This window comes from Microcoleus sp. S1D4 (assembly GCF_036700765.1).
In the GTDB taxonomy this organism is placed as follows: Bacteria; Cyanobacteriota; Cyanobacteriia; order Cyanobacteriales; family Microcoleaceae; genus Microcoleus.
Genome location: NZ_JAUBPP010000034.1, coordinates 1 through 48,824, shown reverse-complemented (window position 1 = coordinate 48,824; position 48,824 = coordinate 1). Strand labels below are relative to the sequence as shown.

General features: G+C 44.5%; 48 protein-coding genes and 21 tRNA genes. 20 read left to right on the top strand and 49 right to left on the bottom strand.

The genetic code is table 11. The annotated features are described in order from the left end of the window. Positions 1-225 precede the first annotated feature (225 nt). The 3 genes from QT998_RS25245 to QT998_RS25235 all read left to right on the top strand — a co-directional run bounded on the left by QT998_RS25245 (position 226) and on the right by QT998_RS25235 (position 3,202). Positions 226-348 (top strand): hypothetical protein, encoded by a 123-nt coding sequence (locus tag QT998_RS25245; RefSeq protein ID WP_333092935.1) that lies wholly within the window; start codon positions 226-228, stop codon positions 346-348. Between the two features lie 26 nt (positions 349-374). Further along, a complete protein-coding gene (locus QT998_RS25240) occupies positions 375-1,268 on the top strand; it encodes a Uma2 family endonuclease (protein WP_333118327.1) in 894 nt (297 codons plus the stop codon). A 65-nt stretch (positions 1,269-1,333) separates the two neighbouring features. Further along, entirely contained in the window at positions 1,334-3,202 is a 1,869-nt protein-coding gene (locus QT998_RS25235) for a tetratricopeptide repeat protein (protein WP_333118325.1), read from the top strand. 61 nt (positions 3,203-3,263) lie between these two features. Here QT998_RS25235 and QT998_RS25230 read toward each other — a convergent pair whose 3' ends face one another. Beyond that, positions 3,264-3,896, bottom strand: coding sequence for a L,D-transpeptidase (locus QT998_RS25230; RefSeq protein ID WP_194012195.1), 633 nt, complete (start codon positions 3,894-3,896; stop codon positions 3,264-3,266). A gap of 709 nt (positions 3,897-4,605) precedes the next feature. Here QT998_RS25230 and QT998_RS25225 point away from each other — a divergent pair. Next, on the top strand, positions 4,606-5,109 hold the full coding sequence (locus tag QT998_RS25225) for an autotransporter (RefSeq protein WP_333092931.1): 504 nt from the start codon (positions 4,606-4,608) through the stop codon (positions 5,107-5,109). Between the two features lie 104 nt (positions 5,110-5,213). Then, complete coding sequence (locus QT998_RS25220) at positions 5,214-6,560, top strand: PQQ-dependent sugar dehydrogenase (protein ID WP_333118323.1); 1,347 nt, start codon at positions 5,214-5,216, stop codon at positions 6,558-6,560. 693 nt (positions 6,561-7,253) lie between these two features. On the opposite strand, the gene QT998_RS25215 is transcribed toward QT998_RS25220, so the two are convergent. Continuing rightward, positions 7,254-7,610 carry a peptidoglycan-binding domain-containing protein gene (locus QT998_RS25215; RefSeq protein ID WP_333092929.1) on the bottom strand — a complete coding sequence of 119 codons (357 nt, stop codon included), beginning with the start codon at positions 7,608-7,610 and terminating at the stop codon, positions 7,254-7,256. Positions 7,611-7,902: 292 nt separating this feature from the next. After that, positions 7,903-8,535: a HesA/MoeB/ThiF family protein gene (locus QT998_RS25210; RefSeq protein ID WP_333118330.1), complete on the bottom strand. Its 633-nt coding sequence runs from the start codon at positions 8,533-8,535 to the stop codon at positions 7,903-7,905. Positions 8,536-8,832: 297 nt separating this feature from the next. Here QT998_RS25210 and QT998_RS25205 point away from each other — a divergent pair, with 297 nt between their 5' ends. Continuing rightward, a complete protein-coding gene (locus QT998_RS25205) occupies positions 8,833-9,192 on the top strand; it encodes a DUF4189 domain-containing protein (protein ID WP_333092928.1) in 360 nt (119 codons plus the stop codon). Between the two features lie 186 nt (positions 9,193-9,378). On the opposite strand, the gene QT998_RS25200 is transcribed toward QT998_RS25205, so the two are convergent. Then, the gene (locus QT998_RS25200) at positions 9,379-9,720 is read right to left on the bottom strand and encodes a hypothetical protein (RefSeq protein WP_333092927.1); all 342 of its coding nucleotides are present in this window, start codon (positions 9,718-9,720) and stop codon (positions 9,379-9,381) included. A gap of 443 nt (positions 9,721-10,163) precedes the next feature. On the opposite strand from QT998_RS25200, the gene QT998_RS25195 reads away from it, so the two are divergent. Further along, positions 10,164-10,475, top strand: a complete 312-nt coding sequence (locus QT998_RS25195; RefSeq protein ID WP_333118322.1) for a DUF433 domain-containing protein — start codon at positions 10,164-10,166, stop codon at positions 10,473-10,475. Between the two features lie 97 nt (positions 10,476-10,572). Here the strand turns inward: QT998_RS25195 and QT998_RS25190 are convergent, their stop codons facing one another. From QT998_RS25190 to QT998_RS25055, 28 genes are all read right to left on the bottom strand, one after another. Continuing rightward, positions 10,573-10,731 carry a hypothetical protein gene (locus tag QT998_RS25190; RefSeq protein ID WP_333118320.1) on the bottom strand — a complete coding sequence of 53 codons (159 nt, stop codon included), beginning with the start codon at positions 10,729-10,731 and terminating at the stop codon, positions 10,573-10,575. Positions 10,732-10,740: 9 nt separating this feature from the next. Then, a complete protein-coding gene (locus QT998_RS25185; protein ID WP_333118317.1) occupies positions 10,741-10,875 on the bottom strand; it encodes a hypothetical protein in 135 nt (44 codons plus the stop codon). Between the two features lie 109 nt (positions 10,876-10,984). Beyond that, the gene (locus tag QT998_RS25180) at positions 10,985-11,947 is read right to left on the bottom strand and encodes a GNAT family N-acetyltransferase (protein WP_333092924.1); all 963 of its coding nucleotides are present in this window, start codon (positions 11,945-11,947) and stop codon (positions 10,985-10,987) included. Positions 11,948-12,117: 170 nt separating this feature from the next. After that, positions 12,118-12,191 (bottom strand) — tRNA-Lys (locus QT998_RS25175). A 74-nt stretch (positions 12,192-12,265) separates the two neighbouring features. After that, entirely contained in the window at positions 12,266-12,808 is a 543-nt protein-coding gene (locus QT998_RS25170) for a Uma2 family endonuclease (protein ID WP_333092923.1), read from the bottom strand. 183 nt (positions 12,809-12,991) lie between these two features. After that, entirely contained in the window at positions 12,992-13,564 is a 573-nt protein-coding gene (locus tag QT998_RS25165; RefSeq protein ID WP_333118314.1) for a dihydrofolate reductase family protein, read from the bottom strand. A gap of 327 nt (positions 13,565-13,891) precedes the next feature. Then, positions 13,892-14,461 (bottom strand): 3'-5' exonuclease, encoded by a 570-nt coding sequence (locus QT998_RS25160; protein ID WP_333092921.1) that lies wholly within the window; start codon positions 14,459-14,461, stop codon positions 13,892-13,894. A gap of 148 nt (positions 14,462-14,609) precedes the next feature. Further along, a tRNA-Ser gene (locus QT998_RS25155) sits at positions 14,610-14,692 on the bottom strand. Positions 14,693-14,696: 4 nt separating this feature from the next. Continuing rightward, positions 14,697-14,770: transfer RNA gene (locus QT998_RS25150), tRNA-His, on the bottom strand. A gap of 154 nt (positions 14,771-14,924) precedes the next feature. Next, positions 14,925-15,001, bottom strand: a tRNA-Ala gene (locus tag QT998_RS25145). Positions 15,002-15,008: 7 nt separating this feature from the next. Beyond that, positions 15,009-15,082 (bottom strand) — tRNA-Arg (locus tag QT998_RS25140). A 15-nt stretch (positions 15,083-15,097) separates the two neighbouring features. Further along, positions 15,098-15,169: transfer RNA gene (locus QT998_RS25135), tRNA-Thr, on the bottom strand. Positions 15,170-15,264: 95 nt separating this feature from the next. Further along, positions 15,265-15,338 (bottom strand) — tRNA-Leu (locus QT998_RS25130). Between the two features lie 122 nt (positions 15,339-15,460). Then, positions 15,461-15,533, bottom strand: a tRNA-Pro gene (locus QT998_RS25125). A gap of 4 nt (positions 15,534-15,537) precedes the next feature. Next, a tRNA-Leu gene (locus tag QT998_RS25120) sits at positions 15,538-15,618 on the bottom strand. 23 nt (positions 15,619-15,641) lie between these two features. Beyond that, positions 15,642-15,718: transfer RNA gene (locus tag QT998_RS25115), tRNA-Leu, on the bottom strand. A 26-nt stretch (positions 15,719-15,744) separates the two neighbouring features. Further along, positions 15,745-15,818: transfer RNA gene (locus QT998_RS25110), tRNA-Gln, on the bottom strand. Between the two features lie 5 nt (positions 15,819-15,823). Beyond that, positions 15,824-15,902: transfer RNA gene (locus tag QT998_RS25105), tRNA-Gln, on the bottom strand. A 10-nt stretch (positions 15,903-15,912) separates the two neighbouring features. Further along, a tRNA-Asn gene (locus tag QT998_RS25100) sits at positions 15,913-15,987 on the bottom strand. A 6-nt stretch (positions 15,988-15,993) separates the two neighbouring features. Next, positions 15,994-16,066, bottom strand: a tRNA-Phe gene (locus tag QT998_RS25095). A 3-nt stretch (positions 16,067-16,069) separates the two neighbouring features. Next, positions 16,070-16,156 (bottom strand) — tRNA-Ser (locus QT998_RS25090). Positions 16,157-16,376: 220 nt separating this feature from the next. After that, a tRNA-Tyr gene (locus QT998_RS25085) sits at positions 16,377-16,458 on the bottom strand. Between the two features lie 13 nt (positions 16,459-16,471). Next, positions 16,472-16,546, bottom strand: a tRNA-Lys gene (locus QT998_RS25080). Between the two features lie 5 nt (positions 16,547-16,551). Beyond that, positions 16,552-16,626: transfer RNA gene (locus QT998_RS25075), tRNA-Glu, on the bottom strand. 45 nt (positions 16,627-16,671) lie between these two features. Next, positions 16,672-16,745, bottom strand: a tRNA-Cys gene (locus QT998_RS25070). Continuing rightward, positions 16,746-16,823, bottom strand: a tRNA-Glu gene (locus QT998_RS25065). 111 nt (positions 16,824-16,934) lie between these two features. Continuing rightward, positions 16,935-17,007: transfer RNA gene (locus QT998_RS25060), tRNA-Asp, on the bottom strand. Positions 17,008-17,390: 383 nt separating this feature from the next. Then, entirely contained in the window at positions 17,391-17,618 is a 228-nt protein-coding gene (locus QT998_RS25055; protein ID WP_333092920.1) for a hypothetical protein, read from the bottom strand. 73 nt (positions 17,619-17,691) lie between these two features. On the opposite strand from QT998_RS25055, the gene QT998_RS25050 reads away from it, so the two are divergent. Together QT998_RS25050 and QT998_RS25045 are read left to right on the top strand one after the other, a co-directional pair. Then, positions 17,692-18,624 carry a polysaccharide deacetylase family protein gene (locus QT998_RS25050; RefSeq protein WP_333118312.1) on the top strand — a complete coding sequence of 311 codons (933 nt, stop codon included), beginning with the start codon at positions 17,692-17,694 and terminating at the stop codon, positions 18,622-18,624. Positions 18,625-18,804: 180 nt separating this feature from the next. Beyond that, on the top strand, positions 18,805-19,746 hold the full coding sequence (locus tag QT998_RS25045) for a biotin--[acetyl-CoA-carboxylase] ligase (RefSeq protein WP_333092918.1): 942 nt from the start codon (positions 18,805-18,807) through the stop codon (positions 19,744-19,746). A gap of 282 nt (positions 19,747-20,028) precedes the next feature. Here QT998_RS25045 and QT998_RS25040 read toward each other — a convergent pair whose 3' ends face one another. Together QT998_RS25040 and pdxA are read right to left on the bottom strand one after the other, a co-directional pair. Beyond that, a complete protein-coding gene (locus QT998_RS25040; protein WP_333118310.1) occupies positions 20,029-23,640 on the bottom strand; it encodes an OmpA family protein in 3,612 nt (1,203 codons plus the stop codon). A gap of 195 nt (positions 23,641-23,835) precedes the next feature. Next, positions 23,836-24,939 carry a 4-hydroxythreonine-4-phosphate dehydrogenase PdxA gene (gene pdxA, locus QT998_RS25035; protein ID WP_333092916.1) on the bottom strand — a complete coding sequence of 368 codons (1,104 nt, stop codon included), beginning with the start codon at positions 24,937-24,939 and terminating at the stop codon, positions 23,836-23,838. Between the two features lie 513 nt (positions 24,940-25,452). Between pdxA and petM the strand changes: the two genes are divergently transcribed. The 3 genes from petM (at position 25,453) to QT998_RS25020 (ending at position 27,860) form a co-directional block, all read left to right on the top strand. After that, on the top strand, positions 25,453-25,611 hold the full coding sequence (gene petM / locus QT998_RS25030; protein WP_370528839.1) for a cytochrome b6-f complex subunit PetM: 159 nt from the start codon (positions 25,453-25,455) through the stop codon (positions 25,609-25,611). A 352-nt stretch (positions 25,612-25,963) separates the two neighbouring features. Further along, positions 25,964-26,941 (top strand): SDR family oxidoreductase, encoded by a 978-nt coding sequence (locus tag QT998_RS25025; RefSeq protein WP_333092915.1) that lies wholly within the window; start codon positions 25,964-25,966, stop codon positions 26,939-26,941. A 1-nt stretch (position 26,942) separates the two neighbouring features. Continuing rightward, positions 26,943-27,860, top strand: a complete 918-nt coding sequence (locus QT998_RS25020) for an NAD(+) kinase (protein WP_333118308.1) — start codon at positions 26,943-26,945, stop codon at positions 27,858-27,860. Positions 27,861-28,066: 206 nt separating this feature from the next. Here the strand turns inward: QT998_RS25020 and QT998_RS25015 are convergent, their stop codons facing one another. From QT998_RS25015 to era, 8 genes are all read right to left on the bottom strand, one after another. Then, positions 28,067-29,008, bottom strand: a complete 942-nt coding sequence (locus tag QT998_RS25015) for a Fic family protein (protein WP_333118306.1) — start codon at positions 29,006-29,008, stop codon at positions 28,067-28,069. 194 nt (positions 29,009-29,202) lie between these two features. Then, entirely contained in the window at positions 29,203-29,736 is a 534-nt protein-coding gene (locus QT998_RS25010) for a hypothetical protein (RefSeq protein ID WP_333118304.1), read from the bottom strand. An 86-nt stretch (positions 29,737-29,822) separates the two neighbouring features. After that, entirely contained in the window at positions 29,823-30,995 is a 1,173-nt protein-coding gene (locus QT998_RS25005; protein WP_333118303.1) for a PIN domain-containing protein, read from the bottom strand. A gap of 131 nt (positions 30,996-31,126) precedes the next feature. Next, positions 31,127-31,282 (bottom strand): DUF5615 family PIN-like protein, encoded by a 156-nt coding sequence (locus tag QT998_RS25000; RefSeq protein ID WP_333118302.1) that lies wholly within the window; start codon positions 31,280-31,282, stop codon positions 31,127-31,129. Next, positions 31,279-31,509 (bottom strand): DUF433 domain-containing protein, encoded by a 231-nt coding sequence (locus QT998_RS24995; RefSeq protein ID WP_006634608.1) that lies wholly within the window; start codon positions 31,507-31,509, stop codon positions 31,279-31,281. Before QT998_RS24995 ends, QT998_RS25000 begins: the two co-directional genes overlap by 4 nt. Positions 31,510-31,580: 71 nt before the next feature. Next, the gene (locus QT998_RS24990; RefSeq protein ID WP_333118301.1) at positions 31,581-32,159 is read right to left on the bottom strand and encodes a Uma2 family endonuclease; all 579 of its coding nucleotides are present in this window, start codon (positions 32,157-32,159) and stop codon (positions 31,581-31,583) included. Positions 32,160-32,191: 32 nt separating this feature from the next. Then, positions 32,192-32,776: a Uma2 family endonuclease gene (locus tag QT998_RS24985; protein ID WP_333118299.1), complete on the bottom strand. Its 585-nt coding sequence runs from the start codon at positions 32,774-32,776 to the stop codon at positions 32,192-32,194. Positions 32,777-32,935: 159 nt separating this feature from the next. Then, positions 32,936-33,847 (bottom strand): GTPase Era, encoded by a 912-nt coding sequence (gene era / locus QT998_RS24980; RefSeq protein WP_333118329.1) that lies wholly within the window; start codon positions 33,845-33,847, stop codon positions 32,936-32,938. Between the two features lie 509 nt (positions 33,848-34,356). Here era and QT998_RS24975 point away from each other — a divergent pair. Beyond that, positions 34,357-34,776, top strand: a complete 420-nt coding sequence (locus QT998_RS24975; RefSeq protein ID WP_333092908.1) for a hypothetical protein — start codon at positions 34,357-34,359, stop codon at positions 34,774-34,776. 255 nt (positions 34,777-35,031) lie between these two features. Here QT998_RS24975 and QT998_RS24970 read toward each other — a convergent pair whose 3' ends face one another. After that, the gene (locus QT998_RS24970; RefSeq protein WP_333092907.1) at positions 35,032-35,289 is read right to left on the bottom strand and encodes a hypothetical protein; all 258 of its coding nucleotides are present in this window, start codon (positions 35,287-35,289) and stop codon (positions 35,032-35,034) included. Positions 35,290-35,730: 441 nt separating this feature from the next. Between QT998_RS24970 and QT998_RS24965 the strand changes: the two genes are divergently transcribed. From QT998_RS24965 to QT998_RS24950, 4 genes are all read left to right on the top strand, one after another. Beyond that, entirely contained in the window at positions 35,731-36,288 is a 558-nt protein-coding gene (locus QT998_RS24965) for an NUDIX hydrolase (protein ID WP_333092906.1), read from the top strand. A gap of 81 nt (positions 36,289-36,369) precedes the next feature. After that, entirely contained in the window at positions 36,370-37,125 is a 756-nt protein-coding gene (locus tag QT998_RS24960) for an ATP-binding cassette domain-containing protein (protein WP_333092905.1), read from the top strand. Between the two features lie 53 nt (positions 37,126-37,178). Next, positions 37,179-37,640 carry a DUF29 domain-containing protein gene (locus tag QT998_RS24955; protein WP_194009938.1) on the top strand — a complete coding sequence of 154 codons (462 nt, stop codon included), beginning with the start codon at positions 37,179-37,181 and terminating at the stop codon, positions 37,638-37,640. Between the two features lie 33 nt (positions 37,641-37,673). Beyond that, the gene (locus tag QT998_RS24950) at positions 37,674-38,324 is read left to right on the top strand and encodes an ABC transporter permease (protein WP_333118296.1); all 651 of its coding nucleotides are present in this window, start codon (positions 37,674-37,676) and stop codon (positions 38,322-38,324) included. 11 nt (positions 38,325-38,335) lie between these two features. Here the strand turns inward: QT998_RS24950 and QT998_RS24945 are convergent, their stop codons facing one another. Further along, positions 38,336-38,947: a DUF1802 family protein gene (locus tag QT998_RS24945; RefSeq protein WP_333118294.1), complete on the bottom strand. Its 612-nt coding sequence runs from the start codon at positions 38,945-38,947 to the stop codon at positions 38,336-38,338. 125 nt (positions 38,948-39,072) lie between these two features. Here QT998_RS24945 and QT998_RS24940 point away from each other — a divergent pair, with 125 nt between their 5' ends. Next, positions 39,073-40,032 carry an aldo/keto reductase gene (locus QT998_RS24940; protein WP_333118291.1) on the top strand — a complete coding sequence of 320 codons (960 nt, stop codon included), beginning with the start codon at positions 39,073-39,075 and terminating at the stop codon, positions 40,030-40,032. A 172-nt stretch (positions 40,033-40,204) separates the two neighbouring features. Continuing rightward, on the top strand, positions 40,205-42,076 hold the full coding sequence (locus tag QT998_RS24935; RefSeq protein ID WP_333118289.1) for a serine/threonine-protein kinase: 1,872 nt from the start codon (positions 40,205-40,207) through the stop codon (positions 42,074-42,076). Positions 42,077-42,185: 109 nt separating this feature from the next. Here the strand turns inward: QT998_RS24935 and QT998_RS24930 are convergent, their stop codons facing one another. Both QT998_RS24930 and QT998_RS24925 read right to left on the bottom strand, forming a co-directional pair. Next, the gene (locus QT998_RS24930) at positions 42,186-42,827 is read right to left on the bottom strand and encodes a Uma2 family endonuclease (RefSeq protein ID WP_333118287.1); all 642 of its coding nucleotides are present in this window, start codon (positions 42,825-42,827) and stop codon (positions 42,186-42,188) included. Between the two features lie 96 nt (positions 42,828-42,923). Beyond that, complete coding sequence (locus tag QT998_RS24925; RefSeq protein WP_333118285.1) at positions 42,924-43,430, bottom strand: hypothetical protein; 507 nt, start codon at positions 43,428-43,430, stop codon at positions 42,924-42,926. A 312-nt stretch (positions 43,431-43,742) separates the two neighbouring features. On the opposite strand from QT998_RS24925, the gene QT998_RS24920 reads away from it, so the two are divergent. Then, positions 43,743-44,933: an SGNH/GDSL hydrolase family protein gene (locus QT998_RS24920; RefSeq protein WP_333118282.1), complete on the top strand. Its 1,191-nt coding sequence runs from the start codon at positions 43,743-43,745 to the stop codon at positions 44,931-44,933. 98 nt (positions 44,934-45,031) lie between these two features. Here the strand turns inward: QT998_RS24920 and QT998_RS24915 are convergent, their stop codons facing one another. The 3 genes from QT998_RS24915 to QT998_RS24905 all read right to left on the bottom strand — a co-directional run bounded on the left by QT998_RS24915 (position 45,032) and on the right by QT998_RS24905 (position 48,598). Further along, on the bottom strand, positions 45,032-45,967 hold the full coding sequence (locus QT998_RS24915) for a branched-chain amino acid ABC transporter permease (protein WP_333092896.1): 936 nt from the start codon (positions 45,965-45,967) through the stop codon (positions 45,032-45,034). Positions 45,968-46,157: 190 nt separating this feature from the next. Further along, on the bottom strand, positions 46,158-47,108 hold the full coding sequence (locus tag QT998_RS24910) for a branched-chain amino acid ABC transporter permease (RefSeq protein WP_333118279.1): 951 nt from the start codon (positions 47,106-47,108) through the stop codon (positions 46,158-46,160). A gap of 233 nt (positions 47,109-47,341) precedes the next feature. Next, complete coding sequence (locus QT998_RS24905; RefSeq protein ID WP_333118276.1) at positions 47,342-48,598, bottom strand: ABC transporter substrate-binding protein; 1,257 nt, start codon at positions 48,596-48,598, stop codon at positions 47,342-47,344. Between the last annotated feature and the right edge of the window lie 226 nt (positions 48,599-48,824).

The window sequence follows — 48,824 nt, the reverse complement described above, 5'->3', positions numbered from 1 at the left end:
AATGGGGCTGGCTGGCATGATAGGAAAGCATCAGCACTACATTCTACTCCTCTATCCTTACATATTTAGCACTACCCCGTTCGGAATGGGGTCGGGATTTGTTTGCTGCCGTCCGTTCAGTTGTGAATACTGGCAAACGTCAGGGTTTAACTGCTTATCAATCTATTCAACAAGCTCTCTCGATTGATGGCTCCCTTTTTTCCCCTAGTTGAGCAATTACGTTTTATGTTTGCAGTTCGTGATTGTTATTTAGCTAAGATTCCCGGTGCAAAGGATACCGACTTTCTGCCACAAGAAATCACATCGCGCTATAATGTAACAATTACCGCAGTGGCTGTATCTCCTTAATATCTCGCAGGGATAATTGTATAACCATGCACGTACCAGATCCGCAATCTTCCCCAACAAAAGTGCTGCCGACGATGTACGATCTACCCAGTGAAGACCCGGAGGAACCCGGTTTGCCTGACGAATATCACCGGTGGCAAGCACAACTTTTGTGCGATAGCTGCATTCCCCCCAATTATCCGCCCGATCGCGTATTTTCTGCCAGCGATCTCAATTTATACTACGACTCCAACCATCTCAATTGGTACAAAAGACCCGATTGGTACTTAGTTGTGGGCGTTTCCAGATTTTACCGAGACAGAGACTTGCGCCAAAGTTACGTGATTTGGGACGAAGCTGTCAATCCTTTAATTGCGATCGAATTTCTGTCACCCGGTACGGAAGATGAAGATTTGGGGCTGACAGAATCGGCACCAAACAAACCGCCGACTAAGTGGCAGGTTTACGAGAGAATTTTGCAGATTCCCTATTATTTTGTGTTTAGCAAATACAACAACCAGTTGAGAGTATTTCGCTTAATTGGCAACCGTTACCGCGAACAATTGTTAACAGGTTCTCGATTCTGGATACCAGAAATACAGTTAAGTTTGGGTTTGTGGCAAGGTGCTTTCCTGCAAAATGAAAGGTTGTGGCTGCGCTGGTACGATATTAATGGGAATTTGATTGCGACTCCTGAAGAATTTGAAAGACAGCGAGCTCAATTGGAAAGCCAACGAGCTGAATTGGAAAGCCAACGAGCCGAATTTGAAAGGCAGCAAGCTGAAATTGAAAGACAGCGGGCTGAATCAGAAAGACAGCGAGCTGAATTTGAAAAACAGCAAGCTGAATCAGAAAGACAGCGGGCTGAATCGGAAAAGTATCGAGCCAATCAATTGGCCGATCGCCTGCGAGCAATGGGCATTAATCCAGACGAGCTGTAAAATGAAGTAGCAGCCTGCAATACTGCCTGCTGTCTCAATAAAAACTTATTAACTAAAAATAAATTATGCCAGAATCTACCTCATTGCGCGATCGCTACCTAGCACTGATCGATAAAATTGTCGAAATCACCCTCAAAGGTCAAATTCGCTCTAAAGAACAAGTTTATCAAATGCTGGTGGAAGACATTAGCACCGGCACCGGCGAAATCTTTGAACGCTGTTTTGGCGAACGCCTTGACGCTACCGAAAACCTGCTAAGAAACGAAAAAGACGAAATCAAACAAGCAAAGGCAAATCGCAGCCTCAGAGCGCTAAAAACCATCCAAGGAGAATGGGAACGCTGGCAGAAAGATAACCGCGTCGATCGCGAAATTGCATCATCCATCCAACAAATCCTTAGTGCCGAATCAAACGGCCGTCTCCTGGCAATATTGCAAGTAATAGATCCCAATAAAGAACATCCGCTGACTCTCGCTCAATTGCAGCAATTAGCAAAATCCCTGCACCAACAAATGCTGCAAACAACTAATCCCGAAACCGAGCGAGATTTGCAGCAAATTACCGCCGGTATTGCCAAAGGTTTAGAATCTTGGCAGCGGTTGGAACCGGAACTCGTCGGTTGGATTTATCAGCCGCAGCAGCTAGGATTCGCTGGCAGTCCCGAACAAAATGGGCCTTGGGCTTTTTGGGCGAAAAAGGTTAATAGTCCTTTGCCTCATGCTCTTTTGCAGACTATTTCAATCGGTGAATCTATAGTTGAATTTGCAGCCCAGCAATCTACTGTAGAAATTGGTACATTGGTGGAATTGGCGATTATTTTGCAGTGCTTGCAACGGGCTTTGGCGACATGGTTTGACAAGCAAGTTTATGATTCCAAAGTATCCACAAAAGCTTCAATTTCTACTTATATTACTTTTGCGGTAATTTGGAGCCAGCTAGCTAGTGGGTTTAATAATTCTACTAAGAGCGGGGAACAGTTGGCTAATGCTTGTTTTCAAGTAACTTTGCAAATTTTGCGGGCTTTTTCTGTGCGGGAATACTTTCCCCTTTACGGGGGAATTTTTGCTTCGTTTGACGGTAAAGCTCTGCGCCATACTTTGGATTATTTAGATGAACCGCTGCGCCGTGTTGAAGGTACTCAAGCGAAAGCTCGGATTCTGACGCTTTTGGGTTATTCGATGCAGGCGGCTGGGGCCTACGAGCGATCGATCTTGCTGCACAAACAATCGCTGGAAATTGCCCGTCTCGAAGGAGATAAAGCTTGCGAAGTTGCTAATCTCAATCACATCAGCCGCAACTATGTTGCTCAAAAAAATTATCAGGAAGCGATTAATTACAGCCAGCGGGCTTTAATTATGGCACGACAAGCGGGAGAGCGGCAAGGTGAGGCAAATGCCCTGGCTAATTTGGGCTACAGCGAAGTGTTTCAGGCGCGGCAGTTGGAGGAGGTGGAACCGGAGGTTTATGAGAGTGCGATCGGCTATTTGGAGCAAGGTTTGTTGTTGTCAGAAAAATTGGGCGATCGCCAAAGTCAAGCTTTTTGCTCTAGCAGCCTCGGAATTGCTAAAATTGCTCTGGAAAATCCCGCAGGTGCGATCGAGTATTTGATTGAAGGTTGGCAAGCTGCCCAATTTTCGGGCGATTTGTATTTGCAAGGTCTGAATTTGGCTTATTTGGCTCAAGCTTATTACAGCCTGAATGAACTAGAACAAGCGATATTTGCTGGCTGTTTGGGGATGTATACTTTGGAGCAAATTGGGGCGGTGGAGTGGCGGCAATCGGCTGGTTTGCTGACAATTTTGCGGGGACAAATGGGGCCTGAAGCTTTTAAAGAATCTTTGGCCAAAAGCCGATCGAAGATCGTTCCGGCGATCGGCGTTGATGGCTACGATTACATCCCAGAATTGCTGGAAAAATACCAGCAATCTATTTGATATTCGTAATGTTGAAAAATCAGGGCGGGCACTCTTGGCACCGCCCCTACGGAAACTACGATTACTTCTCAACAATCACAGACGTACCAACTGCGACTTTCTCAAATAAAGCTTGGGCATCTTTGTCGAACATTCTGACACAACCGTGAGAAGCCGCTCGCCCGATCGACTCTAGAGTCGGAGTCCCGTGAAAACCGATCACATTCTTACCATCAGTCCAAAACCCGATCCACCTACTCCCCAGCGGATTGTCGGGCCCTGCGGGTACAAGTTCTCCCGTCCAAGGATGTTCCCAAACAGGATCTTTAATCATTTGCATGACTTTAAAGCTGCCCGTGGGAGTTTCCCAGCCCTGTTTCCCGACAGCAACCGGGAAACTCGCTTGCACCTTATTTTTGCGGTAAACATAGACGCGGCGTTCTCGCAATCTCAGCACTAAACGGACTTCCTCAACGGGATTTTCTACAGCCTTTGGTTCCTGGGGAATAAACTGCAAAGATTCGCCCAGGGGCGGCAGTTCTGGGGCTGCGAGATTCGGCAATTTTACCTCCGATTTTGATCGCTCAGTGGCGGCACTATTGCTTGGATTTGCAACAGATTGGGCAGTCGCCTGCTGCTGTAAGGCTACAGACAGCGCCGCCGCACTCAAACTCAGCACAATTAACTTGTTAAATAAAAATTTGCTGTTTACCATTTTTTGTTCGCTGAACTCCTCACTAGAACTTGCTACAAAGCTGCTATCCAATTATCCGCCAACTGCACCCGATATGCAAATTTTCGAGCTGAATTTTTGACTGTAAATTCGCCCCAATCTTTTGTTTCCATTTCACCAATTATAACTTGTTTAACGGTAACAGCAAAGGTTTGTAGTGAGGAATTTAGTCCTCAGATGGGATGCGAACTTTAGTCCGCAATTTAGGACAAAGTAAAGTCCGTACTACGAACTGTTTTTGCGATCGAGCTGCCGGACATAATTATGATGCGTAAATCCTGCAAACCCATGATTTAATTTTACCTGGGACTAATTTTGATTTTTTAGCTGTGGCAGACTGGCGATCGACAATTAAAACTGTGGCACTGCTGAATCCGGCAAGCGCAATCTGTCTTTTTGCCGATTTTCCCGCCCGGGAGCGACAGTTAGGTGGGCCTAAAAAAACGGAAACGGTCGATCGAACAAACTCAATATATCACGCCTGCACAAAGAGAGATACCAAGTGCTGAACTTATGGTAAATCGGGAACTTTTGATATAAAATTTAGTCGCTAATAAGTTATTCGATAATCTTTTGTAATATTGTTATAAATTTCCTACTCAGGGGATTAAACTGGATTAGGTGTAGAGGTTGGGATTTTCGCGCAGCGGAAGCAAACCCAACCCAGAATAGTAGTTAATGTGAGGTTTCAATGCGTCTTCAGAAAATCAAATTATTGACAGGTGCAACCCTGTCGGTGCTAATGTCGGCTGTCTCAGTGCATCCGGTGATGGCTAACCCTGCAACTCAAATAGCCCAAACGCAGACCACCACAACAGCAAATACTCAAACCCTGACCGGTTTTGTCAAAAGTATTGTCGGCGACGTAGTAACCATTCGCCCAGAAAATTCGCGGTACAGGACTCTCAGGATTCAAAAATGCGTCCTGAAAATTATTGGCCTCGTACCGGGAATGAAAGTCAGAGTCTTGCTAGCCGGAGATATGGTGCAAAATATCGCCGTGATCCCCGACTACAAGGTGGTAGCTACAACGGTTGTTCGTCCCGCCGCCGTAGCACCGCGTCCGGCCCCTGAACCGCCACCAATGCTTCCGGCTCCCGCTCCCCGTCCAATAACCCGTCCGGCTCCAGCTCCGATGCCGGCTCCCCGTCCAATTCCGGCTCCCCGTCCGGCTCCTGTGAGAGGACTTTGGTAGAACTAGGTTTTTAAAGGGAATTAAGTCACCGCGCGCGGTGGCTTCGCTGTTTAATAGCAGCTAAAATCAAAGAATTGTCGAGCAATTGTGGAGAAACCGCTGCTATGTCTTACCTGCGTTTCCTGTTGCTAATTCTGCTGCTGCCGTTGATTGGGTGCGATCGAGCTACAGATGCCACAGCCACTTCTGTTCCCCAGCCAAGTCCACTGTCGCAAATTCCCTCCCCTGCACCGCTGACAAATGGTCGGGCAAATCAAATTGTACCGACCAAACCGCTTTCCCCGCAGCCGATCGGCATTGTGGCAAATTCTTTGCCGCAGCCAGGAGCCACCGAAAGCGCCTCGAAACCTGCTCAAATAATACCGATTCCCCCATCGCCAGTGCTGCGAGTGCCTCCGGGCTTTGTCGTCAATGTTTTTGCTGACAATTTAGATGCTCCCCGATGGCTGGCTTTGACGCCGACTGGGGATGTTTTGGTAACAGAAACCCGGCAGAATCGGATTACGCTATTGCGGGATGGTAACGGCGACGGTGTTGCTGAGGTTCGCAAGACTTTTGCTAGCGCCCAAAACAATTTAAATATTCCCTTTGGCATGGCTTTTGCCGATCGCTATTTTTTCCTAGGAAATACCGCAGAAGTCCGCCGGTTTCCCTACACAAAAGGGCAGGAACAATTAACTGGAACAGGGGAAAAAATTGCCGATTTACCGGGCGGTGGCTACAACCAACACTGGACGCGAAATGTGATCTCTTCCCCAGACCAACGCCAGTTGTTTGTATCAGTTGGTTCCCAGTCTAATGCCAACTCCGAACCGCTGCCGAGGGCTTCTGTGCAAGTGATGAATTTGGACGGCACAAACCAGCAAACATTTGCTTCCGGTTTGCGAAATCCGGTGGGATTGGATTTTCACCCGAAAACTAATCAACTCTACGCCACAGTCAACGAACGCGATGGTTTGGGAGATGATTTGGTGCCGGATTACTTGACAAGAATTCGTAAAGGCGAGTTTTACGGCTGGCCTTACGCTTATTTTAAGCCGAATTTGCTCGACCCGCGCCACGCTAAAAACGGCAAGAGCGATCGACCTGATTTAGCGGCCAAAACATTGATGCCAGACGTGCTGTTTCAGGCGCACTCGGCAGCTTTGGGACTTCAGTTTTACGACGGAAAAACGTTTCCCAAAAGATTTTTTAACGGGGCGTTTGTGGCGTTTCGCGGCAGTTGGAACCGCAACGCAGGAACTGGTTACAAAATTGTGTTTGTACCTTTTAATGCGGCTACCGGACGACCTCAAGGTTATTATGAGGATTTTTTGACTGGTTTTCTCACCGATCCTTCTGGCCCGAAAACTTGGGGGCGGCCGGTTGGTTTGCTGGTTTTACCTGACGGGAGTTTGCTGTTTACTGAGGAAGCGAACAACCGGATTTATCGGGTTCAGTATCGCGGGTGAAAAAAGGGCGATCGATTAGATACCGACTTTTTCAAGAAGTCGGGAATCTGATTTTTTAGTCAGCTTCAAACCTTACTTATATCAAATCCGGTAACATCGGAATGATTCAGATATATATTCTCTCCCTCTGTGTACTCTGTGTTCTAGTAAGGTTAAATCATTCCGATGCTACCGGAAACGATATAAGTTTAGATTTACCGGAAATTTCTTGAATAATTAATAACCTATCTGCTTCCGCAGTTTCGCGATTTAAATCCGACAGTTCGTAAAATGATAATTTTAGTAGCCGATTTGATTTGAAATTTTAAATGTTAGCCGAAAATCGCTATTTTTTATATCAATTGCAGTCTGTGCTTTTTGTTTTAAAGTCAGTGGGGTATTCCTCTTAATATCGTTTCCGGTTGCATTGGAATGATTTAACCACAGAGGCCGCAGAGAACACAGAGGAAGACAAGAGAGATTTGTAGTTACACAAAATAGGCTCTCTGCACGACTACAAACCGCTGCGATTAATAATTGGAAACAATGACCCCGCCCAAAAATAAAAGTCGCCGAGGCGATCGACGGTGGAACAAAAAAATTTAGACTTTTGTTCGAGTTTCCAGATTCACGGCGCTGTAAGTAAATCTAAAATCTAAAATCTAAAATCTAAAATCTACTGATTTAGGAACTTTTGTTGTCAGGTACTTAAAGTTAGGAACTAGCAAACAATCTGTCCCAAGTTTTGCCTCCCACAATTCCGTCTACAGGAAGGTGGGCTTGTCGCTGAAATCTCTTCACTGCATCTAAGGTTGTAGTGCCGAACACGCCATCAAGTGCGATCGGCTCTGGGCACACACCCTGCGCGTTCAACAATTTTTGCAGTTTTTTGACATCTGCCCCTCTCGATCCGTGTTTCAAGATCCTTTTATGGAATCTAACTTCTGGTTCGTGGCAATCATTAGTGGGACAAACAGTGCCGCCCGCTGAATAACTGGCTGCATTGGCGCCAGTCAAAACTAATAAGCCCAGAAGTGCTAGTAAATAATAAAAAGTCTGCGATCCAACCATACTTTCCCTGTTAATTTTATCAAGCGTTTTCTGCAACTTTCACCCGCCATCAACGGGTATCGTGCCGCCGACTCAAATCGTGGACGATCCCCAAATTTTAGACTAAGAGCTCAACTTCCCGTAATTCACGACGCTGCAAGTCAATCCAAAATCTAAAACTTGTACTGAGCGAATCCGAAGTATCTAAAATCTAAAATCGACTGACGATTGTTTGAGAGTGAGAAACCGGGTTTCTGGGATGGGGGCATCCAATCTTGATTGACCGGGTTTCTGGCAACAGTCAACGGACATTCTACAATATAAGTGGCTGTACTGCAAAATCTCCGATCGTGCAAGTTAAATTTTGTTGCTCTTTGGTAGCAGCAAAGGTAAAAATTACTTTGCAGGCGACTGCAACTGTCAGCATTACCAAGTTTCTCGCCAGGGGGTAATCGCAAACGTCATCATTCGCCGCTGAAGGAACCCGATAGTGTTGGTTCCATATTATTTCGGAGTAATCGGCTGCTAATCGGACGTGCAAGCAGGGAATGGAGACTCTGGTACAGTAATCTTTGACTGCTTGCCGCCCGACGCTGTTATCAAAAGTATCGATCGCGACGGCGCTATTGGCAAGCAGTCGATCGGCATTTGCGCGTGTCAATTCTTTGGAGTGCGCGTCAATGCTGACGGATAAAGCGCGGTACAGGTTGTTGGCGAGAATTTTGGCTTTGAATGCGCCGATGTCCGATCGATAATAAGGTTGAGTGGAAAGGTTGCGCTTTTCGATGCGATCGATGACTCTTAACTGGCAAAAGCCCGATCGCACTAAACTCTCGGCAATATTCGCACCCAAAGCGCCCGCGCCGCAAACCGTTACCGAAAAGTTTTTTAGCAGCGACATTACTGCGGCACTTCTGTAAAGTTGTTCGTGAAAAAATATACTTATAGTAATTGGGAATTGGGAATTGGGAATTGGTTATTTGACCAAATACTAACTACTAACTACTAACTACTAACTACTAACTACTAACTATTTCCGATGCCCCATCCCTCCGCTTCGCTCCGCCCATTATCTATCTTCAACTACTCCAACTAACGACTTTTAAATTAATCGAGTATTAATTTTTCTAAAGATTCTTGACATCAATAAATATTCTAATATAATAGTGAGCAATCGTCAAGATAAATCTTGTAAAGCTCTGAATCGAATATGTTGCAAAATCTCTTTTTCAAGTTGGTTGGAGTGACAGTTTTGACAGTTTCAATCTTGGGCTATGCCCCAGTTGTTCGAGCTGAAAATACTCATGGAGCTACTGCTTATTCTCCGACTTCTGACGCTACGGGTATTAGTTGGGATCATGCTACAGAGAAAGAAGCGCTAGACGCAGCAGTCGCCGCGTGCAATCAGCAAAGTGATGGGGCTAACGACTGCGAACCCCTGACATCTAATACGAATAACTGTGGAGCGATCGCAGTAGGTAAAGGAGGAGCGGGCGCTGGTTGGGGCGATGATAAATCAGCAGCAGAAGCTCAAGCTTTGGCTGGTTGCAGCGAACTAGACGGCGGCAACTGCAAAGTGCAGCTTTCGGCTTGCAACAAGTAATTGAACTGATAAAAATCGGTCGGAGGGATGTATATTTCCGATCGCAAAACAGCTTAAAAAATATCTATATTATATCCAGTCAGTTATGCAAAAAAAATGCTTGTAGTGAATACTTTATTCATGATAATCTGATGACTAAAGCTCTCACTACAAACCACTTGGGTGCGCCACAAGCACCTTACCCAGTTAATCACCTATTTCGGAAGTAACTGGATCGGGTGGCAGTAAACTTTCTAATCTATCTTTTGACCAGTATTCAGTAGGATAGGCGAGTCCAATAATATCAGAGAGTCGAATCAGCCACGTAACTTGTCCGTAAGCATCAGTATTTTCTCCCTGTTCGTTTGGGGGAACAATTACCAAAAGTTCGATAAATTCTCCAAACAAATTAATCGGAATGCCGCCGAAACTACTATTATTTGTTTTAATCCAAATTTTACTGCCTCGATCGAGAGCTTCTTGCAGTCGCTGGAAGAGCAAACTGGATTTTTTGACCAGGGATTTTTGGGTTTTTGACTTTTTTCCCATAGTTTTAAGAAGTTAAAGTAGTTGTACTGTCGGTTGCACGGTGGCTTGGGGTTAACGCGCGATCCCATAGCTGCAAGCTTCGCTAACCCAATTTGGTATTTCAACGAACAAAAAAAGGTGGTGAAGCGGGCTTATCCCCTAGGGAATCGCCTTGTCAACACCCTATCAGTGTAGTCTACAAGAAAGTGCTGCAGTGCGATCGTAACAACAATTTAATTGCCAAATCGGGAAATGACACCAGTTTACAAAAAATGTAAGTTTAGCAAAGCTTCAAACCCTTAACTCATAAGTGATTGCCAATTATTCAATTATTTAATATAAAATCTCAAATCCTCCGATATTCGGTGGGAGTGTTACAGAATCAGTTAGGGATACCCGTATTTATACTGTGCCCAAATTGCAGTATAATCGGCGAAATCTTCCCAAATCGTTTAAGTAAAAAAATGGACTGGCGAAAGCTCATTCATCCCAACCGGAAAACTTCAACAAGTCCACCAGCAGCGCCAGAAACTCGATTGTCTGTAGAATTCTTGTTGGGGCTGTTTGCAGCGGGATGGACGGAACAACAGGTATTAGAAAAATATCCCGCACTCACTTCGTCTCAGTTGCGCGAGGCTTTAGCTGATACTGATTCAAAGTTAATTTCATCCATCGCCAATCCAGAGTTACTAGAAATTGTCGAGCAAACTAGAGAAGAATTGAAAAGCGGGAAAAAGTTATCGCTTGAGGATATTGAGGGAGATGTTTGGGAGTAATCTTAAATATGGTTAGATTGGAATTATACAGTAGTGCGAGCATCCCCGCTGGCGACAAATAATCGCCAGCGGGGATGCTCGCACTGCACTCAAAAAATTACCATTCTGTTTCTGCCAAATGTCGGTGATGTTGACGCATTCCCTTTAGCATAACTTGTTCTGACACCACATTCAGAATTACGCCCCAACTGCGACCGTAATTCCTATCGGCATCAACAAAATAAGGTGCAGAATTTTCGCCTTCATCTGTTACCATAATGAACTGCTAGACAACCTGCTTCTTAAGTCGCATTGCTTCCACCGCGCAACCGCAGCTAGTGCCGCCGCCTGCGTTAATGTGCTTCAATTCGCGTTCCCAATCAATCAATTCGCTGCCGTTTGCTTGGACTTGGTACGGCATCGTGTCAAAGGCTCAGACGAACAGTGTAGCTTCGCAAATGCCCGAAATCTTAGCAGCGAGACGCTTGGAAACCCGGTTTCTCAAACCCTGCGCGCAAGTCTCAAATCGCTCAAACATCCTTTACATAAAAAATGCTATCGCGAATTTTGTGGAAGCCGGCTGACTCATAAAGTCGCAATGCACCGGAAGGGTTTGCAGCATCTACGCCGATAATTGCAGTCTCGACACCGGCAGCTTTTAGTCGATGCAAACCAGCCAGCAACATAGCCCGTCCCAATCCAATTTTGCGGAAACCTCGCCTTGTACCGAGAACAGTAATCCAGCCTTCATTTCGTCCTGTGCGATCGCACTCTTCCGGGCTAATTTCGCAATAACAAAAAGCTGCAAAAGTCCCGTCAGCAGCAACTGCAATCAAGTCTAAATCTTTTCTATAATTGGGTTGGGCTAAATCGTATTTGAATTTTTCGACTGTTAAATCGCGGTGGTTCCAGTGATCGATAAACGATTGGTTGTACATTTCTACCCAAGCTTCCGAATCCTGCGCGCCGGGGAATAGACGCAGCACAAAACCTTCTGGGAATTGGGGTTGTGCGATCGATTCCGAGAGCGATCGCGCCATGCGGCAAAAATGCCGATCGACTCGAAAACCGCAACTTTCCAGCACAGAAATGCGATCGGCATCCTGTGCCCTAGCCCAGGATCGCAGCTTCACAGGCGCGCCCCGCTCTTTTACAACTTCGCGCATCCGCGTTTCGCCCCAAGCGACGGCTACCGCTTCCACATCCCCGGATCGGGCGTCGGGGTGGACGCGAAACGACAGCAAACCTTGGATCGGCTCTCCTGTTTCCGAAATCGACAACGCGGCGAAACAGATTAATTTGTTTTCGGCATCTTCCCAAAGGCGGATATCGCGGGCTAAATCTCGGCACGGTTGGTTGATTTTTTGTTGCAATTCCGAGATGGAAGTGCCTTGATCCAGCCGATCGACTGCTTCGCAAATATCGATCAAATCGACGATCGCATCTAAATCGCGATCGCCTCCATAGCAGCGCGCCGACAGATTTGCTATCATAGCCAATCACCATTTCCTGTTGTTATTCAGTTTAAAAATAGCTTGGGCGATCGCGCGATCGGGTCGATCGACATTAAAAATCCCAAAACGCAAATACTCACAGTAATCCAACCCCTACAGCAGTTGATTGCACTCGTGAGTTTCGCTCGATTCAGGTTAAGGATTTGGGATGGGAGTAGAAGGACTTGAACCTTCGACCTTGAGATTAAGAGTCACCTGCTCTAACCAACTGAGCTATACTCCCGCATCGGAGCTAATATAACACAACTATTCTGAAAAATCAAGTGTTTTCGTAAAAATTTGTGGCGATCGCCCCAATCACCCGAAAAGTCTCTCAACGGATACGCGAATGTCGGGAAATGCCAGCGGTATAACCGTTCCCGCCTCGATCTTTTGCTCTGTAGCGTACTCGCCATTCTGAGGATAGCGAAACACGATGATTTGCTTAGCAGATAAATTTAAAACCCAATATTCTTGAATTTCTGCCGAGGCATAAATGGCGGCTTTCAACTCTAAATCCTTCTTCAAGCTAGTTTGAGCAACCTCTACAATCCAAAAGATATCTTGAGGTTCGGGATGGCGATCGTTGTAAGCAGACTCCGGCAATCGCACGATCGCAATATCTGGTTCTGGTTCAGAGTCTGATAGCGTAATTGGCCCGTTGAAGCGGACATCAGCTTTACCTGCGAGTAGTTCTTCGAGGTATTTAGTACCTCGTTTGGTTGTGTTGTAATGAATTGGGGTTTCTGGACTCATCTGGCAAACTTCACCGGCTAGCAACTCCACACGGCGATCGCGTAGAATCCCTGCTTCAATCATGCGGTGATAGTCGCCCACAGACCATTTAGCTAGCGTTTTCATTGCAGAATCGACGCATTTTCTTAAAGAACAACTTTATTTTACACGAGCGTCCTTATTCAATACCGCTCTGCCAACCACCCTTAAAATTTCTGTTTTTGCGTTTCAATTCCTAGAAAATCATTTTTTAGTAAATACTTCAGTCCTTTTTTCCCCCAGAAATTGCAACAACTAAAGTCTATATTGCTAATGCTTCAGTCGATAGTGAAGCAACATGAAACCGTTACTGTAGATTTTGCGATCGACCAATTCCAGATTCGTCGGAGCGATCGCCCTCCCAAACACAGGAATTCCCGCCCCAATCACTACCGGGCTCAACTTCACAATCATCTCGTCAATCTCAGAAAAAAGAGTTGCAGCTAAATTGCCACCGCCGCACAGCCAGATATCTTTACCCGCTTCCTTTTTCAATTCTTTAACGAAGGCAACTGGATTGTCTGAAACGAGTTTAACATCCTCATCTGGACTGGCTTCCATACTGCGCGAAAAAACATACTGTTTCAAGCTGGGATAAGGATTAGTCAGACCCACATTTAGCCCTACCTCATAGGTTTTGCGTCCCATCAGAACAGCATCAAACTGCTTGTTCTCTGGACTAATGCCGAGAGCCTTTTGAAGGTGAGCCGGAAAAGTTTCAGGAAAAAACTCAAACAAATCAGCAAAATGCTCTCCTTGCATAGGAAAACAATCAAATGAGCCATCTTCGCGAGCAATAAACCCATCAATGGTGGAAGCAACGTAATATTTTAGTTTTCTCATATTTAACCTTTTTTCTGATAAAATGAAAGACAACAAATGGAGAGGACGGGACTCGAACCCACATCGATCGACAGCAACTTTCAGGAAACGCGCTTCCTTACTGCCCGCAAGCAGACGGGAACTGCCCCCATCTCGGACTGTTAATTCCTTTCAGTGCATCTGCAACCTGTTGCCAGTTTGCGCTTTCAGGGAACGTCGCGAAGCAACTTTTTACCCTACTCAACCAACCCGATCGTCCTTTTGGGAGCCGCTTTTCCAAAGTTTTTACGGTGCCATTCCATTTAGGCGACCTCCCCATAATTTTTCTCACTCTAGTAGGATAGCAAATCAGGACAACTGTTTTCGCTCCAGAATATAAGGCAACAATTTAGCAATATTTCTAGCATCATCTATGCCTCGGTGATGAGTACCTTCTAGCGGTAAACCCGCGATTTGCAGAGCTTTCGCCATGCCATACCGTTTTCGCAAACCTTGCTTTTCTGCAAACAATTGTTTGAGATTGACATGAGGATAAGCAATAGGAAAAGGTACTTTGTGAAAATTGCTGTCTTGTTGAAATTGTTTGCGATCGAAATCACCCCAAGAACCAAACACGCCGTTTGAGTAACCAGACAGCCATTTTTTCAAAAGTGCGATCGCCTCCGGGTAAGTGGGAGCTTCCTCGACTTGTGCCTGAGAAATAGATGTTAACGATTTGCAGAATTCAGTCAGCATAGGATGGCGAACTGGCTTAATAAAGCTTTGAAGTTCATCAATAATAATTAGCGTTTCTGCTTCTAGCATAACGGCTCCAATCTCAATAATCTCCATCTCACTCTGTTTGATAGTTCCTTGTTTTTCGCAACAGGTTGCTTCAAGGTCAAGCACTAAATAGTAATTGTAATCTTTTAAATTCATATTTAACCTTTATTTTGAGCCTGTGAAATTACAACAATTTCACCTATACTTATTATAAACCAATCCATCCACCGAGGAGGTACTGCCCCTCCTATCGCCGCGTTATCAGCACGGTGTCTCGCTTTTCGACTTCCGGTGGTTAATTAAAAGGAAGATGAAGGAATCGAACCCTTACAGTTAACTGTACCCCAGTTTTCAAGACTGGTTGCCAACCATTTAGCGGCATCTTCCGAGGGGTGTCTGACGGGAATTGAACCCGCTATTACTGGTTCCACAAACCAGCGCCGCTACCGCTTTGGCTTCAGACACCGCAGTTGAATCAAGGAGCATCGTAGGCGAAGCCTTCCCGAGGGCTACTCCTAACCTCTTGCGTGCCAAGCAAGCGCTCTACCAATTGAGCAATGAGCCCGCGTAAAAGATTCACCTGTCGAGTAAATCTAAAATCTAAAATCTAAAATTGGTGTGGTGGATTGCGATCGGATTTGAACCGATATCTTTCTAACAGCCAGTTAGATGCTTTACCAATTAAGCTACGAACCCCAGACAGCAGGAGCGGCAGGACTTGAACCCACAACATTCGAGGTAGAAGCTCGACACTCTATCCAGTTGAGTTACGCTCCCATGTTTTTGGTTAATGGCAGATGGCGAGATTTGAACCTGCAAGAAAGCTTTACAAGAGCCTCATGTTGCCAGTTACATCACACCTGCATTTTTGGTGGCGGGGGCAGGAGTTGAACCTGCTATGAAGAGGCTTATGAGACCTCCAAGCCTACCCAGGCTACTTCACCCGCGATGTCACCAAATACCCCTGACTGGCATCGAACCAGCACTGACTAGATCCTAAATCTAGCGCCTCTACCGATTGGGCTACAGGGGCAAAACCGATTTGAGATTTGAGATTTGAGATTGAATAAAACCTCATACCCCTGACTGGACTCGAACCAGCAAAACACTCGTTCTAAGCGAGCGATGTTTTTCAATTACATCACAGAGGTAAAGTCGGGATGGTTGGATTTGAACCAACGACTCCATGCTCCCAAAGCATGGCTTCTGGCCGCTGAATTACATCCCGTTCATGCTCCCGGTGAGACTCGAACTCACAATCAAAATAGAACAGATTTTAAGTCTGCCGCGTCTGCCAATTCCGCCACAGGAGCAAGTAGAAACTTAGTTGAAAATTTGGTACTCCTGGTGAGATTTGAACTCACACAACACAATTCTTGAAATTGCGGCCTCTGCCAATTGGGCTACAGGAGTACGATCGATCTGCTTTTGCAGCAGAACTGGGAAGGTAGGACTTGAACCTACATTTGTCCGCTTTCAAAGAGCGGTGCCATGCCAATTAGGCGACTTCCCAATAATTGGATGCCGGGGTAGGCTTTGAACCTACATAAACTCCTATTTCAGAGATAGGCGACTTTACCAATTTGTCTACCCGGCAATTTGAAAAATGGCTGCCCCAGCAGGACTCGAACCTACAACCTAGCGGTTAACAACCGCTTGCTCTACCATTGAGCTATAAGGCAACGCAATCCCCCAAGTCAGTATCGAACTGACGACTTCTTGTTCTTCAAACAAGCGCTCTACCAACTGAGCTATCGGGGGAAACGGAGAAGGTAGGATTTGAACCCACGACGGGTGTTAAACCGCTCTTTCTTAGCAGGAAAGCGCCATAAGCCGCTCGGCCACTTCTCCGAGCATGAGAACGGAGGGATTTGAACCCCCAAATGTTCAGTCGCGCAAACTGAATTGTTGTCCAGTTACAACTCATTCTCAAAATTGCAACTGCATATTAAATACACAGGACTTACCCAAGGGGGTCAACAACCAGGTTTCTTTCTTAATATCTCTCGTAGAGATGCAAGATTTTTCTCAGAAACTGGGTTTTCTGTATAAGTCATAATACAGTTGCAAATGGGTCGGGCTGGAATTGAACCAGCAACGCTTTAAGCTACTGTTTTACAGACAGCTACCCACACCAATAGGAGGGCCAACCCAAGATGGAAAATTTGGTAGGTCGCCAAGGAATTGAACCTCGATCCATCCGCTTAAAAGGCGGCTGCAAAACCATTCTGCCAACGACCCACGCAAAGTGCTGACGGGAGTTGAACCCGCAATTCACTTGGGTGAAAACCAAGCGGCTTAAACCATTTGCCTACAGCACTATTTATTTGAGATTTGAGATTGCTCTTGCGAATTGGTAAGAACAGAGGTTAGGGCGGGATTTGAACCCGCGAAATTCGGTTTTGCAGACCGATGCTTTGAGCCACTCAGCCACCTAACCTGGGAGTCCCGACGAGGTTTGAACTCGCAATTTTCACCTTGAGAGGGTGACGGCTTAAACCAATTTGCCTACGGGACTTTGAAAGTTTTGAGTTTTAAGTTATGGGTTTTGAGTTAAAGAAAATTGTTAATTCAAAACTCATAAATTTGTTACTCATAATTTGTTACTCGCAACTCCGGGAAACGGAGACGAGGCTGACGGGTTTCGATCCCGCTACCTTCGCTGTGACAGAGCGACGCTCTCCCAATTGAGCTACAGCCTCAAGAAATTGCTGTTTGGACGAGGTGGCGGTTGATTCCGCGTACTACAAGCCGATCGGGCTTTTGTTGCCGGAGTCTAAACCGCTGATGTCCGCAATTATGTGACACGATTAATTTTCTATTCGGTTTTCAAGGTTCGTATTGCTTGTGGAATAAGGCTTTTAAGCTCTTCCTCCTTTGCCATACATTTATACTACATTGTGTATTACAAGACTGTCAAGGGGGTAATACAACTTTTTTTTAAATTGGGTTTTTTCAATGGGTGTCGATCGCCCAAACCAACACTCTCACATCCCAGAGTTACCAAAAATCAAGACATTAGGCTGATAACTCGGTGGTGCAGCCCGTAATAAATCCGATGGTGAGACTGTACTACACACAGATATTAACCGTGCTGAGGTTTTTTGAGGGTTTGCTGGCGGAACAGTTTTCTTTGGCGGAAGTCGTGGCGGGGACTGCGATGCCTTCTGTAGGGATGTTTGAGATATCTTTTGATGAGAAATCGCCGCGATACAAACAAAGTCCACCTGCGCGCACTCAAGAAACTCTTAACTCTTGCCGGTTTTGTCTGTGTCGGCGCGCATTCGATCGCTGTCAATCCCGGCTGAGACATAATAAAAAATTTAGTTTTTTTCCCTGGAATTCCCATTATCATTATCCGCAGTGTGGAGTGAAAGGAATTTCAAGTGAGCGGAAATCATCTGTTTGAGAGACTGCGAAAAAAATGGCGTTTTGTGGCGATCGCCCTAACAGCGACTGCGATTAGCTTTGTCATCGGTACGCTGATGCCGACAAACCAACACCTCAGCAATAATCCTGCAACCGCTCAGGTGCAGGTGCAGAATCTCAACCAATTTTTAACGGTAAATCCGCTAGCAAAGGAAGTAGGGGACGATCGCACAGCGTTGAATGTCGATCGCACGATTGAGCAATTTCTCACTGTATTGGAATCAAAAGAAAAGCTTTTGACTTTTGTGCCGCCGGAACAGTTTCAGGGAACAACTGTTTTTGAGGGAAAAGTCAAAGATTCTGAGAAAGTTATTGCTTTAACGGTTGACGATGGGCCGTGGCCGGAAACGACGGAACAAATGCTCGATATTTTCCAGCAAAATGATGTTAAAGCCACCTTTTTTTGGATAGGTAAATCTATCGAAAATTCTCCTGAAATTGCTCGGCGAGTTGTGGCTGCCGGTCACGCGATCGGCAATCATACGTGGCATCACTGGTACGATTCGATGGATGCGGCGACGGTGGCTGATGAAATCGATCGCACGGCAAAACTTATTTACGAAACGACGGGAGTTAAGACTACTTTTTTCCGTCCGCCGGGAGGTGTTTTGAATAATGGTTTGGCTAAGTATGCTAAGGATCGCAATTATTCTGTGGTGATGTGGTCGGTAACTTCTGCAGATACCGATCCGCACGCTCAACCGTCGGCTTTTGTTAATAATGTGTTGAAGGGTGCGAAGCCGGGGGCGATCGTTTTGATGCACGATGGCGGGGGCGATCGATCTCGTACTATTAAGGCTTTACCGGAGATGATTGCGGGTTTGAAAAAGCAGGGATATCGGTTTGTGACGGTTCCTGAGTTGCTGGAAATGCAAGACCAATCAGCGTAAATTGTGGGGCGATTGCTTGTCTTTTTTTGAGGGTAATACTAAGGCTAAACAAACCCCGTTTCTTATCGCAAAAATCGGGTTTCTGACTCTCTGTGCGTCCAAGATTGATATCAATTACGGCTGTAGGGGAATGATTTAACCACAGAGAACACAGAGAACACAGAGGAAGAGAAGAGAGAGATGAATAATTTCGATACTAACGGATTTGATATGACTGAGGAAAATGCCGATCGCCCAAATCACCTAAAAAAAACCGATCGGCCTGCGATAATCAGCTTTGAGATATCAAATATTACAAATCAAACCTTGTCTGAACAGCCATTAATTCCACCAGAATCAACCGATCGCCCAAACCTCCCCCACTGGCTGCACACCTTAGAAACCTGCGAGAGTACAAACAGTTGGGCGATCGCCCGCGCGGCCAAACTCCACCACGGAGATGTAATATTTACTCAGCAGCAAACCAGCGGGCGCGGCCAACACGGACGCATTTGGTATTCGCCGCCCGGTGTTTTTACTGCTAGCTTTGTCCTAGACAATCTCAATCCCAATCTGTTACCTGGACTCAGTTTAGCAGCCGGTTTGGCGGTGATTTACGCGATCGAAGATTTGGTTCCCGAATGCCGCGATATGCTGCGCCTGAAATGGCCGAATGATGTTTGGATCGATCGCCACAAATTAGCCGGAATTCTCTGTGAAGCCACTTCTAGCAATGTTTCCGGCAAAACTCGCGCCGTTGTGGGAATTGGACTCAACCGCTGCGTAGATTTCGCGGCTGCGGGATTGGATGAAAAGGATCTCGGCAATGCGGTAAGCTTGCATTCTATTGCTAATACAGTACCAGATGAATTGTGTTTGCTCGATCGACTGCGGCACTATTTACTCGAACTAGCCGATATGTTTTCCACCACAGACAAGCCCGCCCAAAAGTCTGGTTTAGCGCCGCTTTTGCCGGAATTGCGCCGCCGCGACGGGCTGATTGGGTGTAATGTGGCGATCGAGCTTTCCTCAGAAACCATGTGCGGAGACGCCGCCGGCATTGACGGAAGCGGCCGGTTGTTAGTATGCTTGGCGGGCGATCGAATACAAGCCTTTACCTCCGGGCGAGTTCGATTGAATTAATAGTCAGTAGTCAGTAGTCAGTAGTCAGTAGTCAGTTGTTATTTGTTATTTGTTATTTGTTGTTTGTTATTAAGTTTTCGCGCATTTACATTGTATATTCAGGGCGGGTTCTCCGGCCCACACCACAAGAGTTTTATTTTTTTTGACATACAGTTTAAATGCCGCAACAGCTTAGTTATTAGTCAACAGTCAACAGTCAACAGTCAACAGCCAACAGTTAACAGTCAACAGCCAACAGTTAACAGTCAACAGTTAACAGTCAACAGCCAACAATTCCCAAATTTAATTAACCACCTCAAATACTACTAATCTTCTCAGCCAGAGCGGTTGATTAGCCTCCACACCTTCAGGACTGCCCTTAGTAGAAGCCACCTGTATTCTGTTACCACTTATCCCTTGTTTAACCAGAGCAGTTTTCACATTTGCCGCCCTTCCCAGTGCCAATTTTTGATTTTCCGCCGGACTGCTCTTAAAATCACTGTAGCCAATAATTCTTAAATTCTTCGTACTATTTTCCTTCATATATTCCTTGACTTTTGTCAGCTTTTGTGCGATGTCTTTTGGCGATAAAATTGCCGAACCCACACCAAAATAAAGGCGAACATCTATTGCTTGTGAGGAAGGTTGAGTGCCTATTCCCACTGTATTTGTTACAGACTTCACCCCCGGAATTTTTTCAAAAGCTTGAGTTATTTTCTCAGCATCTGCCGCCTTGCTCACGCTACCTGCAACGGCGACTTTTCCCTCTGCATAGCGAGCCGAAATATTAATGCTTTCTAATTTATTCAAAAGCTCCACAGTACGTTTGACATCGGCTGCAGCTAAAACTGGATCGGGAGGTACTTCAACGGCGATGATTTTATTGTCAATTGTTAATTTGGGAGCAGTTTGTTGAGCTATTTTTTCCGCTTGCAATCGCAGTTTTTGATTCGGTACTCGTCCCGAAATCTCCAATATTCGATCTTTCACATCTGCCGCGAGGCGATAAACCGATAACTCTGGACTAGATTGTAAAGCTAAATTTGTATCTGCTTCTATGCTAGCTGCAATCCCGCTGCGGTATTGATGAATTCCCCAAGGTATGCCAATTAAACCTAACGCTGCTAAACCGATAATTGGTAAAATTGGCTTTTTAGGAGATTTAACTTTTATATCTGTCTCAATTAACTTTTGCAAATTCGTGTTGATTTCGGGCGGCACTGCAGTGGGATCGCCGTTAAATGATTGGATTATATCTCCATATTCTTGAACAATATTTTTGAATATTGCTCGCATTTTGTACTTAAACCACTGCCTCGTTTCTCCCTGCATTACTACTGCTAGATAACACGAACCAGCGACTTCTAGTACAATTGTAGATGTGCCGTATTCTATGGCATCAATTTCGGCAATATTTCCCGATTGAGAGATACAATCGTTGACAAAAGCGCGAATAGCAGTCAGCATTCCCGCTACCATCTCTGATTCTAGCTGTTCGCGTTCAGAATGCTGTACTACTGAAATTACTAAGCCTGATTCTTTTTGAATTAAAAAAACAGCTTTAACAGTCAGCGGTGTTGTTTGCTGCATCAGCAATTCTGCTTCAGAAACTCCCTGTAATTTGGATTTAATTTTGCGAGTAATTCCCTCTGTACTTAAGGATGATTCGACTTTTTCATTGATCTGGTGCATCATCTCTGCGATGTACTTTAAAATCGTGCTACCGACGATCGGATAAAGTGCATCCGACATTGCTTCTCGTTTGAGATGAATTTGCTGTTTGATAGCAGAGGCCATTTCCGGTGCTATCGCCATTGCAATTGCATCGGGCGATTCACTGACTGTGTGACGGATTCCCGCAGGAAGAGCAGGCGCTATGGCTACTCCCATCGAGTGTTTATTTTCTCGGGTTTTGGTATTAATTACTTCATCAATTATCGGAGTTATGCTTTCTGTAAATGATTGTCTCGACTGATTTATTGTTTCGAGCATCATTTCGGGAAATATCAGTTGAATCTGCCTCACTAATTCTTCCCGATCGCCTCCCCATTGAGCATTGGTTATTTTGCGTTCGAGTTCCTCTACTTTACCGTTGAGTTTGTAATTATAACCTACAACTTCATCTAACAATGGTAAAATAGATTCGATTGCAGACTTTTGTAGTTGCGCGTGATGGTTAGCCATCAACTCGTCAATCAAAGGTTTCAGTAAATCTGTAAACAAGTCTGTGGATTCATAAATCCGGTGTTCGATCGCCACAATCTTTTCTTCGATGTTTGCGAGTCTTGCATCGATCCTTTGATTCTGAATGATGGCATCAACAGCGGGGGCGATCGCAGATTCTATCTCTAGCTTCGCTTCCCGAAGGCTTCCCGACACCATCTCTACGATCGCAGGCATGATTCTGCCCATCAACCCTTCTATTTCCGCTAAAACTTGCTGCTGAACTTCGACAATCTTACTTTCATTTTGCAATATTTGTGCTGCAATGCCACTGTTTTGAATGGCAGTGTTGACAGCCGGGGCGATCGCCTCTCTGACTTCTAACTTTGTCTCATCAATTTTCCGGTTTAGCGACTCAATCATTAGCGGCATCAACCGCGCCATGATTTCTTCCGGCTGAGACTTTTGCTGTCGCTGAAGATTGTTTAATCTACTTTCAACATCGCTCAATTTTCCTTGAACTTCTCTTTGCAGAATTGCTGATTCTATCAAAGGTTCGATCGCCGCTGCTACTTCTAATTTTGATCGATCAATTTTTTGGTTCAGCAAATCAGTGATTGCTGGCATCAGCATCGCCACGATCTCTTCTGGCTTCTGAATTGGCGACTGTTGCACCGCCAGCCTGCCCTCAATGATGCTTAATACTTTTTCTTCTATTTCTACCCAAGCTATTCTTACCTGTACTGACGGTGCGACAGCTTCGACAACCTCTAATTTTAATTCACTAATTTTGCGGTTCAGCAAGTCGCTAACTACCGGAACTAATTGCTTGATTAAATCTTCCGGTTGCTGCTGGGAACGCTGCTGAATGTTCGCCAATTTATCTTCAATTGTTACTACTTTCTCTTCCAGCCCGTTTTGATTGTGAATTACTTGATTGACTGTCGGTGCGATCGCCGAAGCTACTTCTAACTTAGACTCCTCTACCCTGCGGTTGAGCAACTCGCCCACCACAGGCATCAGCCGTTGGATCAATTGTTCGGGATTCGGTAGTTCCTGGTGGTTGAAACTAGCAATTTGATTTTCCAAATCCGCTAATTTTGCCTGGAATTCCAGGGGATTAATTCTATCGTTGGTGGCGAGTTCGATCGCCTTTTTTAATTCCAACTTAAACCCCTCTACTTCTTCTCTCACCAACGATGGAATTAACGGTCTGACTAAATTCATCAACTCCTGCGGTTCAGACATCAAACTTTCAAAATTTTCTAACCTTTGTTCCGCGTTCAAAATATGACTGTAAAATTCCGGCACATCCCTTTCAAACAGCAATTGCTGCAACCTTTTGAACTCCTCCACTGCTTGTGCTAATTCTTCCTCCGAAGGTCGATAATTTTTGGCTGCCTTCGCCGTCCTAGATACACCTGGTTCTTCATTATTTATTTGTCGTTTTTGAGATGGAATTTCTTCATTATTAGTCAATACTTCCGGTACAACAGCAGAGGATTCTATCAAAAAAGACAATCGCTTTCGTTGATTTTCCTGTTCATCAAATCGCTCGATCTGTTGTTGAGGTGACAGCGGTAATTTCAACTCACTTGGTCTTTTTTTAAAGTTTTTTACTAATTGCAATTCAGTCAGTATGGTTAGCAATTCCTGGAGTTGTTCTCCAGCGTTAGGAATTGCCAAATTTTCATCTGCAACTTCTGGTTCTGACTGATATACTTTGCCTAAATTATCATTAGATGCTGCCATACTTTGTTACCAAAATCTGATTTTAACCGATCGCCAAAAATGACCTGTTGGTTTATCGCCTCACTACTGCGAAAATCAATAGACATCTCCAATAATTCTTGTGGAACTGGCAGGATACCTGCTGTTTACAGGCTTTTTAGGATTTGTCTAATAGGAATGACACAATTAATTTTTCGCCTTGGGCCGATCTCGCGCCTATCGGCCTATCTTAACTGCTGTTCTGCGACTGGCCAACTCGGCCGCCAACTGCAATGCTGCTTTCATGCTGGAAGCATCGGCAATCCCTTGACCTACAATATCAAAAGCTGTGCCGTGATCCGGAGATGTGCGAACAAAGGGCAAACCAATTGTTGTATTGACTGCTTTGTCGAAGGCCATCAATTTTACTGGAATCAACCCTTGGTCGTGGTACATTGCCAAGTAACCGTCGTGAGCTTCCTTGGCTAAGCCGTACCAAACTTTAGCCGGTTTTACCCACAGGGTATCCGGGGGTACTGGCCCGTCTAACTGCACTTGAGGAAAGCGATCGCGCTGCGTTTCCAACCAAGGTATCATCCAGTCTTGCTCTTCCTTTCCCAGTTTGCCATTTTCGCCGCTGTGAGGATTTAAGCCAGAAATTGCAATTTTCGGTCTTTCTATCCCAAAATCTTCCCGCAAACACTCTACCAGCAATTCTAGTTTTTCGCTCAGCAATTCTGGAGTCAAAGCATCGGGTACTTGACGCAGGGAAATATGTGTAGTAGCGAGTAAAGTTACTAGCGTCCAACCGCTGTGGGGAGATGTGGCGGCAAACAGCATCCCGAAGCGCTGCGATTTGGCTCTTTCTGCCAGGAGTTCTGTTTGTCCGGGATAATTGTAACCGGCCGCTTGCCAGCAAGTTTTGGAAATTGGCCCGGTAACGATCGCACAAAATTCGCCGGCAAGGGTACGGGCGATCGCCTCTTCCATATACGCAAAGCTAGCCGCCCCGCTAGCTGCACTTCCAACACCGGGGACAATGGAACCCCATTTGCTGTCTGCTGCTATATCAATAATGTGTAGTGTTTCGGGATTTGCCAAGGATGCAGCAGCATTAGGATGGATCGATCGCCACCGATCGTAAGTTTGCTGCAAAATTGCCCGATCGCCAAAAACCGTCACTTTCAAAGCTGCAGCGGGATCTGCCAAAGCCTTGAGAATCACTTCCGGGCCTATTCCCGCCGGATCTCCGAGAGTTACAGCTAGTTTTGATTCCCGATCCAGACTCAAGGCAGTTTTCTCCCACAAAATACAGGAATTTCGGCAATGAAATTTTAACATTTAAGTAGCTAATTTTCTAAAATTATCCGAGACCTGCCGAAAATCCCGGAAATCCCCGACTGCGGATGAAAACTCGCTGCTGGATTCACCCAGGCTGTGAAGTTCTTTGATACCGATCGTTGATCTAAGTAACTTGATACAGTAAAATACCACCATGACACAGGCCATAACACCGTTGATACGTTAAAGCGCGATCGGCAAGTGGAACAATTGGTCAACCAGAAGTAGCAATCTCAAGTGAGATACCCAGCCGCTCTCAAAACAGTACGGCGAAACTTGACCCAGAAACCAGCAAAACTCAAATTTTCAATTCAAAAGTAGGGTGGGACACGCCCAAACTCTAGGTCAGTATCCTAGTACGCTTGATTCAGATGAACTGGCAAAGATTGTCTAAACTCGACTGTTTGGTTGTGACTTGGGTAGAATCGAACTGTTCGGAAATTGCTCGCAAGAGATAGCTAATTTTCCGGTGAATCAAGGAATTGAGAATCTCCGACTCTAACAAAGCCGAGAGTGTCAAAGTATGTTTATTTAATTTGCGATCGTCAAGGAACTCTAAAACACATGAACCCTGAATTTATCAGCGCAGCCTTTTTGTCATTTTCCCTAATTTTCGTCGGTATCGGTGGAGGCTTCTTGCTGCTCAAACTCCAAGGCGGCGGCGAAGAATAGGCGATCGTACCGAGCGTCGTAACCGGGTTTTTTTACTATAAAAATCGTGCACGATCGTTGGCAAGATTAGAAAAACCCGGTTTATTAAAATTTATTGTCAGAGTCCTGAGTTATTACAACATATCGTCAATAAGACATCAGTATCAAAGCCACAAGCAAAATTTTTATTCGTCGATAAATACGCAACGCTTTCTCTCAAACTCTGGGACTCTGGGACTCTGAGACTCTCTCGCCTGCTGGATACCGATCGTTATATGAGACGATTTCAGGTTTTTGTTAAGTTTTTATAAAAAAATGAGAAAGACCTGATACTATTGTATAGAAAGTTTAAGATTCATAAATAAATCCCTAGATGACTTTATTGATTGTAGGTGCCACCGGCACTCTCGGCCGCCAAATAGCCCGCCGCGCCCTAGACGAGGGCTACCAGGTGCGCTGTTTAGTTAGAAATTACAGAAAAGCTGCATTTTTGAAAGAATGGGGCGCCGAACTGGTACCGGGGAATCTTTGCCAGCCCGACAGCCTGATTCCTGCACTAGAAGGCGTCAGTGCTATCATCGATGCAGCAACAGCCAGTGCCGGCGATTCTGTCAGCATCAAAAGAGTAGACTGGGATGGAAAAGTATCGCTGATCCAAGCAGCAGCAGCAGCAGGCATCAAGCGTTACATCTTCTTTTCCTTTCTCGATGCCGAGAAATATCCGCAAGTCCCCTTGTTGGAAATTAAGCGCTGTACAGAGCTGTTTTTAGCAGAATCCGGTCTAGATTACACAATCTTGAGACCTTGCGGCTTTTTGCAAGGACTGGTGAACCTGTACGCGATGCCGATTTTGGACAATCAGGCAGTTTGGCTGCCTAACAAGCCGTCAGCCCTTGCCTACATGAACACTCAGGACGTTGCGAAGTTTGCCGTCCGGGCGCTTTCGGTTCCCGAAACCGAGAAAAAAACTTTTCCGGTAGTGGGAAATCGAGCTTGGGATGCTGAAGAAATCGTGCGGTTGTGCGAGCGGCTTTCTGGGAAGCAAGCGAAAATTACGCGCACCCCAGATGCCTTGTTGCAAGCCACCCGTCAATTTGCTAAGTTCTTTCAGTGGAGTTGGAACGTAGCTGACAGATTGGCTTTTTCAGAAGTTTTGGCCGCCGGAAAACCCTTGAAAGCTCCGATGGATGATGTTTACAGTGTCTTCGGAATCGACCCCAAAGAAACTACTACTTTGGAGTCTTATCTCGAAGAATACTTTAATCTGATTCTGAAGAAGCTCAAGGAAATAGAGTACGAGCAGCTTAAGACGAAAAAACGGAGTAAACAAAAAATGCCCTTTACATTTTAAAGTGCCGAAAGCTGGGATTATATACAACGACGTTAAACCAGTCTCTTGTCGCATCGCCGAAGAGTTGAAAGACAAGCTGACTGCCCGCGGCTGGGAGGTCTGCGCGGTTTCCGGTGCCGGGGGAATTTTGGGCTATTCTAGCCCCGATCGCCCCATGTGCCACACTCCTATCGACCAACTTGTCCCTCCCGGTTTTGACAGTGACATGGAGTTTGCAGTGGTTTTGGGCGGCGACGGTACGGTGCTGTCTGCATTTCGCCAAGTAGCTCCCATCGGAGTGCCACTGCTGACTGTCAATACCGGTCATATGGGCTTTTTAACAGAAACTTACCTAAACTTGCTCCCGCAAGCTTTGGAAAAGGCGATCGCCGGAGAATACGAAATAGAAGAAAGGTCAATGCTGGCCGTGCGACTGTTTAGAGACAATGACTGCCTCTGGGAAGCCCTTTGTCTCAATGAAATGGTTCTGCACCGCGAACCGCTGACTTGTATGTGTCATTTTGAAGTGGCGATCGGTCAGCACGCCTCTATTGACATTGCCGCAGATGGAGTAATTATCTCGACTCCGACAGGATCGACAGCTTACGCCCTTTCTGCCGGCGGGCCTGTAATTATTCCCGGAATACCGGTGCTGCAATTGATCCCTATTTGCCCCCATTCGATGGCTTCGCGGGCTTTGGTGTTTTCCAACACCGAACCGGTCAAAATTTTGCCGGCGAGTCCGAGCCGCCTGGTAATGGTGGTAGATGGGAACGGCGGATGTTATGTTTTGCCGGAGGATTGGGTACAAGTCGAGCGATCGCCCTACTCAGCCCGCTTTGTTCGGATACAGTCTTTTGAGTTTTTCCACATTTTGCGGGAAAAATTAGGCTGGGGATTGCCTCACATTGCTAAACCGAATTCGGTTGAGTTGCCTTAATAGTTGTTGGTAATGAGCGGAGTGCTAAATTCCCGTCCTTTTAGGGCGGCTTTTTCTTTGTTTTTGTGCAGGATAAAGCTCGATCGGAATCTCCTACGGAATCCTTAATTCTCGATCGAGCTTCCGAATCATTTCCAAGGTCAGGCAGCGTTTGCGAGATAGCGTTGGTACGCAGGAACATTTGTGTTTAACATCCTACCCATTACCTATTCCCCATTCCCTAAACCACCGCTGCGATCGAGAAAATCAGTAATCTCCTGATAAAAAGCCTGTCCCTTTCCCCTGCTGCTACTTGCAGTCACCAATAATCTTAAAACTTCCACAAGCGAACTAATCGTAGCATCAAAAATCAATGCAAAAAGCTGGCTTAAATCATCTTGGTTTTGTTGCCCGTAGGCTAAAGCATTAATATAATCATTGCGGATTTGGTTGTCAATCACCACAATCGGATAGCCTGCACGGATTAAGAGTAAATTCATTAATAATCTGGCCGTTCGACCATTCCCATCCCGAAAAGGATGGATAGAAACAAAACGATAATGAGCGATACTTACATATTCGACTGGATGGAGCCTTAAAGCAGATTCCGAGTTGAGCCATATCGCAAAATCTCTCATTAATTGAGATAGTAAATAATGGGGAGGATAACGATAGTTAGTTCCTGCCGCCATTACATCCAGAGTGCGATAACTACCCGCTTCCTCCGGGTTAATTTTGCGGAGAATAAGATTGTGAATTTGCTTAATTTCCCATTCATTAATCTCCGTATCTTTTTGGGCTAAATTTTCAATATAATCGATCGCCTCCTTATGTCCAATAACTTCTAAATGTTCGTCAAGGGTTTTGCCCCCCACAGTAATGCCCTTCGTTAAAACTAATTCCGTTTCACTTTGGGTTAAAGTATTACCCTCAATGGCATTTGAGTTATAAGTAAAGCGAACATCATAGAGCTTTTTGAGTTCGGCTACGAGGGTGGAATCGAACGGTCTAAACTCATCTAGCCAAGCTTTTAGTTTATCGATTCGTTCTAATTTAAGCCGATAATTCATCATTAAATAGTTGTCGATCGAAGAGGTTAATGAAAATTCCTTTTGTTGACCTAAAGTAATTACTTTTTGAATGAATTTCTCGTATAGTTGAGTCTCCATCTTTGAAAATACTCCCCCATTCCCTAAAACGGCACTTCAATCCCCAACTCCTCACAAAATCGCCGAATCAGGCGATCGTTCTTCTCCATTGTGCGATCCATAGATTGTAACTCTAAGGCGATCGGCCAAAGTCTTCGATGTCCAATCGCCCTTAAACTCAGAAATCACAACACAAGAATATTTTTACTATTCTTCTATTTAGTAATGCGAATCGAATCTTGAATTTGCTGAACTTGCTTTTCAGTATCACTGTCGGAGTAAAGGGTCTGTAGCATAATTGTTTCTTTTTTCCCTGTGGCAACATAGGTGACAATGCCTGCGGGAAATCCGTCGTCATAGGATTCATACAATCGCACTGCTTTTTTGCCGTTAATGGTTAGACGTTCGGTCTTAATCGTCGTCTTAGGAATTTCTCTGGAACTCGGTTTCATAGCGGTTTCCAGGTTTTCCTCACTGATGGTTGCAAGCACGCGAATCAAACCCTTGGGGGCAAATCCACCGCCTCTATCGGGGAACTTTTTGTTGTGTAAATGAAGGCTATTCGCACTTGCGCCCCTGGGATTTTCGAGCCAATTTCGGGGTGCTTTGAAGGTCAAATTGCCGATCGCATGGGTTTTGAGCTGTGATTCTTGGGTTTGGGCTTGGGCGAATAGGGTACTGTGTTCTAGGAATAGGGTGGGTGTGGCGATCGCGATCGTACTAGCGAGGATAGTCAGGAATTTCTTCATTGGCGATTATGTCCGAGCGATAGTTTTGGCAAATTATTATGTAGGCTTAAAATGCCCGCCATGTTTCACGATTCAAGAAAAAGCCATTACCTTTCCCATTCGTAAAAACCTGTATCAATAACTATTTCACCCAAAGTATTATTCGGATCGATAGTAATATCTTTTATGTCCGCATCACATAAGGAGTAGTCTTTATCTCTAGATAGAGTGAGCGTGACTTCCACGTTTAACTTAAGGGACTGAGTACAGACGTTATCTATTTTTTCTTTGTTATAGTACATATCATCTTCTCTGTCGTAAATCGCATCTTCTAAGCTTTCATAGCTTACGTTGGCGTCATAATGCACCTCTGCTTCTAGCTCAAACACTACTGAAGGTTGATCTGCATCAGAATCATCAATATTAACTAATGAGGAATCAATAATATCTACTGAATTGACCTCGACTTCAATTTCTTCACTGCCCCATTCAATCAAGCTAGTTCCAGATAAATCAAGTAAAAAATTCAGATCCGAGAAATTTTTCTGTATGTATCCTTTTATTTGATCTTCTTTGTCCCTATATAGTTCATAGCATTCATCAACCTCATCTGAATCTGTTTCTCGAATTATAGTTTCCAATAATTCCTTGAGGTTTTCAATCCAAGACAGGTCTTCGCTCGAAGAACAAAACTTTTGCCAATCGGAATCTCCACTAACGACATAAATTATTCTGTTTCTGTCTTCTGCCTCCTTTTGAAGAGCTAAGAGCGCAAAAGCGTCTGGAAACTCAGATTTCTTTTTTCCTTCACCAAATGGTGGAGTACCAGAAAAATAACTGTTGAAAATATCAACCACTGACACCCGATCGACTTCGATTATTTTAAAGTTAGTTTCTTGTAAAAAAGATTCAAGTTGGTCGAGAAGCTCTTGATTAATTTGATCGAAATTCGGAGCAAGCTCTTGAACTTTTGTCTTGAATTCATTTAGCAAGTCAGAATTCGCAGAAATTCTGACTTTTTTAGTATCTCCTTGCGGTTTAAAACGCTTTTTATTCAAATCGTTTACAGCTTGCTCAATCGCTTTGGAGGTTAATACAGCACCTTCGGTAATATGCGCTCTTATTTCATGAAGAGTGACATAAGTTAAAACCAGACTTATTTTTTCTTGCTGAGCAAGTTCAACTAAACGGCGAAAACTTGTTGAATTGTAGTTAAAGTTATGGCTATCAAAAACCTGTGTATCAAGAGCAACTAACCGAGGAGGAGGTTTTATTTCCATTTTTAAAGCTTACTAAATGTCGTTTATTATATGACAATACCACAAATTACGGATAAATGTCAACCCGTTCTTACTCCCATCAAAATCTCCTTTCCTCGATCGAGTTCGCCGCACGATTCGACTCAAACACTTCAGCCGTCGCACTGAAAAAAGCTATCTTTATCCCACACTATTGGGTCGATCGTTGCTTTCATGCCCACATCTCGAACGTGAAGCGAATTTGGGAAAACATCGCTCAAACGATTCGGCAGCTTGGACGACAAGTTTTCATCAAAAAGTAATTTCATGCCGATAAGGTCGCAGTCATAAACCGACGCTCACGGTCAGCAGCATAAGCTATACAAGCTTTTAAATCTTCTCGTGTCAAATCGGGAAAATCGTCTAGAATTTCTGCTTCGGTCATCTCGGAAGCCAGGTACTCAAGCACTTCATAAACCGTAATTCGCAAGCCGCGTACACAAGGCTTACCACCGCGTTTATTTGCTTCGATCGTGATGTGGTTTCGGTAGTTCATAAGAAACACTCGGTAATACCATTTTTCTGTGAAGCTACATAGAATGTATCCTCATAAATCCATTTATAAATTCAAGATTTCTGCTCGAAAATAATTTCTTCATAGAATTGCTCGATCGCCAAACTCAACCCAATACTTTTAAGCTCGACGCGATCGCCCGCTCGATAGCTCAGAATCAACCAATCCCCCGCATCATTTCTGTGATAAATATCGATCGCCATCTCATCAGAACTCACCAACACATAATCAATTAAATTCGGGTTGCGGCGATATTTTTCAAACTTCTTGCCTCGGTCGTAAGCCTCGGTACTATCCGATAAAACCTCAACAATCAAACAGGGATAGGTAATATATTGAGGGCTAGAATTATCTCGCCGATCGCAAGTGACACTCAGATCGGGATAGGTATAGTTGCGAGTATTGAGGATATTTACGCGGCAGTCAGAATTGTATGTTTTACAACCACTACCCCGCAGATGGGGCTTGATTGTCGTTAAAAAGTTTCCCGCGATATCACTGTGATTTCTAGTCCCGCCACTCATCGCATACACGCGACCATCGATTAGCTCGTGCTTTTCTAATTGTTGCTCCTCCCAAGCAAAATACTCTTCAGGTGTAAAGTACCGCTCCTGCTCTCTAGCTGCAATCATAACAATCTCCTAATTTAATCGCTCTATCAATTTTAAGGTGTTGTTTCTGGAGTAAGGTCGAGGTTGCGATAGACTTGTTCGATCGCAAAACTGAGATTGATGCTTTTGAGTTCTATAGTGTCGCCTGCTTGGTAGTTAATAATGAGCCATTCACCAGCATCATTTTTATGATACAAGTCCATTTCGATACTGGTGGAACTGACTAATAAATAATCTTGTAAGACTGGATTTTTGCGATACATTCTAAATTTGCCACCTCTGTCATAGGATTCGGTGCTGGGAGAGAGAACTTCAACAATTAAGCAGGGGTAAGTAATGTATTGGGTTGTGGTTTTATCGCGATCGTCGCACGTTATACTTGCATCGGGGTAGATGTAGTTTTTGGTTCCAATGACGTTGACTCTCAAATCGGAGTTTCCGGTTTCGCAACTGCTGTTTTCTAGATGATTCGAGAATAGGGTTGTGAGTCTGACGGCAATGCGGCTATGGTTTACGCTGCCGCCACTCATGGCGTAGACTTGACCGTCGATATACTCATGCTTTTCTAGCTGCTGTTCTTCCCAGGCAAAGTATTCTTCTGGGGTTATTTGAGGAAAGTTTTCTTTTCCGGCAATCATTGTTTTAGGTAATGAGTGGTAGGTAATAGGTAATGGAGTTTATTTATATTCCCTATTTTAGTCTCACACAAACATTTTTTGCAGAAAGCCTTTTTAGAATAATTTGGACAGTTTTTAAAGAGGGATGCGATCGCGAACATCCCGCAAACCACCAAAGTTTCAATCTTCCACGCGATAGCCCAATTCTGCTAAACGAGTGCGCGACTGCCGCCACTTCGGCTGCACCTTGACAAATAACTCCAAATACACTTTGCCTTCAATTAACTTTTGAATCTGTTCCCGGGCCGCACTGCCGATCGACTTCAGCATACTGCCGCTCTTACCGATTAAAATACCTTTTTGGGAATCCCGTTCGACGTGAATTGTCGCCAGAATCCGCGTAATTTTCGCTTCTTCTTGAACAATGTCGATCGCGATTGCTACAGAATGCGGCACTTCTTCCCGCGTCAGCAGCAAAATCTGTTCCCGAATCAATTCGCCCATAATAAAGCGTTCCGGCTGGTCAGTCACCAAATCGGGCGGATAATAATAAGGCCCAACCTCCAGATGTTCGATTAACAATTGTTGTAGCGGTTCGACGCCCTCGCCCGTGAGAGCGGAAAACTTGACGACTGGCCACTCAGGATTGACAATTTGCTCGTAAGTGCGATCGATCAACACGGAATCCTCCGGTTGTTCGTCCAACTTATTCATCCCCAAAATCACCGGAATTTTGCAATTGCTGAGAATTTCGATGATATATCGATCGCCCCCTCCCGATTCCACCGAACCATCCACCACAAACAGCACCACATCCACAGACTGAATCGCGGTGCGCGCATTCTGCACCAAAACCTTACCCAATTGGTGGTGTGGCTTGTGAATTCCGGGAGTATCGACAAAAATAATTTGTGCTTCAGGCGTTGTCAGGATGCCCCGCAGCCTGTTGCGCGTCGTCTGAGACACCGGCGAAGTAATCGCAATTTTCTGCCCCACCAACTGATTCATCAGCGTGGATTTGCCGACATTCGGCCGCCCGATAATACCCACAAAGCCCGATTTGTAACCCGCAGGAGCCGCGGGAACACCCATGATTTCCGATAAGTCTATAATCTTGCTATCTTCCACTAAATTCACCTATTTTCAAGCCCCTTCTCTGCCTATTGTCGCTTGAAAACACTCAAACGCCCATCGATGCACTGTAGCATCTTTCTCGTCCTGGTATAGCGCGTAACACTCAAAGGGCGATCGAGCTGCTGGGACAGTGTTAAGATGTGATGTGCGATCGGCAAAACTTGATATCTGAGACAAAATTTGATAAGGTTCCCATAACATCGATCTAAAATGAATCATTCTGGTCAAATCGAGTCTCCCATACTGTAACAACTTCAGATGTGTAAATGTCTTACTCAACTGAAACCGTTCTACAGTTTGTCAGGCAAACCAGTTTTCACATTTTTGAGGATGTATATTAATAAATTAGGTGGGTCAAACTTCAGATAAAAAGCTCATTAGCATCATATTTTTGATAAATATAAGCTAATGTTTTTGGAGCCTATCTAATTAGTGCTAATCGTCATACAGTTGAGGAGATGAATCGGATGAAATCGAAATTATTTTGGAGTTGCTGCACCGTCTTGGTAGCAAGCTTGCCTATTCCAGCCTTCGCTCAAACAGCCCCCGAAGCAAGTATTGACTACAAGGGTGGCTCGATGAACTACCAGATAGTACCTGGCAAAATACCTGACAGAACTTTGCCCAAAAACTTTGACTTTCCAATTATTACGAATGTTGCTACAGACACTAGCATCACCACGGATCACATAATTACCGATCAGTTTCGCGCACCAGCGACTCGTACAGAATACACCAGCGCTCTCACCGCCTGGTCTGAATCAATCAAAGAATGTCTGGGTAAACAGCCCCGCTTGATTCGAGCCAGCACCAAAAACCCGATTATGATTAATGGCAGAGTAGGCACCATTGTCAGAAACGCCAATAACCGTGCTGTTTGCAAATAAGCGAATAAGTTCCGCTGTCTGAAGACAAAAACTAGAGAGTGTTTTTGCACAAGACAAAAAGAGCAATAGGTTTTCTACTGCTCTTTTTGTTGTCAAAATTTTAATTAATTGGTTTGTAGTGAAAACTCTAGTCCTGCTTAATCCTTGAGGACTGAAGTCTTCACTACAAACGAGATAATTCCGAAAAGACCTGGTTTTTTCCAAAAATATGCTTTGAAGCCTGAAAGATATGGATTTCCACACTTTAATTTTTGATTAAGTAGCGCAAAATTCATTCGTATTCAGCAAAATTTCCCCATGATCGGGAATCCAAGCTAGCCACTTGTCCTCGGAGTGCTGACACAACAGCCGCGCTTCGTCAAAACTAAATGCTGTTGGGGGATTGAACAATCTTACCCACAGGTCAGGAGCCAATTTTGGTGCAGGTACGGCGCAGCCGAATCTTTCCCGATCGCGATCGCTCGTGATGCCGGCTGGCGGTTGCCAAGTACGAATATCTGTTTGCAGTTGCATAATTACTCCTGTCTGTTGAGCTAAGAGTCTGCACTCCTTGCGGGGTTTTAACAACCCAGAGCTGCAGATAAATTTTGATTATGTAGTCTATGTTACTGAATTATCAGGGTGAACGTGTAGTTTGTTGCAAAAATTTACAATGGAGATGGGAAAAGTGGCTCTAAGGTCGATCGGGTATTTGGGCGATCGACAGCGATCGACTACCATAGCCAACAACATCTAATTTATAGCAACCATAGCCAACGCTTAGGATATTCTTAATTATTTTTTGCCTGTGCCCTATTCCTTCTGCCTTCTGCCTTCTGCCTGATGACGTTGGACGGAAAGCTCGGGGGGACAGCACTAACAACTAATAACTAATAACTAATAACCAATAACTAATAACTAATAACTAATAACCAATAACTAATCACCAATAACTAATAACTAATAAGTAACAACATGAACCCAACCCAAGAATACCACTGGAAAACCCTAGATCGTTTTGTAGAAATCAACTCTCACTGGGTAAAGCTAATCGCCGAACATCTCGAAACTGCCGAAGGGAAAATAGTAGAATATTGGCGAGTAGAAAGAGCAGATTCAGTTGTAATTTTGACGGTTCAAGCTGACAAATTTTTGTTTCCCTCACCGATGTATCGCCCCGGCGTAGCATCCGCAACCCTCGATTTTCCCGGCGGTCGCGTACCAGAAGCAGTAACGCCAGCAGCGGCAGTTCCAGCTATAATCAAAAAAGAACTAGGCGTGACAGAAAGTGCGATCGCCCGCATCCAACCCCTCAACACCACAGGCTGGGCCATCAACAGTTCATTCTCCAATCAAAAACTCTACGGTTTTGTGGCAGAATTGCACCCGACAGCCACAGTCAACCCCGAACTTCTCGGCGCTGCATATCCTGTCACCCCCGACGGCATTCGAGACTTGCTCAAAAAATTAACTTGCCTCCAATGTCGAGCCTTGTTGCTAGAATGGCAAAACCACAACAATTTTAGATTGTAGATTTTGGATTTTAGATTTTAAATTGTTCCGCGACGCTAGCCGATTGACGATTTATTATAACCAACATCACCGAAACTAATTATGCCTCTCAATAATGAAGTTGCTGTCGAATGCCTCGACGTGACATATCGCCTCAACCGCAGGCATTTAGTAGACAAACTCAATTTCAAAGTGCTGCAAGGAGAAGTTTTAGTATTGCTGGGACGCAGCGGAAGTGGCAAAACTACTACCATGAAATTGATTAACAATTTACTCGCACCAACTAGCGGTGAAGTGCTTGTCATGGGAAAACCGACAACTGAATGGAACCCCATTCAATTGCGGCGAAAAATTGGTTATGTGATTCAAGAAATTGGCTTGTTTCCCCATTTTACCGTCGAGCAAAATGTCGGTTTAGTCCCGAAATTGGAAGGTTGGGAGCGATCGCGCATTCAATCTCGCGTCCGCCAACTGTTAGAATTAGTCAACCTCGATCCGCAGCACTTCGCCAAACGTTATCCCCATCAGTTATCTGGCGGACAGCGGCAGCGCGTGGGTGTCGCCAGAGCACTGGCGGCAGACCCTCCGATGCTGTTAATGGACGAACCGTTTGGTGCTTTAGACCCGATTACTCGCCTGGAATTGCAGCGGGAATTCGGTCAATTGCAGCAGCAACTGGGCAAAACTGTGATTTTTGTAACTCACGGCATTCAAGAAGCTTTTTTGTTAGCTTCTAAAATTGGTTTGATGCAGGATGGACGATTGGTTGAATTGGGTTCACCGGATGATTTTTTAAAATCTCAGCATCCAGAAGCTCAGGCATTTCTTGAATGTTTGCAAGTAGCTAGATTTGAATGATTTTAGCAAAAATTCTATAATATAGTTTTAGTAACTAAGCTGATAATCAAACGATGCACAGTCTTTACGAGACAGACTTCTATGCTTGGACGCAAGAACAAGCCAAGTTACTTCGCAAGTGTCAGTGGAGTGAACTTGACTTGCCAAATTTAATTGAGGAGATTGAATCTTTGGGCAAACAGGAACGTCAAGAACTTAGAAATCGTTTGAGCATTTTGCTGGGACATTTGCTGAAGTGGCAATATCAGCCCCAGCAGCGCAGTCGTAGCTGGCTGTCTACAATTCGAGTGCAGCGGCGGGACACTCAGAGACTGATACAGGATAACCCAAGTCTGAAACCTTACTTGCAAGAAGCTTTCCAAGAAGCTTATCAAAACGGTAGAGATTTGGCAGTAGGAGAAACCGATTTACCTCTTAAAACATTTCCTCCAAACTGCTTTTACAGCTTAGAGGAAATTCTGGACTTTCGCTTCTATCCTGGTGAAGAAAGTCCTGAAATGGAAAATGATTTATAAGATTGACAGCAATCAGGAATAACCAATTACCCGATGATAGAATTTTTAAATCGGTACGGTGCGGAGATAATTCAGCGCGTACTAGAACACTTATATTTAGTAACTGTCGCAATTTCGATCGCAATTATTGTCGGGATTCCCCTCGGGATTTTAGTCACGAGAAAACCCAAATTGAAAAAGCCGATTTTGGGATTTGCAAATATTATGCAAACAATTCCCAGTTTAGCTTTGTTTGGCTTGCTCATTCCGATGCCCGTTGTGGGAGGAATAGGCGATCGCACGGCAATCATCGCCCTCACACTTTATTCCCTACTGCCCATTATCCGCAACACTTATACCGGGATTGTCGGCGTCGATCCGGCGATCGTAGCAGCCGGGAGAGGTATGGGAATGACGGATCTGCAACTGTTATGGCAAGTAGAACTTCCCCTAGCGCTGGGCGTAATTTTGGCGGGAGTACGAGTTGCTGCGGTAATTGCGATCGGGCTAGCAACGATCGCCGCTGCAATTGGTGCCGGCGGCTTGGGCGTGTTTATTTTTCGCGGCGTTGCTACAGTCAACAATCAGTTACTTTTAGCTGGGGCAATTCCGTCAGCTTTAATGGCATTAGTAGCAGATTTTGGGCTGGGGTTAGTGGAAGGATGCCTCTCGAAAAGTACATTAACAACTATTAATGAAGACTGAAGTCCGAACGATCAAATCGTCAGTTGTGTGATTTTCTGCGAACCAGAAGCATTCGGAGGACTCGCCATCAGATTGCGGAGTTCATTTGAACGTTCAAGGTATTCTCGATTACATAAAACAGCTTCGCTTTCCTCCAGGGAAATAGGACTAGCCAAATCTATCCAAGAACGGCAACCGCCGTAGGCAGAAATGTACGGAATTTCTAGATTTTGGGCTAACCGATAAGCCCGCAGTAGTAAAATATAAATTGGCTGATTTTGTTTCCATTTCAGGCGGTCGCCGACAAATTTTTCATTCCAGATATGGTAAGGAAAAAGCGCCGTAATTGCAGGTTCCCAAGCAACCAAAAAAACATCGGTAATCTCAGCCCAACTGCTAATTTTAATAAATTCGGGATGCCAACCAGATTCTACCGTTTTTACCTGACTCGCAAAATCTGGCTTTAATAAATCAGGCTGTTGGTGTTCAAAAGTTGGATAAAGCAAAACCTGCTTGTCAGCAACATTAAACTGTCCTGCTTGCTCGCGAATGCCTCCCTTTCGCAACAGTACAATCGTTTTGCCCTGTTCCAAAGCATTAACCGCTACATTCCATTCTTTCAGCGCGCGATTAGTTGATTTCATGGGATTTAGTTTGGTTTTAACCAAAGTAACAAAATCGGTAATTTACAGCAATTATAACAACTTTTTTCTGTTAAAATTAGATAGTTTGAGAGTAAATAGTAGAAATCCAAATTAGGGCTATAGCTATGGAAAAGCGACAATTGGGGACATCGGGAATTCAAATTAGCCCGATAATTATGGGGACTTGGCAAGCTGGGAAGCGGATGTGGGTGGGAATTGAGGATGCCGAAACTATCAAAGCAATGCGCGCCGCTTTTGAGGCCGGTATTACTACCTTTGATACGGCGGAGGTTTACGGAGAAGGACATTCGGAACAAATTATCGGCAAAGCGCTTTCAGATGTGCGATCGCAAGTAGTTTATGCTAGCAAAGTTTTTGCCAACCATCTCAAACCGGATTTGTTAGTCGAGGCGTGCGATCGATCGCTAAAAAACCTCAACACCGATTATATCGACCTTTACCAAATCCACTGGCCCGCCGGGACTTGGAATTCCGAATTAGTGCCCATTGCAGAAACAATGGACGCGCTGAACAAATTAAAAGAACAGGGGAAGATTCGGGCGATCGGCGTTTCCAACTTCTCCAGCGCCCAAATAGCAGAAGCCGCCCAATACGGACGCATCGACAGCTTGCAACCGCCCTATTCTCTGTTTTGGCGCTGGGTAGAAAAAGAGGCAATGTCCTACTGTGTAGAAAATAATATCTCAATCGTTGCCTACTCATCTCTAGCTCAAGGAATATTAACAGGTAAATTCGGGCCGGAACACAAATTTGAAGAAGGCGATCACCGCGCCAAAAGCAAGCTGTTTATCAAAGAAAATTACGCCAGAGTCCAAACAGCATTAAATCAACTCAGGCCAATTGCCGATCGCCACCAAACAAGCTTGGGCAATTTAGCATTAGCCTGGTTAATCGCCCAGCCACAAACCAACGCAATTGTTGGCGCGCGCAATGCCGAACAAGCCACCGCTAATGCCAAAGCTGCCGAAGTAAAGCTGAGTCAAGAGGACTTAAAAGAAATTGACGCGATCGGGCGAACCGTCACCGATAGTTTAGATGACAACCCAGTTATGTGGAACTTCTAAAATAGTTGACTTCCAAAGGTTCGTAGTGAGGAATTCAGTCCTTCTTTGCCCAACTTGCATAGAAAGACTCAAGTCCTCACTACAAACAAATTTTATATGGTCGGGCAAGAGGTATAATATTTAAAACTTTGGACAAGAAATCTAAAATCTAAAATCCAAAATCTAAAATCGAATGAGTTATTGCCTAAACCCCAACTGTTCCAAGCCCGAAAACCCGGATACAGCCAAAATTTGCCGAAATTGTCGGTCAAAACTGCTGTTGCGCGACAGATATCGGGCCATAAAGGCGATCGGACAAGGAGGTTTTGGCAGAACATTACTCGCCGTTGACGAAGACAAACCATCAAAACCCCGCTGCGTCATCAAACAATTCTTACCCCCAGAAACCCCACTCATCCCATCAGCCAGCAATCGCAATAGCAAAAAAGCAGCCGAACTTTTTGAACAAGAAGCAATGCGATTAGACGAATTAGGGAAACATCCTCAAATTCCCGAACTCTTAGCATATTCCATCCAAGACAACCGACAATATGTAGTCCAAGAATTTATCGACGGACAAAATCTAGCACAAATTGTAGCAACAGAAGGTACATTTACACAAATTCAAATTCAAGACTTACTCAACAGCTTATTACCCGTACTTCACTTCATCCACTCCCACAACGTTATTCACCGAGATATCAAACCCGAAAACATCATCCGCCGCGCCGACAAACAATTAGTTTTAGTAGACTTTGGTGCAGCAAAAATAGCCACAGGTACAGCCTTACTCAAAACAGGAACTAGCATCGGTAGCCCCGAATACATCGCCCCCGAACAAGCCAGAGGTAAAGCATTTTTCACCAGTGATTTGTACAGTTTAGGCGTAACTTGCCTGTATTTGCTAACTCAAGTTTCTCCCTTTGATCTCTTCGATCCGGGCGAAGATGCCTGGATTTGGCGACAATATTTGGCAAACAACCCGGTGAGTGAAGAAACGGGCAAAATCTTAGACAAAATGATTGAAAATGCTACGAACCATCGCTATCAAACGGCTGTTGAAGTCTTAACTCAACTGAATCCAGAAGCAGCTATTAAACTCACCATTCCTCAAACAATTACCAAAGCAGTCAAACCTGCTGCCAATCCCAATCCGCCTCCTCAGCCAACTCATAACTGGCAATGTATTCATACTTTAACCGGACACAAAAATTTAATTTCCTCTGTAGCTTTCAGCCCTAACGGAGAAGTTATCGCCAGCGGTAGCGATGACAAAACAATCAAGCTTTGGCAAGTACAAGACGGGCAAGAAATAGTAACTCTCGCCGGACACATCAACTCAGTTCATACAGTAGTTTTTAGCCCCGATGGAAAAATACTTGCCAGCAGTAGTCACGATAAAACAATCAAATTTTGGCGGATGAAAGACGGGCAAGAAATACGCACGCTTGCAGGTCACAGCAACTCAGTTTATGGCTTAGTTTTCAGTCCCGACGGCGAAATTGTGGCTAGCAGCAGTTGGGACAAAACAATTAAGCTTTGGCGCGTGAAAGACGGGCAAGAAATCCGCACATTTAGCGGTCACAGTAACTTAGTTTACTGCGTCGCCTTCAGTCCTGACGGAGAAACTCTGGCTAGCAGCAGTTGGGACAGAACTATTAAGATTTGGCGAGTCAAAGATGGCAAGCTAATTCGCACGCTGACTGGTCATACAGACTGCGTGCGTTGTGTAGCTTTTAGTCCCAACGGAGAGTTTCTGGCGAGTGGCAGTCACGACAATACTATCAAAATTTGGTGGGTCAAAGATTGGCAAGAAATTTTAACAATTGCAGGTCATTCTTGGTATGTAGATTCGATCGCGTTTAGTCCCGATGGCGAAGTAATTGCCAGCAGTAGCAATCAAATTATCAAGATTTGGCGGGTAAAAAATGGTCAAGAACTTTGTAATATTTTAGGTCATACAAATTCTGTTTATTCCGTAAATTTTACCCCGGAAGGAGAGTTTTTGGCTAGCGGCAGCAGTGACAAAACTATCAAAATTTGGCAGAATATTATTTCGGTTTAATTAGCCTTCATAAAACAGGTTCGTAGTAAGGACTTTAGTCCTTCTTCATCGCAATAACCTTTCCTAGAGGACTGAAGTCCTCACTACAAACCTAAGACAGAGGAATGATTCAAGAGTTTTCTCTCTCAACTTTTCGTCGCAACTCCCGAATTATTGTACTTGTATGGCGATCGCGCGACATTTGCCAGCATTCCTCCACAATTGCTGATACATTAAAATTGGGAAAATAACGGCTAACTGAACTTTCGACATATCGACCATTTTGCAAGCAGTAAATTATGAGCCTATTTTTCTTAAACAGCCACACTTCCGGCACTTGATAAGGCAAGTAATCATCCAAATTAGTGTAGCTAGTGACATCCACTTCAATTACTAGATCGGGTGGCGGTTCAACACCCCAAGCAATCCGATCTTTACCCAGAATGGCGGCGCAATTATCGATATAAAAACAATAATCTGGTTCAATCCCTCTTACCTCCGGCAAATCCATCGTAATTGGCGTAAACGCTTCATAATCTCTGCCCAAGTAATCTAGTAGAACCTTGACGACATCAGCAATTATATCTGCTTGTTTTCCGTGTACGGGTAAAGGGGACATTAATAAAATCTCTCCTGGTCGATATTTGATGCGCGGAATTGAACGATCGCCCAATTGTTCTACAAGCGCTTGGTAATCCGGCCAACTACCGGGAAATTTTATCAGTGTTCCTGGTGGCAAATGAATCTTTTCTGGGGTGACGACTGCGAACATAAAACTTATACCTCCTGACTGAATTATATGTGTTTCAACCCACAGTCGCCACTGTTTCAGATAAAGGGTTTGAGACTACAAATAAACTCATTCTTTTCAATCTACCTGTTTCACCGCCTCCAAGGCTAGTCCTAGCACCCCTGCAATTTGCTCATCCTTCAAGCCCAACTCCCGTAATTTACCAACCATTTCAATTTTACCTTGATTCGCGCCGTCATGGTAGTCGGGAGTCGCAGGCTGACTTTTATCTGGCGTAGGAGTGAGTAGTTCTGAGCACCCATTGATATAGTTAATTGTGTGGCTATTACCAGAATTAGTAGTGCGATCGACCAAATGGATCTTCAGATTTAATTGCCGTTCTAAAACAGATTCCAGATTACCTTTATCAACTGGTTCACCAAAAACATTAGATAACATTTGTAAAAGCTTATAACCTACATCCTTAGCATGACCAGCCGTACAGCCATAAGTATCTGCAATATAATAATACTTTTGTCGCTTAAGTATTCCCTCTATAATTTTACGCTGCAAGTCATTTAGACGTTTGCCTGTCTTCGCGCTGAGCACTTCATCTACAAATTGCAATATATGGGCAGTGTCCATCAGTAGGGTTGTCAGAGAACTACGGTTAGTATAGCCGACTTTTTCCGTCTTTTTCCGCCTTTTTCCGCCTTGCATCCACATTTTATAAAGACCCGTCTTTTTCCGTCTTTTTTCTCTTTTCAGTTTTGGGCTATCGATATATGATACTCAAAAGTATAAAATTAGCTTCGCAAGAAAAACATTAATTGTCTGTAGGGATTGTCTTTTTGAGATAGTCACGGCGATTTAGACTAGATTTTTATATATAAAAAAACTAAAATGAAAAAACTAAGTTTATGGGCGCAAAAACTCAGCCTAATTTTGGGAGGAATTATGGCTGGTGTTTTTATGGGAGAATTAGCTCTGCATCTGGGGGGAATTAAAGGTATAGAAAAACCAAGCGATCTTGCTTCTTTTGCAAGTTACACACTAGACGATCCCGCTGGTTGGTCATTGAAACCGGGTGCGTCTTTCGAGTGGCAGGGGGAAGGCGATCGCTCCTTAATTCGCGCAAATAAAGATGGTTTGCGCGATCGCGAACATACTAAAGAAAAACCACCAAAAACTTTTCGGATCGCAGTGTTGGGAGATTCCTTTGCTGAATCTTTACAAGTACCGATGGAAAATACTTTTTGGTGGAAAATGAGAAAGCAACTCAATAAACAATGTACTGCTTTAGGCGATCGCAAAGTAGAGGTAATTAATTTTGGCGTTCAGGGCTATGGGACGGATCAAGAACTAATCACTCTGCGCCATAAAGTCTGGCAATATTCTCCAGATTTAGTGCTCTTAGCTTTTCTTCCTGGCAACGATATCATTAATAATTCAAAAAAACTTGAATTTTCTCAACGTAAGCCATTTTTCGTATATAAAAATGGCGAATTAGTTCTAGATAATTCAGGGCTGAACATTTCACAAAGACAACATAACTATTTAGAATTTTCATTTGTTGATTATCTTCCGACTTCGTTGGTCAATAATTCACGCATTTTGCGGTTAGTCAGACAAATTGATTTAAATAATAAGAAACGTCTAGTTGAGACGATAGACAGAAAGCGCTCAGGTCATAACTTTCAAGAACCTATCGATCCAGTATGGAAAGAGGCTTGGCAAGTAACAGAAGGATTAATTACACTAATGAATCGGGAAGTCAAGACCCAAAAAGCAGATTTTATGATTTTGATTGTCAGTTCGGGAGTTCAAGTCAATCCTGAGCCTATGATGCGTCAAAGCTATGTGAAACGATTTAGGATTAACGACTTGTATTATCCTAATCAGAGGATCAAAGCCCTTGGCGATCGCCTCAATATTACGACATTGGATACAGTCCCGCGATTGCGAGAGTATGCAGAAAAAAATAAAACTTGCGTACATGGCTTTCCCAATGCTATGCGCTGTGACGGTCATTGGAATAGTCAAGGTCATGAACAGGTTGCTCAACTTATGGCACAAAACTTATGCGATCGGTTCAAAGCAGAAGGTAAGAATTCCACCAACAATAACGCCCTAGTCAAGCAAAAGTAATATGATTCTTCTCACCTAAATAATAAAATTCTTAATAATTGTAGATCATTGATATAGCCATTGATGAGGATGGGGCAAAATCGTAATACTATCTGTTTTTAAACAGAAGTGCGATCGCCCTTTCTCAACTTCTTCAACAACTCCGGTGTCACCAACCCTTGCGGAAAAAATATCGTCCCTACGACAATCAGCAACCCAAAAATAATTAACCGTCCATCCCGCAGAAATTGCGCCAGCCAAACCGGCAATCCTTGAATAGTAGCCATCCCCCTCAAAACCTCCGGCAAAGCAGTAAAAATCATCCCACCCAAAACCGACCCGACAAAAGTTCTACTACCACCAATCAACACAAAAGTTAAGTAAATAATACTAGCATCAAAAGTACCTTGACGGGCGTTCCAAGTATTGAGGAAATGCGCGCTAACCGCACCGACAACCCCTGCTAAAATAGCGCCCAATGTAAAAGCCAGAACCTTATAAAAAGTCGGGTTAATGCCGATCGCATCAGCCGCCAACTCATCAGCCCGAATCGCCGCAAAAGCCCGTCCCACCCGGATGCGTTCCAGTCGGTACAGAATCGCCATACTTACCAGCAGCAAAGGCAGTACAATCCATAAATACTCGATCGACGTTGCAAACGGTTGCGGAATTCCAAAAATCCCCACAGCCCCGCCAGTAATATCCAGATTCAGGGATAAAACCCGCAGAATTTCCACAAAAGCAATAGTGGCGAGCGCCAAATAAATCCCCCTCAACCGCAACGCCGGAATACCCACCAAAATACCCAGCAACCCCGAAACAGCCCCTGCAATTATCATCTCCAATAACAGCAACGGCAGCGGAAATAAGCCACCCGTCGTTTGAAACACCGTCGTAGACAAAATCGCCGCAATATACCCGCCCAAAGCATAAAAACCGGGGCTAGCCAGAGACAACTGCCCACTCATCAAAGGCAAATATAACGACAATCCCAACATTGCACCCAGCAACATCAAGACAATCAGAAACCCGTAAGTAGTAAAAAATACAGCCATGATTTTATTTTAAATAATAAACATACTTAAATACCAACTTTATCTCCAATGTAGTCCTATCATAATCATTTATTTCTCTCTTCTCTTTCTCTGCGTTCTCTGCGTGCTCTGCGGTTAAATCATTCCGATCTAATTAGTTTCTGTAGGGGCAATCCCCCGTGGTTGCCCCAATTTTAATCGCCGCATCATCTTACACCTTTTCAATCAAACGCCGCCCAAACAAACCCTGCGGCCTAACCAACAACATCACAAACAAGATCGCAAAAGCCACAGCATCCTTATAAGCCGAAAAATCACCAGGAACAAAAGCCTCCACCAAACCAATTATAAACCCACCAAAAACAGCCCCAGGAATACTCCCCAAGCCGCCAAGCACAATCACAGCCAAACCCTTCAAACCAAAAGCAATTCCAAAATATGGCCCAGCAATACTCACACTAGAACCCACCAAACCCCCCGCCAAACCAGCTAGAAAACTGCTCACAAAAAACGTCAAAACAATATATCTATCAGTATTAATCCCTAACAAACTAGAAGTAGTCGCATCTTCTGCCACCGCCTGCATTGCTTTACCAAATTTGGTAAAATTTATCAAGTAAGTTAGCAGGCTAACAATCGCCACAGCTACCCCAAAAATCACTATTTGCACAGTGCGAATCGGAATCTGTCTATCCGCCGTACCAAAGTTAATAGCTGCTGGCAAATTACCGTAAGTATTAGCTGGAAAAGTGTAAATTTCCGCCCCTACAAGATATTGAATGATATTGGCGATCGCCACTGCCGCCCCCAAACTAGAAACAACTGTCAGCAAAGGATCTGAGTTTCTGCGGCGTAAAGGCAAAAAAGCAACTCTTTCCACAATTACTCCCACCAAACCAGCCAGCGTACTACCCAAAATTAGCGCCACAGCAAAAGGCAATTGTACGGGAATTCTCGCATTAGCTAACAACCCGTTAAAACCGAAAGCGCCCCCCATCAGCGTATAGGTGAAATAAGCACCCACAGTAAAGACTGCACCGTGAGCAAAATTAATAATTCCTAGAATAGAAAACACCAGTGTGTATCCCAGTGCAAAAATAGCATACACGCTGCCGATCGACAAACCATTCAAAAATTGTTGCAGAAACAGAGTTAAATCCATCGCCCGTCACGAATTACGCATCAATATTAAATCCAGTAGCATTGGAATTATATAGTGCGAGCGTCCCCGAAGAGCGATCGACTTCGCTTGGGGGGGACGATCGCACTATCAATGATTAAAATATATAATTCCGATGCTATCGGAAACGATATCAATATTAAATCATTCACCGATAGACAAACTAAAAATCTTCCTTCTATCCGTTACATCCGTTGCCGAACTTCCCTGTTGATTCATTTCAAAAACTCAAATCTACCATTATTTCCATCCGCCTCCATTTTAATCCGTGCCACATAAAAGTCTTTCTGATTGATTTCACCTTCCGGCGTAAAAGAAATTTCCCCTAAAGGCGTATCGTACTTACCTATCAACAACTTCTGATTCAGCTTTGTCCGCAATTGGGCTAAAGGCGTTTCACTAATCTTAGACTGAGCATTAATTGCCTTTAATGACTCAACAAAAACTTGTACCCCAGTAAAAGCTTGAGCGCTAAACTGAGGCGGTTCTTTCTTAAATTGGGCGCGATAAGCGTCGCGGAAAGCCTTATTAACTTCATTCTGATATTCCGGGCTGTATGCTTGGGCAATCAAAACCCCATCGCAAAGAGCCTTGCAAACGGTAAATACGTTGGAAGTATTCAGACCGTTGCCCCCAATAATAACGCCTTTGTAGCCTAACTCCCGCAACTGCTTAATTAAATTGCCTCCGTCTGCCGCCAACCCGGAAATAATTATCAAATCGGGCTTGACATTGATGGCATTAGTGGCTTGAGATTGGAAATCTGTATCAGTAGTCAAGAATTTTTGGACTGTTGCCAATTCCAGTCCCATCTCTTTAACTGTTTTCTGGAAAGTTTCAGTCTCAGATTTGCTAAAAGCATCATTCTGAGCAAAAAACACGGCTACTTTCTTGATATTGGGATTTTGCTTGAGGGCGGCTTTAACTGCGTTAGGTGCTACCACGGCGACGGGTGCGGAGACTCTGGCGACATAATCGCCAATCTGGGGAATACCTTTAGCTGTGTTGGAGGGTGCGAGCACGGGTACTTGGGCGCGATCGGCGATCGGATCTGCACCAAAAGCCTGTTGCGATAGAGTTGGGCCCACAATACCCACCACTTTATCCTGATTGATCAAAGTATTAAAAGCATTGATCGCCCCCTGTTCGTCTCCACCCGTATCTTGTAACACCACTCTAATCGGCGTCCCATCTACACCGCCGCGATCGTTGAAATACTTTTCAGCAATTTTCGCCCCTGCCACCTGTTCCTGGCCAAGTAAGGCGACATTGCTGGTTTGCGCCACCCCAACTCCAACGAGAATAGCGGCTGAGTTCGCCGCACCCGCACCCTGTGGCGAAGTTGCTGGAGATGGCGAAGTAGCTGTAGATACTGTTGTGGAGGTCTGAGGAGTGTTGGTCTGACTGCAACCAATCAGCAGTGAAGCGCAGGTAACGAATAAGGCACTAGGACGAGTAGTAGGGTTTTTCATGGGCGATCGAACATATATATATATAGAACATCTGTCTGTACAGATATTCTACCCATTGGCGGAAGAGTCCCCTGAAAAAACCTTACTAATACCGATCAAAAGAAGCGATATCCCGAGAACCAGAGCCCGGTAATAGTAGAATTGATTTGACTCAGCAGTGGAAAGACTTGCTGCGTATAGCTTTCAAGATTATCAAAAAACTTTGCAAAAAAGCTTGACAACTCAG

Bases quoted from the DNA above. Each gene is read 5' to 3' on its own strand.
- QT998_RS25245 (WP_333092935.1), top strand. From the start codon at position 226: ATGTTTGCAGTTCGTGATTGTTATTTAGCTAAGATTCCCGGTGCAAAG.
- QT998_RS25240 (WP_333118327.1), top strand. From the start codon at position 375: ATGCACGTACCAGATCCGCAATCTTCCCCAACAAAAGTGCTGCCGACG.
- QT998_RS25235 (WP_333118325.1), top strand. From the start codon at position 1,334: ATGCCAGAATCTACCTCATTGCGCGATCGCTACCTAGCACTGATCGAT.
- QT998_RS25230 (WP_194012195.1), bottom strand. From the start codon at position 3,896: ATGGTAAACAGCAAATTTTTATTTAACAAGTTAATTGTGCTGAGTTTG.
- QT998_RS25225 (WP_333092931.1), top strand. From the start codon at position 4,606: ATGCGTCTTCAGAAAATCAAATTATTGACAGGTGCAACCCTGTCGGTG.
- QT998_RS25220 (WP_333118323.1), top strand. From the start codon at position 5,214: ATGTCTTACCTGCGTTTCCTGTTGCTAATTCTGCTGCTGCCGTTGATT.
- QT998_RS25215 (WP_333092929.1), bottom strand. From the start codon at position 7,610: ATGGTTGGATCGCAGACTTTTTATTATTTACTAGCACTTCTGGGCTTA.
- QT998_RS25200 (WP_333092927.1), bottom strand. From the start codon at position 9,720: ATGGGAAAAAAGTCAAAAACCCAAAAATCCCTGGTCAAAAAATCCAGT.
- QT998_RS25195 (WP_333118322.1), top strand. From the start codon at position 10,164: ATGGACTGGCGAAAGCTCATTCATCCCAACCGGAAAACTTCAACAAGT.
- QT998_RS25190 (WP_333118320.1), bottom strand. From the start codon at position 10,731: ATGGTAACAGATGAAGGCGAAAATTCTGCACCTTATTTTGTTGATGCC.
- QT998_RS25185 (WP_333118317.1), bottom strand. From the start codon at position 10,875: ATGCCGTACCAAGTCCAAGCAAACGGCAGCGAATTGATTGATTGGGAA.
- QT998_RS25180 (WP_333092924.1), bottom strand. From the start codon at position 11,947: ATGATAGCAAATCTGTCGGCGCGCTGCTATGGAGGCGATCGCGATTTA.
- QT998_RS25170 (WP_333092923.1), bottom strand. From the start codon at position 12,808: ATGAAAACGCTAGCTAAATGGTCTGTGGGCGACTATCACCGCATGATT.
- QT998_RS25165 (WP_333118314.1), bottom strand. From the start codon at position 13,564: ATGAGAAAACTAAAATATTACGTTGCTTCCACCATTGATGGGTTTATT.
- QT998_RS25160 (WP_333092921.1), bottom strand. From the start codon at position 14,461: ATGAATTTAAAAGATTACAATTACTATTTAGTGCTTGACCTTGAAGCA.
- QT998_RS25055 (WP_333092920.1), bottom strand. From the start codon at position 17,618: ATGTCTCAGCCGGGATTGACAGCGATCGAATGCGCGCCGACACAGACA.
- QT998_RS25045 (WP_333092918.1), top strand. From the start codon at position 18,805: ATGAATAATTTCGATACTAACGGATTTGATATGACTGAGGAAAATGCC.
- QT998_RS25040 (WP_333118310.1), bottom strand. From the start codon at position 23,640: ATGGCAGCATCTAATGATAATTTAGGCAAAGTATATCAGTCAGAACCA.
- pdxA (WP_333092916.1), bottom strand. From the start codon at position 24,939: ATGTTAAAATTTCATTGCCGAAATTCCTGTATTTTGTGGGAGAAAACT.
- QT998_RS25025 (WP_333092915.1), top strand. From the start codon at position 25,964: ATGACTTTATTGATTGTAGGTGCCACCGGCACTCTCGGCCGCCAAATA.
- QT998_RS25015 (WP_333118306.1), bottom strand. From the start codon at position 29,008: ATGGAGACTCAACTATACGAGAAATTCATTCAAAAAGTAATTACTTTA.
- QT998_RS25010 (WP_333118304.1), bottom strand. From the start codon at position 29,736: ATGAAGAAATTCCTGACTATCCTCGCTAGTACGATCGCGATCGCCACA.
- QT998_RS25005 (WP_333118303.1), bottom strand. From the start codon at position 30,995: ATGGAAATAAAACCTCCTCCTCGGTTAGTTGCTCTTGATACACAGGTT.
- QT998_RS25000 (WP_333118302.1), bottom strand. From the start codon at position 31,282: ATGAAATTACTTTTTGATGAAAACTTGTCGTCCAAGCTGCCGAATCGT.
- QT998_RS24995 (WP_006634608.1), bottom strand. From the start codon at position 31,509: ATGAACTACCGAAACCACATCACGATCGAAGCAAATAAACGCGGTGGT.
- QT998_RS24990 (WP_333118301.1), bottom strand. From the start codon at position 32,159: ATGATTGCAGCTAGAGAGCAGGAGCGGTACTTTACACCTGAAGAGTAT.
- QT998_RS24985 (WP_333118299.1), bottom strand. From the start codon at position 32,776: ATGATTGCCGGAAAAGAAAACTTTCCTCAAATAACCCCAGAAGAATAC.
- era (WP_333118329.1), bottom strand. From the start codon at position 33,847: ATGGGTGTTCCCGCGGCTCCTGCGGGTTACAAATCGGGCTTTGTGGGT.
- QT998_RS24975 (WP_333092908.1), top strand. From the start codon at position 34,357: ATGAAATCGAAATTATTTTGGAGTTGCTGCACCGTCTTGGTAGCAAGC.
- QT998_RS24970 (WP_333092907.1), bottom strand. From the start codon at position 35,289: ATGCAACTGCAAACAGATATTCGTACTTGGCAACCGCCAGCCGGCATC.
- QT998_RS24965 (WP_333092906.1), top strand. From the start codon at position 35,731: ATGAACCCAACCCAAGAATACCACTGGAAAACCCTAGATCGTTTTGTA.
- QT998_RS24960 (WP_333092905.1), top strand. From the start codon at position 36,370: ATGCCTCTCAATAATGAAGTTGCTGTCGAATGCCTCGACGTGACATAT.
- QT998_RS24955 (WP_194009938.1), top strand. From the start codon at position 37,179: ATGCACAGTCTTTACGAGACAGACTTCTATGCTTGGACGCAAGAACAA.
- QT998_RS24950 (WP_333118296.1), top strand. From the start codon at position 37,674: ATGATAGAATTTTTAAATCGGTACGGTGCGGAGATAATTCAGCGCGTA.
- QT998_RS24945 (WP_333118294.1), bottom strand. From the start codon at position 38,947: ATGAAATCAACTAATCGCGCGCTGAAAGAATGGAATGTAGCGGTTAAT.
- QT998_RS24940 (WP_333118291.1), top strand. From the start codon at position 39,073: ATGGAAAAGCGACAATTGGGGACATCGGGAATTCAAATTAGCCCGATA.
- QT998_RS24935 (WP_333118289.1), top strand. From the start codon at position 40,205: ATGAGTTATTGCCTAAACCCCAACTGTTCCAAGCCCGAAAACCCGGAT.
- QT998_RS24930 (WP_333118287.1), bottom strand. From the start codon at position 42,827: ATGTTCGCAGTCGTCACCCCAGAAAAGATTCATTTGCCACCAGGAACA.
- QT998_RS24925 (WP_333118285.1), bottom strand. From the start codon at position 43,430: ATGGACACTGCCCATATATTGCAATTTGTAGATGAAGTGCTCAGCGCG.
- QT998_RS24920 (WP_333118282.1), top strand. From the start codon at position 43,743: ATGGCTGGTGTTTTTATGGGAGAATTAGCTCTGCATCTGGGGGGAATT.
- QT998_RS24915 (WP_333092896.1), bottom strand. From the start codon at position 45,967: ATGGCTGTATTTTTTACTACTTACGGGTTTCTGATTGTCTTGATGTTG.
- QT998_RS24910 (WP_333118279.1), bottom strand. From the start codon at position 47,108: ATGGATTTAACTCTGTTTCTGCAACAATTTTTGAATGGTTTGTCGATC.
- QT998_RS24905 (WP_333118276.1), bottom strand. From the start codon at position 48,598: ATGAAAAACCCTACTACTCGTCCTAGTGCCTTATTCGTTACCTGCGCT.